Origin of the sequence: Flagellimonas alvinocaridis (genome assembly GCF_965248585.1) — a bacterium.
Taxonomy (GTDB): domain Bacteria; phylum Bacteroidota; class Bacteroidia; order Flavobacteriales; family Flavobacteriaceae; genus Flagellimonas; species Flagellimonas alvinocaridis.
In genome coordinates this window covers 1,933,170-1,990,840 of record NZ_OZ252111.1, presented here as the reverse complement: position 1 = coordinate 1,990,840, position 57,671 = coordinate 1,933,170, and the positions used below count along the sequence as shown (strand labels likewise).

Genomic DNA, 57,671 nt, shown 5'->3' with positions numbered 1-57,671 from the left:
TATGAGGGCAATAAAAAAATCAAGGCGTTGGTATATTCACCCATAAGTAATAGCATTTATATTGGGATTAAAAAGTCCAATAAGTTAACCATCCTTGATCCCAAAACTGGAGAAGACATTACACCGGGCAAACTAAAATTAAGAGGTTATATGATTGATCTTGTCAAGGATGACGATACGGACAATTTGATTTTAGTGGAGACTGAAGGGTTTAACATAATAGATCCCAACACCAATAATTTGCTTTGGAAGAAAAGCTTTAAAATGGACCCATTGACTGAGGTTATTCCTAATGGAAGCGATTTTATTGCCATAGGCAAAGGAGAGAAAGTGGGTCAAATGGCCAGAATAGATGCCAACGGGAAAAAAGTGTGGAACGTTAAAATAAATGGTTACGCCTATTTCAATAGCCTTACCGACAAGGGTGTAATGTACATCTCCACAGAACGTTCCAACATTATTGATTATGAATCAGGAAAGGATGTTTGGAAGAAAGACGTAAAATTTCGTTCCATACCGGCAGTTGCCTACGATGAACATGAAGACAAAGTTGTTATTTATGAGAACGGCAATGGATATAAGTTCAATTTGGAAAGTGGGGATATTGACCTCTTTGCGACAGATGTTGCGTTGGAAAAAGTGTCCAGGAAGACGCCATTACAAGCCGAATATGTGAACGGAAAAGGCTATTTTTTGTTCACTGACCAACATATATCCTTGTTGGCAAAAGATGGCAAACTAATCTACACAAACTATTACCAACCTCCCTCCTCTACAGATGCACTGATTGCATTGGGCGATTTTGCCGGGAGTGCATTTTTAGGTGTTGATTTGGACATTGCAGGTTCCATTGAGAATATTAATATGCTTGCCGATCTGTCCAATGGGGTATACCGAACTACGTTGGATCAGAATGGTGCAGGGCAACAAACATCTCTGCTGGCAGGACTTTATGTGGATAATGGTCATACAATGCAACCTGTGTTGGAAGTTACCAAAACACGCTATTTTAATTCAAAACAGACCCGTGACCATCATTTTTTAGTGACAAAGGTGAAAAGTGAAACGGCACCGACCAAGCACTCTATTTTTATGGTAAATAAAGCTACTGGGAAAATTGAAAAGGAAATAGATCTAATGGATAAAACCCCAAACTATCTTGTTGATATAGTTGACGATAGAGTGTTTGTCAACCAGAACAATGAATTGGTGACATCCTATCAATTTTAAGGTCAAAGCATTTTTTAATGAATAGTTATTCTCTTCATGGGAAAAACCCAAGAGGAGAATGCTATTTGTAAGAATTATTTCTTCCCAATCTTCATTTTTTTCCATGCCTTTTACTATTTCCAAAGAAAGTTGGCTCGCTCTGTATTTTTTCTTTTTTGTTGCTATTGTATCCGCACAAACCGTGGATTTGGAAACTCTGGGAAAAGGTAAGGCCTTTAAAGTTGGAGGAGGAATCTCGTCCAATGGTATTTTTTATCATTCCAACCAAGAATTGGGTAGGCAACCTTTTACTTATTTTCTTCAAGGAAACCTAACTATTGGGCTCTATCAATTTAGCATGCCCATCAGTTATAGTTACTCCAATCAAGGAGAGCAGTTGAATTATAACCTTCCTTTTAGCCTAAATAGATTAAGCCTTCATCCGAAATACAAATGGATTCAAGGACATATTGGTGATGTGTCCATGAGCTTTTCTCCATACACTTTAAATGGACATCAGTTTACGGGGGCAGGAATAGATTTAACCCCAAATGGACCGTGGAAAGTAAGTGTTATGTCCGGCCGTTTGTTAAAGGCAATCGAGTATGATGATGAACAATCCATACCAACTTTCCAAAGGATGGGGTATGGACTTAAAATAGGGCATGAGCAAGAATATTACAGTATAGGGGTAATTGCATTTTATGCCAAGGATAATATCTATTCTATAGCTATTCCCCCTGTTGAACAAGAAATCAGCCCAAAAGAAAATTTGGTTTTGAGCTTTGAAGGCTCCTACGGAATAAAGGAAAATTTGCAAGTGAATGCCACATATGCCACATCTGCCCTAACGCAGGATTTACGGGCAGAATCTCTATCCAATAATAAAGGAAGCTTAACTGGCCTTTTCTTAAATAAAAGAGCTTCCACACAATATTTTGATGCTTTACGAACTGGTTTGGACTATAGTTTTGACAAATCTACCTTGGGTCTTGCCTATGAGCGTATTGCACCAGGATACGAAACTCTTGGCGCTTATTTTTTTAACAATGATTTTGAAAACATCACTTTAAATTCCAGTACTGTTTTGTTCAATGATAAACTGAACCTTTCCTTTAGTATGGGGTATCAGCGAGACGATCTTAAAAATCAAAAAGAACGGGCAATGAATAGGGCAGTGGGATCCCTAAATGCAACGTTTAATGCTTCAGAGGTACTAACCCTATCTGGCTCGTACTCCAATTTTACCACTTTTACCAATTCCAAGGTAAATCAATTCGATGTAATCAACGATGATAACCTGTTGGATAATGATTTAGAACTATTGGATTATAGGCAACTGTCCCAAAATGCAAACTTCAACATCAACTATATTGTTTCAAAAAAGGAGCAATTTCAGCAAAACCTGAATGTGAATTATGCACTGGCAGATGTTTCCAATTCAGAGAATGGAGTAGTACGGTTGGGAAACGCCTCAACGTTCCACAATGGAAATGTCTCCTACACCTTGGGGATGCCTAAAAACAATATGAACATTACCACAGCTCTTAATGGAACTTTAAATACGATTGGTACTGAAAACGCCACTACTTGGGGACCCACGGCAAATCTGAACAACAGATTTTTAGAAAATACCTTGAACACAAACTTTGGCATTTCCTATAATACCAGTAAATCAAGTACGGTACAAAACCAAATTACCAACCTTAGGTTGAATTTAAACTATGTGCTAAATGAGAAACACAACTTCCATTTAAACTTAATCCAATTATTTAAAAAACTGTCGACTGGCAATTCCAATGAACTGACCATAACGTTTGGACACAACTATAGCTTTTGAAAAAAAAGCCCTTGTTTCCAAGAGCTTTTAATTTTCTAAACCGTTTTACGATTAATCGGCTGCTTTATCTACCACAAGTCTATCGGGACGATTGGCTATTTCCCATGCCGTGTGGAAAATAAGTCGGGAACGGTTTTCCAACAGATCATAGTTTATTTTATCGGGTGTGTCACCAGGTCGGTGATAGTCGGCATGCGTACCGTTAAAATAAAATATAATAGGAATGTTGTTCTTCGCAAAGTTGTAATGGTCACTTCTGTAGTAAAAACGATTGGGGTCGTTTTCATCATTATAAGTGTAATCAAACTCAATGTTGGTGTATTTCTTGTTTACCTCTTCTGATAAGTTGTGGAGTTCCGTACTCAATTTGTCTGAGCCGATGAGATACAGATAGTTTCTGTCTCCCACATATTTTGGGTCTATCCGCCCGATCATATCTATATTAAGGTTGGCCACGGTTTGTTCCAAAGGAAGTATGGGGTCCATATCCGTGTAATATCTTGAACCCAAAAGTCCTTTTTCCTCTCCGGTTACGTGCAGGAAAACAATGGAACGCTTAGGGCCTTGACCTGCATCTGCCGCAGTTTTGAAGGCTTCCGCGATTTCCAAAAGAGCTACGGTTCCAGAACCATCATCATCAGCGCCATTATTGATTTCCCCGTTGGCATTTACCCCAATATGATCTAAATGGGAAGAAATAACAATATATTCGTTAGGCTTTTCGGTTCCTCTTAAAAGGGCTGCCACATTTTCTGAATCTACTTTTTCATTCCCACTTTCCACATTCAATTCTAGGGATATGCCCAAATTTTCAGGTGTGGCATTGGCTTCGATATCTTTTTTTATAGTAGTGGCGGATTTCTCGTTGAGCATGATCAGGAAAACATCATCGGTGCCTCCAGCCAGTTCCATTTTTCCGCTATTGTTGGTCTTCATAAAGTCAAAATAACCCTTGTACCGTGGAAAGTTTTGTGCATCATAATACAAAATTCCCTTGGCACCTTTGTCCACGGCCAAACTGGATTTTTTTTCCATGGCCTCTGACATATTCCCCCAAACCGATTTTTCATCAGTGCCCGAAACAACATAAGTGCCATCTGCGTTCATGGGCTCACCAGCCTTGATCAGTACAATCTTCCCGTTCACGTCCAAACCGGTATAATCCGAGTAGGTAGCTTCTTCAACACCATAACCTACATAGACCACATCTTTGTAATTGCCTTGGGCCATAGTGAAGGTCAATACATCTTCCCCGATGGGGAAAGTAGTATTGTTGATGGTGATGGAACCTTCTGGAACACCTGCCACTTCAAGGGGCACTTTTTGAAAATAATCACCATCTGCCTTGGCAGCTGGAATGCCCATGCTTTCATATTGGGCCTTTAAATATGCAACAGCTTTCTTTTGACCGGGTTCTCCTGTTTCCCTTCCTTCATATTCATCAGAAGCGTAAATGTATAAGTGTTCTTTTAATTCATCTTGGGTGATGGTGTTGGCGTAAGTAATCGACACATCTGGTCCTTTTTGGGTTGGGGTGTTGTCCGACACCGTTTTTTGAGACGAGTTGCAGGCAAACATCAGGCCCAAAGCAAACAAGGAGATTTTTTTCATTATCAGGATAGTTTTCAAAATTTACCAAAAATAGTCAAAAGATTACTAAAGAATTGGGTGTGCGCAGATTAACTTTCTCGAGCCCTTTATGTATCTTGGCTCCCTCTTTTGAAGCGTCATCGCATAATATAAATTGGTGGGATATCCATAGTTGAAAAGGATTCAGATCATGGGCAAAAACAAAAGTATCATTGTGGTTGGAGGTGGCATTGTTGGCCTTTCAACTGCATATTTTTTACACAAGGAAGGACATGAGGTCACAGTTTTGGACAAGTCGGATATTACCTCTGGCGCTTCCTTTGTCAATGCAGGTTACTTGACCCCAAGCCATATTATTCCATTGGCATCTCCGGGAATGATTTCCAAGGGGATAAGATACATGTTCAACTCATCGAGTCCATTCTATATGAAACCACGATGGGATGTTGATTTCCTTAAATGGGCTTGGTATTTTAAAAAATCTTCTACGCAGGTCAAGGTTGATGATGCCATGCCTGTGATCAGGGACATTAACTTGATCAGTAGGGAATTGTATGAAGGTATGAAGGCTTCCGGTGATTTGGGAAATTTTCATTTGGAGGACAAAGGACTGTTGATGGTCTACCAGACGGAAAAAGCCCGTGACCATGAACTCGAAGTGATGGAGAAGGCTGTTACTTTGGGATTGGAGGGTAGGCATTTGGACAAAAATGAGCTACAAAAAATAGAGCCCAATGTGAAGCTAAATGCAGAGGGAGCCATCCTCTATGAATGTGATAGACACACCACGCCTCCACAGATCATGAAAAATATGCTCAAATATCTTGAAGCAAATGGAGTGGTCATAAAAAAAGGGGAGGAGGTACTAAATTTTATTGTTACAGAAGGGGTCATATCCCAAGTGGAGACCAATGCTGGAAACTACACTGCGGACGAGGTTGTCTTTGCCGCTGGCTCTTGGACCTCTGAACTTTCCAAAAAACTAAGACTACGATTGCCGTTGCAGGGCGGAAAAGGCTATAGAATCAATATGGAGTCCCATACAGGAATAACCATGCCAGCCATTTTAATGGAAGCAAAGATGGCGGTTACCCCAATGGAAGGCTTTACCCGCTTTGCGGGAACTATGGAGTTTTCAGGAATCAACAACACTATTCGTAAAGAAAGGGTGGATGCCATTGCACGAGGAGCAGAAAGGTATTATGAAGGGTTGAAAATTTCCGAAGAAGACAAGAGAAATGCACAATGTGGACTACGACCTGTAACCCCAGATGGACTACCTTATATTGGACGGCCCAAAGGGTATGGCAATCTTATAATAGCTACAGGTCATGCAATGATGGGGTGGAGCCTAGGCCCCGCAACCGGTAAATTTGTGACAGAACTTGTATCTGGAAAGAAGCCTTCCATGGATTTAGGTCCTTTTGATCCAGATAGAAAATTCTGAGATCATATTTTCTTTGGGTTAATTTAGGCATAGTATGTGCTATAAATTTTTTAGTTGCTCTTTTAAGAAGTAATTTTACCCTATGATAAAAAACTACGCTACATTTTCTTTTTTGCTTTTTTTCCTGAATCTTCATTTGTACCCGCAAGAGGTTCGCATATTTCGAGTAGGGGATTTTGATCTGAACGGAAATGTAAAGTCTTGTTTGGTCATTACAGACTATGGTAGGGAGTCTTTTGAATTTAATCCTGAAGGAATTTTAACAAAGACAGTGACGCAATACAATGATTCGGACCAAGACATTACGTATTATAAGTATGAAGGGGGTGAGTTGGTTGAAAAACGTATGGAAAGCTATAAGAACAGTACGTTGGATGCATCAACATCCATGGCTAATTTCTATTCCATAGACACGGTTCCCCAACGTAAGGTTTTGGAGAAAATCATTTCTTACGACAAACAGTTTTTGGAGCAACAAGTGTACGAGTATGATGAAGAAGGCAAACTGATAAAAATAATAACATCCAATGCGGAAGGAGTGGATGAAACCTCTTTTGGGTATTCCCCATATAAAAATGAACTTACCATAAGCACCTTCACCAATGGTATTCTGGAAAAATCGGTTCGCACATCGGAACGCAAAAACGCCAAAGGAACACAAAAGGTGATTCTTACCAAGGAATATATAGATGGCGAACCCAACAGGGCAACTGAAGAGGTTTTTAACGCCAATGAAAAACTGGTGACCAGCGAATACTTCCTTTATGACATCGGAGAGAAGGAGTTCGTTTCCCAGAAAAAGTTTTTTTATTATTACTCGGACGGGGTATTAAGCAAAGTGGTAACAAAGACCCTGACCACCGAAGCCGTGGAAGAGTACATTTTCCAATTTGATAATCATGAGCCGAAGAACTGGGTAAAACAGATTGTTACTCCAAACAACACCTACACCACTCGTGTGATAGCCTACTATCCCGAGAAGGAAGAAGTTAAAGAGGGAGAAAAACCAAAGAAATAAGGGCTAAACCAACCCTTGGATGATTTCGGGCTTTACTTCATGACCACCTTCAAACATGACTACTTCGGCTTTCCCCTGAAATAGCACATCCAGTTTTATTTTTTCTGATGTAAGGCGTTCTGCGGTCAGGTATTCATCCTTATCCCCATAAACAACTTTTATTTGGGTTTTTTCAAAGTCAAGGAAATAAAAATCTTCCTTTTTTAATTCATTGGGGATACCACCTGCATATAGGATCAAAAGTTTGCATTGGAGTTTTCTACGGGATAAAAATCTAGTGGCCACAGACACCCCTTGGGAAAAACCAAAGAGGACAAGGTTAGTATGGGAGGGGAGTTGTTCTGCTTCCAGGACGGCATCCATATACCGGAGTACATTTTCCATTTCCATGGCAGTATTCTCTTTGGTCAACCAACTGGCCCCTACGTATTTATATTCGTTTTTAAGGTAATATTTTGAAGGAGCTTGGGGAACTATGATATAATTCTCTTCTGGATCAAGTCCTGCAAAATACTTCGCAAAATATCTACTTAAATAGCCAATACCATGAAACACCAACCATACATTTTTGGTTTTTTCATTGAGGGAATTATGCGTGAGATAGGTGTTTTGGGTCGTATACTGTACGGATTTTTCGCTAGGGGACATAAAGTGGTTTTGCTTAATACTATTGACAAAGCTTTGTGTAATTTTACAAAAAATAGAAGGATGGAAGACCATAAAGATAAGATTCTGTCCGTTTGCAATTCAATTTGTAAAGGGACATTAATGGAAACTTTGGAAATAGAGTACGTTGATGTTGGTGAAAATTTTTTGTTGGCCCGTATGCCCGTTAACTCCAAAGTGCACCAACCAGACGGGGTGCTCCATGGTGGGGCAACCGTAGCGCTGGCCGAAAGTGTGGGCAGTGCCGCATCCTATGTTTTTTTAGATGGCAATAAGTTTTTTGTGAGAGGCATTGAGATTGCTGCCAACCACGTTAGATCCATCAAAGAAGGTTTCGTATTTGCTAGGGCCTCTATATTGCACAAAGGCCGAACTACCCAGCTTTGGGAAATTAAGGTCACCGATGAAGAAGGAAAACTAATTTCCAACTGTAAACTGACAACCATTGCCCTACCAAGAGAATAAAGATTTTGAAACTATTATTGGGAGAGTTGGCGATTGCCTTAAGGAGGGATTGCCTTTCTGTATTTATAGAAAGCCCAATCAGAGTCAAATAACAGCTATTTTTCAATTGGAGGATGTGCTACACTCCGTAGTGGATTTCAATGAAAAGGGCTTTGTTTTTGCCCCGTTCCAATTCGAAAGAGGCGTGGTACTTCTTAAACCAGATGAGATTTTTGTAACCCAATTGGAGCATTCCGAACATTCTCCATTTGGCGAAATTCAACTTTCGGAAATAGGTAGAAATGATCATTTGGAGTTGATTAAAAAAGGCATTGAGGAAATCAATACAGGCCGATTGTCCAAAGTGGTACTTTCAAGAAAACTGGAAGCGGAAACAAAACTTTCCCCGCCTGAAATTTTCACCCAACTTTTGCAGCATTACCCCAATGCATTCTGTTATCTTTTTCACCACCCTAAAATTGGCACTTGGTGCGGGGCTACCCCCGAGACTTTAATGACCATTCAAAACCGGGAAATAAAAACCATGTCCTTGGCAGCTACATTGCCTTTTGTGGAAGGTGAAGTACCCCAATGGAAAGAAAAGGAACTTGAGGAGCAGCAAATGGTTTCGGATTATATTCGTGAGCGTCTGACAGGACTGATGGAATCTTTGGATATAGAGGGAGCTAAATCGGTCAGGGCTGGAAACCTATGGCATTTAAAGTCAAAAATCAACGGAAAAATGTTGCCCAAAACTTCGGTGAACAAGATTGTTTCGTTGTTGCATCCAACCCCGGCTGTTTGTGGTATTCCAACCCAAAAAGCTAAGGAGTTTATCCTTAAACATGAGAATTATAGGCGAACTTATTATACTGGCTTTTTGGGAGAACTCAACCTGAATCAAGCAACCGAAACTTCCTTATATGTAAATTTAAGGTGTATGGAACTCAAGGGGCAGACAGCCTCGATTTATGTGGGAGGTGGTATTACAAAAGCATCTGACCCTGAGCGGGAATGGGTTGAAACCCAGAACAAAAGCAAGACCATACTCCACATCCTTTAATTTGACGCCTCTTTATTTAGGGGAATTTGGTTTTCAGATGTATTTTTGTGAGCCATGATGTACTCAGATATTCCCTCGGCCCAAATGTTGGTTTTATATTTTAAGTCCCGAGGTGTCAGAAATATTGTCATTTCTCCGGGGTCTAGAAACGCCCCATTGACTTTGGGATTTACCAAGAACCCATTTTTTAAGTGTTTCAGTGTTGTTGATGAGCGCTGTGCCGCCTTTTTTGCCTTGGGAATGGCCCAACAATTGCAAGAGCCCGTGGCAGCCATATGTTCGTCTGGCAGCGCATTGTTGAATTATTACCCCGCCGTTGCCGAAGCATTTTACAGCGACATTCCCTTGATTGTGGTTTCGGCAGATAGACCCAGCTACCGGATTGATATTGGGGATGGACAGACCATCCGTCAAGAAAATGTGTTGGCCAAACACATAGGCTACAGTGCCAATTTAAAACAGGACGTTTCCCATGCGCCTGCACTTGTGGCTAAATATGGCAAGAATCTTTTACAGGAATCCCAGGAGAGTATCCAAACTTACAACGAAACTGAAATTGGAAAGGCTCTGCAGGTCGCACTTCTGGAAAAATCCCCTGTGCACATCAACATTCCGTTTGAGGAGCCACTCTACGGAACGGTTGCTGAAACTTCTCTGGTTATTGAGGAAATTCATGAGGGGGTTGATAAGGCCCCAATATTGGATTTGAACGATTTCAAGAAAGTATGGGAAGCTAGTGGGAGAAAAATGGTTTTGGTAGGGGTTAATCAACCCAATGCCATAGAGAAAGAAGTGCTCGAAGTTTTAGCCAAGGATGGAAAAACCTTGGTATTTACGGAAACGACCTCGAATGTACATCACCAAGATTTTTTTCCGAGCATAGACAGTATTGTGGCTCCTATTGAAAAATCTGAAAATCGAGATGAGCTTTTTCAAGAATTACAACCCGATTTACTGGTTACTTTTGGTGGACTGATTGTTTCCAAAAAAATAAAGGCGTTTTTAAGAAAATACCAACCCAAGAATCACTGGCATGTAGATTCCAAAAAGGCATATGACACTTTCTATTGTCTATCACATCATATTAAGATGGAGCCCAATGCATTTTTAAAGCGTGTTTGTAACTTGGATATAGAACCGAGTTGTTACAAACTAAAATGGCTAGGGGTAAAAAACAACTATGAAGAAAAGCGGAACGACTATCTTGGGCAAATCCCGTTTTCGGATTTTGTGGTTTTCAATGAGATTCTTCATCAAATACCCAAAGGGTATCAGGTACATTTGGCCAACAGTTCTACAGTGCGGTATACGCAATTGTTTCCTATGCAGCCTACGTTGAAGGTGTTCTGTAATCGAGGTACAAGTGGTATCGATGGAAGTACCTCTACTGCCATCGGAGCCTCTATTTTTGCAGAAAATCCCACAGTTTTGATTACAGGCGACCTTAGCTTTTTCTACGATAGCAACGCTCTTTGGAACGCCAATATTCGCCCTGATTTTAGGATTGTTCTGATCAATAATTCCGGAGGCGGAATTTTCAGGATTTTGCCAGGGAATGAGGATACTGTGGAGTTTTCCACCTTTTTTGAGACCCATCATGTGCATACGGCCGAGCATTTGGCCAAGATGTACGGCTTCACATATGAAACTGCCCATAACGAGGAACAGTTGCATACATGTTTGAATGATTTTTATGATGAATCCACCAATCCCAAGATCCTTGAGATTCATACTCCCAGAAAGCTGAACGATAAAATTTTGCTTGGCTACTTCGATTTCATATCTTAGGGGGTGGTATAAATCATCAACATTAACCATTTTAAAATGAGCAAAAGAGACGAACTTATCCAAAAGTACGCAGAGGAAATCAAGACCAAATTTGGAGAGACCCCAAACATGGACCTTTTGACCAAGGTGACCATAGGACTTGGCCCCGCTGTTTACAATTTGGATGCTTCAAAGGTTTCTGGTTCCAATGAAAAGGAATTGGAAACGGTAAAAAACAACTTCTTGATCAAAAAATTGGGACTTTCTGACGGTCCGGCCCTTACTGACGCCATAAACAAGGTAATAGATGCCTATGGCAGGTCGGATAAGAACAAGTACCGTGCAGTAATTTATTATATGTTGGCCAAACATTTCAAGAAGGAATCTGTTTACAACTAAGGCAACGCAAAAAGGAATAGAGCTGCCCAACTGGCAGCTTTTTTTATACCCAGAATTTCAATATACCTTTACACCATGATACAATTGGGCGGCCATAACACATTAAAAGTTTTACGTAGCACCAGCATTGGTCTTTTCCTTGGAGATGATGAGGGGACGGAAGTACTTCTACCCAACAAATATGTTCCAGAGGATTTTAAGATAGACATGGACTTGGAGGTATTTTGCTATTTGGACAATAACGAGCGTCCCATAGCCACAACCCTTAAGCCAAAAATCACAAGGAATGGCTTTGCTTTTCTTGAGGTTGTTGAAGTAGGTGAATTTGGTGCCTTTTTGGACTGGGGCTTGGAAAAGCACCTGTTGGTTCCTTTCAAGGAACAGGCCCAGAGAATGGAGGAGGGCAAAAAGTATGTTGTGCATTGTTATATGGATGAAAAAACGTTCAGACTGACTGGGTCCAGTAGGGTTGACAAGTTTTTATCCAATGAGGATGTGGCCTATGAAGTGAATGATGAAGTAGACTTGTTGGTATATAGAAGAACGCCTTTGGGATGGGAGGTGGTTGTAGATGGAAAGTACAAAGGACTTATTTTTGAAAGTGATGTATTTAGGCCAATGACCAATGGTGATAGCCTAAAAGGCTATGTGAAAAATGTGAGGGCGGATAAGAAAATAGATTTGTCCCTCAAGCCCATTGGAGCCAAGATGCTGGAGCCCACTGCAAAAATAATCTACGATAAGCTTGTGCAAAACGATGGTTTTCTGCCTTTACATGACAAATCATCCCCTGAAGAAATACAGTTTACCCTCCACCTGAGCAAGAAAGCTTTTAAGAAAGGGGTCGGTATTCTGTATCGGCAAAGAAAGATAAACCTTCAGGATGACGGAATATATCTCTTGTGATTCTAGTTGGCACCTTCAAGAAACAACAGCTTGAATTAAAGGGATTTTGATACCGCTGGGTTTTTTCTTTCAACAAAAACTTTACATTTGTAAGTATGTAGATTAACTCATTGACAGTTATGTGCTTAGCACAAACTTAGAATCCGTAACTCCCTAGAAATATGCCTTTTATTGAAGAAAGCGATTTATTGGACCTTCACAAGGACATAGATAAGGCCCAGATTATTAATGAAAGACTTTTAGACCAGATAAAGTATAAGAACAAAGATTTGCGCAAAATTAGACTACAGCGCAACATACTTTTAGGGTTTGTAGGTCTTTTTGTAATAGGGACTTTGGCCATTACTTCGTTTACTGCGGGATTGAGTAGCAAACAATCGTACGAGAACCAAAACAATCTTTTGGTTTCCATAGATAGTCTGGATGCCATTAAAACAAGAATAGATAATCTCAAGAGTCAGAACGAGGAACTTAGCTTGGTAAAAGAGTTTTACTTGGCCAAGGAATTCCTGAACAAAGAAAAAATTTATTCCGTACAGGTCAAATCCTTTGTGGACAACAATGTAACCTTGGCATCTGAGGCGCTGACCAACACTCTTTTTGTTAAGACCAATCCGTTCTATGCCTATTCCCTTGGTAATTTTGAAACCTTGGATGAAGCACAGACTTTTAGAAAGCAATTGGTGCAGATGGGCTTTAAGGATGCCTTTGTAGCATCATACCAAGATGGAAAAAGAATAAAAATAGAAGACCCGTATTAATCTTGGGAAATATTAAGGCTTGGATACAGGCTGCCAGACTTCGCACACTTCCATTATCATTATCTGGAATTATTTTAGGAACCGCCTTGGCAACAAAACAGGGTTTTTTTGACTTGGGCATTTTTGTCTTGGCACTCATGACAACAGTTGGTTTTCAGGTGACCTCAAATTTTGCCAATGACTATGGCGATGGGATAAAAGGCACCGACAATGAAGACCGTATTGGACCCGCCAGGGCCCTTCAAAGTGGATGGCTTACGCGTTCAGCATTGAAAAAGGGAATCATTATTTCCATTGCCATCTCCCTGCTTTTGGCCATTGGGTTGGTTTATTTGGCATTTGGTTTGGACAATCTGCCTTACATACTACTTTTTTTAGTCCTTGGTTTTTTGAGCATCTGGGCGGCCATTAAATATACCATGGGCTCAAATCCATACGGCTATATGGGATTGGGAGATGTGTTTGTCTTTTTGTTTTTTGGACTCTTAGGTGTGTTGGGAAGTATGTTCCTGTATACAAAAACCATAGGTTTCACCTCTCTTTTATTAGCTATAGCAGTAGGACTGTTATGTGTTGGGGTTTTAAATTTGAACAATTTAAGGGATGTGGTTTCCGATAAAAAACATGGAAAAAATACCGTAGTGGTAAAAATGGGATTCCAGAACGGAAAGCGATATCATTTCCTGTTGTTGATGGCGGCCTTTATTTGCTGTACAGTATATATTTTGATGGAAGACTTAACGGTATTGCAATCTGTTTTCATGGTTGCTTTTGTGCCGATTTTTATTCATTTAAAAAAAGTTATGTCAACACAAGTGCCCGGAGCCTTGGATAGGGAACTTAAAAAGTTAGCCCTAAGCACTTTTTTATTGGCCATACTCTTCTATACATCAGTAAATTATTTTTTGTAATTTTGAGATATAACCAGATAAACTTTATGGAACGTGGAGCAACCGATTAAAATTTTGATTGTAGAGGACAATGTCATCATAGCAGATGATATGCAGTCCATGTTGGAAGAGATTGGTTATGAGATCGTGGACAACGTCATCGTGTATGAGCAGGCAGTAGAGGTGTTAAAGAACAACCATGTTGATTTGGTTCTTATCGATATTATTCTCGCTTCTGACAAAACTGGCATTGACTTAGGAAAGCATATCCGGGATGTTTACAATATTCCCTTCATTTTTGTCACATCCAACTCAGATAGGGCCACAGTGGAAAATGCAAAGACGGTAAAACCAGATGGCTATTTGGTAAAACCCTTTGAGCAACAGGATTTGTATACGTCCATTGAAATTGCGCTTTCCAATTTTAATTATTCAAAAAAGGATGACCCCAAAGCTATTGAAGGAGACGATGGAGATAGCTTTACCTCCAATTCAGTTCTAAAAGATTCCATTTTTGTAAAAAAGCAGCATCTATATTACAGAATTCAGTTTAGCGATATCCAATTTATCAAGGCAGACAATGTGTATTTGGAGGTGAATACAGTGGACAAGAAATTTTTGGTGCGTTCTCCGCTTAAGGATTATTTGGAGAAATTGCCCAAGAACAAATTTTATAGAGCCCATAAATCGTACATTGTTAATGTGGACCACATAGATGCCATTAACTCAAAGGACATTATGATCAATAACAACTTAATTCCTATTTCCAAGGATTTTAAAGAGTTCATATTGTCATCCATGAATAGCTAATAAGGACAAAGAAGTATAATATAGAAGAGTGCCCAACCGGGCACTTTTTTTATGCCAAAATCTTTTTTCTATGCAATGACAACAGCTTTTGTGGTGTTCACAACAATAATTACCCACCATAGAATGATCACTGTACTTTAGCAGTATAAATAATTAGAAAGTAATTTTTTCATTTTCATATAGTGTTCTCGTAAAAGGGTCTTGTCCAAAATGGCAAGGCCTTTTTTAGTTTACATAATCCCTGTCCTCCTGTAAAGCTCCATGAAATGCACAAAACATCGACAAATGGGAGTTTTGCATATACCTAAAGAGGTTTCACAACAGAAATGGACCGTTTCACAACAATAGTGAGCAACTCTATGGGTTTGGGTTTAATTTTGAAGCTAAACTAGCGTTCTTTATATACCCCATACTTTGATTACAAGCTATAATACTGGCAAATGGTACGGCTATTAATCATTTTGTTTGATGGGGGCACGGAAAAAGGGCACAAACAATAGTATGGACCTTGGCGATATACTCCCAGGGTCAATGTATTTAATAGATTAATGGGACGTTACGTAAGATTCTTATTTACTTTTATATACTTTGTTTTTCTTTTTGGTGGGGCTGCACAGTCCATCACTGGAGAGGAACAAAATTCCCTAAAGGAATTTCAGGATATCAACACACCATCGGGAAGGTTCAATATCTTTTTCAATTCAGTGGATAGGTATCACGAACATTCTGCCTACGACTGGCTCGATACCGTAAAAATTTACCTTTCCAACGCGCAAAAGACCAAAGACTCCACCGCCACAAGACTATACAAGGTAATGCAGGCACAGATTTACAATGATCTTGGTGAATATGATAAAAGTACCGCGCTAGCAAAAGAACTTTATGGAACCAAAGATTCTTTGGATTCTGAGTCGCAAAAAATAGTCCTTGAAGTACTGGATGACAATTATGCCAATCTACAGCTGTTTGACAAGCAGATTGAAATCCGTAAAGAGAAAAGGGAAATGGGCATCACAGAGAATGTGGCCTTCTACGATATATATAGCAATCTAGGACTTTACAGAAAGGCAAGAAACCAATACATAATGGAGGTAAAGCCTACCATTGCCGATAACGATTCTTACGGTTTGGCCAAGTACCACAGCAAAGTGGGCAACTATTTACGATTGGACAATTCTGCCCCAACAGCCTTAAGTGAGCTAAAAAAGGCCAAGGCATATTTGGATGTTTATCTTAACGACATTTCAGTACAAAAGAGCGAAGCCGAAATCTTTGAAAGCGATTTGCTCAAGGCAGAGATTGAAGGGAATATTGCCAAATGCCATGTTATGTTGGCAGAGTTTGAACAGGCTATACCCTTGCTCAAAAGCAGTATAGAGGTTCTGGAATCTTCGCCCAAAAATGGACATAGAAATGAAGTCATTGAGAACACACTATACCTTGCCGATGCAAATCTTCAATTGGAACGCTTTGTGGATGCCAAAAAAAGCCTTGATGTCGACTTTGAAAACATAGGAATCTTACAAAGTATAAAGCGCAATAGTTTACTGGCCTCATATTATGACAAGGTGGAAAACTACAAGAATGCTGCCATGTATTATAAGCGCAATGAACGTATAAAAGATTCCTTGGCGCAAAAACAATCATCCATCATTAAACAGCAATTGGTAACGATTGTGGCCAATGAGGACTTGGAAAATTCACAGCGCCTGATCGATGAGCAAAAGAGAATCAACGAGTTGGCCCGTAGTGAAATGAAGGCCAAGGATGAGCGCATCAATCTTGTTTTCATTTCATTGATATTCACCCTATTGGGCTTTGCAGGCTTGGTATATGCGTATTTAAAAAGTATAAAGAATCAACGTCTGATCGCAGAACAAAAGCATATCATTGAGAATGCCCTTATTGAAAAAGATTCCCTGTTGAAAGAAATTCACCACAGGGTAAAAAATAATTTGCAGATGGTTTCCAGTTTGCTGAGTTTGCAAACCAAGAACACCCGTAGCAAATCGGCCATTGAAGCACTGGAAGAAGGTAAGAGCAGGGTAAAAGCCATGGCGTTGATACACCAGAAACTGTATCAAAACGATGACCTCTCCGTTATTGAAATGCAAGGGTATATTGAAAGTCTCATCAACAGTGTGCAATCAGTATACAAAAAAGGCGGGCATAACATCAGCATTACCATAGATGCAGAAGGTACCGAGCTGGACATTGATCGCGCCATTCCCTTTGGGTTGATATTGAATGAATTGGTATCCAATTCGTTTAAATATGCTTTCCCAGAGAACGATGAGAATGGGAAAATCTACATCCATTTAAGAAAAAATGGCGACCAAGGCTATTTCGAATATACCGACAATGGTGTGGGACTTCCAGAAGATGCCGAGGAAAGGGCCCATTCTTCCATGGGTATCCGTTTGATGAACAGGTTGGTAAACCAACTTCAGTCCAAACTGAACATTGACAGAGATAGCGAAGGGGTGCGCTTTTGGTTCAACTTCAGCTAAACACTTTGCAGCATAGCTTCCCAAATATGGTTACATTTGAAACCATAGGATGAAGGCATATTATAAAAAGTACACGCTAAACTTTAAAAGGCCCAGTGGTACCTCACGTGGTGTACTCACGCAAAAAGAGACCTGGTTTTTGATACTTCGGGACGGAGAGCGTCAGGGTATTGGTGAATGTGGTATTTTAAGGCGGTTGAGCGTGGATGACGTTCCAGGCTATGAAGATAAGTTGCAATGGACCTGTGCCCATATTCATTTGAAAAAAGAGGAGCTTCTGCAAAATTTGAGGGAGTTTCCCTCGATTCAGTTTGGATTGGAACAAGCATTTTTGTCCCTAAAATCCAGTAATCCTTTTGAATTGTTTCCTTCTGAATTTACCCAAAATGAAGCACCTATACCCATAAATGGGCTAATCTGGATGGGAAATGAAGCTTTTATGCTTTCCCAACTGGAGCAAAAATTAAAAGAGGGTTTCCAATGCATCAAAATGAAAATTGGTGCCATTGATTTCAGCAAGGAACTTTCCATTCTTGCTTCAATCCGGGAACACTTCACTCCAGATGAAATTGAACTCCGTGTAGATGCCAACGGTGCCTTTGGACCCAAAGATGCTTTGGAAAAAATCAAACAACTGTCAGAATATCAGCTTCACTCCATAGAACAGCCCATCAAACAACAGCAACCAAAAGCCATGGCAGAACTCTGTAAAAACACACCGCTGCCCATTGCCTTGGATGAGGAACTAATCGGCGTTTTTGATACCTCGGAAAAGGAAAAATTGCTACAGACCATACGGCCACAATATATTATCTTGAAACCAAGTTTGGTGGGTGGATTTTCTGGAAGTCAAGAATGGATAACCCTCGCTGAGAAGCATGGAGTGGGTTGGTGGATTACCAGTGCTTTGGAAAGCAACATTGGTCTGAATGCCATTGCACAATGGACATACACTTTGGGAAACACCATGCCGCAGGGTTTGGGTACAGGAAGCCTGTATACCAACAATTTTGAAAGTCCTTTGGTGGTAGCTCTAGGGACATTGAGCTATAGGGCTCGGAAGAAATGGGAAAATAATCTAATCAAAAGTTTATGTATATAGAACAAGGCTATAGAGGGGAAATCGGATTATGGAAATTTTTTGTGATACCCTTGGCATTCATGGGTTTTATGGTATTTAACTATGTGATTACGGTAAATTCGCCCGTGAGTGTAGAGGATACCATGCAACAACTCATTGCACAAATGGGCTCAAATATTGTACTGATATTTCTGCTATTGCCTTTAGCCGCCGGATTGTTGGTGGTCTTGGGATGGACCTATCTTGTACATAGACAATCCATCACTTCGTTGACCACTTCCAGAAAGAAGGTGGACTGGAAACGGGTTTTTTTCTCTTTTGGATTATGGTCGGTTCTTACCCTCATCCTCACAGGAATCGATATTTATGCATCTCCAGATAAGTATGTGCTCAATTTTGATTTGGCAAAGTTTATTCCTTTGGCCATCATTGCCATTGTTCTTATTCCCATGCAGACCAGTTTTGAAGAATATTTGTTTAGAGGACATATGATGCAGGGAATAGGTATTTTGGCCAAGAACAGATGGGTGCCCTTGGTGGTTACGTCTACTTTATTCGGATTGATGCACATTGCCAATCCCGAAGTGGAAAAACTGGGTCATGGTGTTTTGGTCTACTATATTGGAACAGGTTTTTTTCTAGGCATATTGACTCTAATGGATGAAGGATTGGAGTTGGCATTGGGATTCCATGCGGCAAACAATTTAATCACAGCTTTGCTGGTCACAGCAGATTGGACTGCTTTTCAGACCAATTCTGTTTATAAGGATATTTCAGAACCAGCCTTGGGATGGGACGTGCTGATCCCCGTTTTTGTAATTTTCCCATTACTGTTATGGTTCTTCTCAAAAAAATATGGGTGGAAAAATTGGAAACAACGATTGTTCGGAAAAGTTATGACCAAGGAAGAATTCGCGACACTTACCCATGAAGAATCCAGTTTGGCATAAAATTCACTCAGATCTCAAGCTCAATGGGGTTTCCTATTCGCCTTTAGAGATTTCCAAACTGGGCAACACTCTGGTCAATGAGGGAAATTCTTTTGAAACGGCCATGGGGGAATTTTTATTGGACTGGTTTTCAGACAAACCTACTTTGACCGTTCTAACCTCTGGTTCAACCGGAACACCCAAGAGCATTAAGCTCAAGAAGGAGCACATGGTCAATTCTGCTTTGGCAACCGGTCAATATTTTAAGCTAAAGGAAGGAACAATAGCCTTACTTTGCCTTCCTTTTTCAGGGATTGCCGGTAAAATGATGCTAGTGCGTGCTATGGTCTTAGGCTGGCAGTTGGATTATGTGGAACCGTCTTCAACTCCCTTGTTGGATTCAGAAAAAAAGTATGATTTTGCTGCCATGGTCCCACTTCAAGTACAAAGTTCCTTGAAGCAATTGTATCGGGTGGACCTATTGATCATTGGTGGCGCTCCAGTGAATTCAACTCTTAAAAAGGATTTACAAACCCTTCACACCAACTGCTTTGAAACATACGGGATGACGGAGACCATAACCCATATTGCCGTAAAAGCCATCAATGGCCCCCAATGTTCCGATTTTTTTCAAACCCTTCCCGGGGTTCAAATTTCAACAGATAAAAGAGGGTGCCTAACTATTGAGGCTCCTGACATTTCTGATGAAAAGGTGGTAACCAACGATTTGGTGAACATGGTATCCAAAAACAAGTTTGAATGGTTGGGAAGATATGATTCCATAATAAATTCTGGAGGGATAAAATTGGTTCCCGAACAGATTGAAAGAAAACTGGCCCCGATTATACCATTTCGTTTCTTTGTTGCGGGTTTACCGGATAAAGTACTGGGTCATCGGTTGGTTTTAATCATAGAAGGAACCCAATTCGATAAAGAAAATCTGTTTGAAACGATAAGTAGCTTGAAAAGTTTGAATAAATACGAAGCCCCCAAGGAAGTCTTCTACATAAAATCCTTTGTTGAAACCAAAAGCAATAAGGTAGATCGTATCAAAACCTTAAAAAAAGTTTTTTCCTAAACTCATTCAAAGTACGGTTTTACGTTTCGTTTTTCCCCAAATACTAATTGGTGGTTTTGTATTGGCTTAATTGATTATAGGTTGGTAGTAAATCTAAAAACCATGTCAATTATGAAAAATCGAATATTCTTACTGATTTTATTTTTGGTTGGCTTCACTGTTTCTGCTCAAGGAACAATGATTAGTGGAGTGGTAACCGACAGTGAGGGACAAGCCCTGCCCGGTGTAAACATCATTGTAAAGGAAACCAAAAAGGGAACACAAACAGATTTTGATGGAAAGTATAGTATTTCTGCATACCAAGGCCAGACCTTGGTTTTCAATTATATCGGGTTTAAGTCCAAAACTGTAAAAATTGGTTTCAACAGTACCATTAACGTACAGCTTGAAGAGGATGTGCAAGCATTGGAAGAAGTGGTTATTATGGGCTATGGTGTGCAAAGAACAAGGAGCTTGACACATTCAGTTTCAAGCGTAAAATCCAAGGCGCAGTTGAAAAAGGAAAAGCAAAAAGCCTATCATAAGTCCATTACCCAAGCTCTTCAAGGGAGTACTTCTGGGGTCCAAATTGCAAATAACAATGAATCAGTCTCGGCCCCAGAAAAAGTGTTCAATGTGAATGCTATTCCAACTAATGAGGATGAAATGCCCCTTTATATTGTAGATGGGGTGCCCATTCAAAAAATGAATAATGGTGTCATTGAAAAATTGGAACCCGCAACTATTGATAAAATGAATGTCTATAAAGGTGCCAAAGCACGTAAGATGTTCGGTTCTTCGGCAAGTGGTGGGTGTATTGTTATTACGACCAAGCAAGGAAACTACCAAATTGAGAACGACGAGAATTATGCCAAGATAACGGAGAACAAGTTTCAGCAGGTTGCCTTAAGTCCATTATCTACGTTTTCCATTGATGTGGATAAAGCATCATATAGCAATATAAGGCGCATGATAAACAACGGACAGAAGATTCCAGTAGATGCTGTAAAGATTGAGGAAATGGTAAATTATTTCAGCTATGATTATCCTGAACCCACGGAACATCCCTTTTCAATCCATACCGAAGTGGTGCAAACGCCTTGGAATCCAGATACCAAATTGGTAAAGATAGGTCTCCAGGGTAAAACATATCGCAATGAACAATTACCGCCATCTAACCTCACATTTTTGATTGATGTTTCTGGATCCATGTCCTATGCAAATAAACTGCCATTGCTTAAATCCGCATTTAAACTATTGGTAAATCAATTACGTGAGAAAGACAAAGTAGGCATAGTAGTCTATGCAGGGGCCGCAGGAGAAGTGCTCAAACCCACACGGGGGAACAAAAAGGAAGAAATCATGAAAGCCATTGAGAATCTGGAAGCAGGTGGTTCAACCGCAGGTGGGGCAGGTATTGAATTGGCCTATAAACTTGCGGAGAAAAACTTCATTAAAAATGGAAACAACCGTGTAATCTTGGCTACGGATGGTGATTTCAATGTTGGTCCTTCAAGTGACGGTGACATGGTTAAGTTGATTGAAGAAAAACGCAAGTCAGGAGTTTTTCTTTCTGTTTTGGGTTTTGGAATGGGAAATTATAAAGACTCAAAAATGGAAAAGTTGGCCGACAAGGGAAACGGAAACCATGCCTATATTGACACCATGCAAGAAGCACAAAAGGTATTTGGTCAAGAGTTTGGGGGAACTTTGTATGCCATTGCCAAGGATGTGAAAATCCAAGTGGAGTTTAACCCAATTGCGGTAAAAGGCTATCGACTGATTGGTTATGAGAACAGAATGTTGGCCGATGAGGATTTCATAGATGATACCAAAGATGCTGGGGAATTGGGAAGCGGGCATACGGTAACTGCATTATATGAAGTAATCCCTGTGGGAAATGATAACCCGTACCTTAAACCCGTACATGATTTGAAATACACGCGAACCGAGTCCAATGGAGGTCAGAATGAATTGTTTACCGTTAAACTGCGCTATAAAAATCCAGATGGACATCAAAGTCAGGAAATAAGCCATGTGGTTGAAAACAAATTGACAGAAGCTTCCGCGGAGTTTAATTTTGTTGCATCAGTAGCACTGTTCGGGCTTCACTTGCGTAAATCACAGTTTACCAATAATAGTTCTCTGAATGATGTAGTTATTTTAGCTGAGAAGGGTATTTCGAATGACAAGGAAGGCTATAGGGCAGAATTTATACGACTTGTAAAATCCTATATGAACAGTATGTAGTAAAGCGCCTTCGGGCACTTTCCTATTTATAATTGGACCCAATCAAAAACATACTTGTTTGTTAATCACAGGAAAACAAACATTTTTCATATCTTCATAACTGATTTTTAATCAGTTATAACCGAAACCTCGGAAAAATGAAAAATATAGTATTGTTTTTGGTTTTGTGGGTTGTTTGGCCCCTTTACCCCCAAGCTACGGACAGGATGATCACCGGACGGGTTACCGATGTCTGGGAAACACCCATAGCAGACGTGAACATCGTAGTGAAGGGTACAGAGCGTGGAGTACAGACCAATGAAGAAGGAAAGTTCTCGGTGAATGCCGATACAGGGGAGGTTTTGGTGTTTTCTGCAGTAGGGTATGGCAATGTTGAAATTGAGATATTGAACATTGACGAAGTGTTTAAAATAATCCTTTCTCCAAAAACAACGAAGCTAAAAGAAGTGGTCGTTGAACAGAACAAGCGTAAAACCCAAAAGGATTTAATGGAAGAGTATCCCACCAACAAAAATTTGATAAAGACCAGCTTTGGAATGTTGGACAAGGAGCGTTCTTCTACGGCTTTGGAAATTATTGATGGTGATAATTTATTGGCTGCTGGTCCGGATTTCTTGACCTCTTTGAAGAATTATCATTTTAACATGAGAGTGGTAAGGCCTCCGTTTGCCGATGATGTGACAGTCTATTTGCGGGATTTCGCGTATGGTTCCATTGCACATGACTCTTTAGGATTTGGAAAGCCCAAGGCTATTTTTGATGTGGATGGTTTTGTACAGGAAACCGCGCCGACCTATTTGTCAGGTGCGGATATTGATCGCGTGGCCATTCTTGAGCGTAATGCTGCTGTAAATAGATATGGGCCAAGGGGTGTTGGCGGAGTCATAGTGATCAACACCAAGGGCAAAAACGAAATGGATGTACTGGGGTATGGCAAAAAGTATTCCAGCGCCGATGTTCGCAATAATATGAACAAACTGTTTGATGAGGCAAATTATGTTCCTGCGATCCCAGAGTATATGGAAGTATTTGGAGCAGTTTCCTCTGAAGAAAAAGCAGTGGAATTGTTCCAGAAAATCAAAGGAGATCATATGGGGGATTCCTATTTTTCAATGGATATGGCCTACTATTTTAGAGAGCGTTGGAAGGATGAAAAGGAGGCAAATACCATACTTAAGGAAGTACATGAAGGATTTTCCCAAAACATGCCAGCTTTAAGAGGCCTTGCATATAGGTATGCTATGTTGGGCAAGCATGATAAGGCTTTGGAGGTTTTCTTGGAAGTATTGGAGAAAGACCCATTGTCTGCACAATCCTATTGTGATGTGGCCAGAGCCTATGCCGAAAGGATGAATCCTAAAAAGACTACTAAAGTTTATGAAGATTATCAAGTTTTGAGAACCAAAGAAGGCATTCCTTTTGATGCTTACGGTACAGATCTGTTCATGACCACGGACTCTTATGGATATGTACCATCCAATAAAACCGGACCTAATTTGGAAAAAATAAACGAAGCCATGGGTGGGGAGACTTCAGCTACCCGAATCGCTTTGTCTTGGAACAATCCCGATGTTACGATAGGATTTCAGTTGGAATCCCCAGATTCATCTTTCAAAACATGGGAAGTAAAATCCCATAAAGACGAAATGGATAGAGGATATGCCAGCACCCAATTTTTTCTGAACGATGCCTTGGAAGGGGAGTGGTTGCTAAACTTGCTCTATTATGAGAGTGGAGATAAAGCTCCTACATATTTGCGGATAACCAGTTTTTTTGATTACGGCCTCCCAACGCAGCGAGAGGAAACACGGGTGCTAAAATTAACCCAAGAATATGATGGTAACGGTTTGGTGAAAATAAACACCTTTACAGGCGGACTAGGTAAATAAGGTTTTTTATTCGAAAGTAAGGGATAGAAGAAAATAGTGTAGAAGATTTATCGAAGGAGAGAAAAGTTATCAATATCCAATCTTGACTTTATTCTGCCATTCCATTTTGCCAAGGCTTCAAGGTTATCACCATAATCAGTTTCCTTGCTCATATTTTTGGCCTCTACATTGGCTCCTTCATAAACCTCGTCGTAAATGGATTTCATTTCAGTAAAGGTCATTCCATCCTTTATTCGGGAATTTGCCAACCGTCTGTAAATCTCATAGATATCAAAGAGCAAATTAATGTAAATAAGCTTGTTCTTTGTGTGCTCATGGGTAAACTCGGAAGAGCCGATATCCAATAAGGTCCTCCCTATAATTTTTCTGTTTCCTGCCAAGTCCCAATATAGATCCAGCATATAACCAATGTTGATTTGGTTTTTCCCTTTAGGTCCTGTGGTTTTTCTCAGAACATCAAAAGGAGAGTCATAGTTTTTTCCTGTTCTATATTGCTTATCGCCTTGTATCCCTTTGGGATCATTATCTGTGGCATCCCGCAAATGGTCCCAGGCAAAACGTTTGTCCTCATGCCATGAAAGAACCGATGGCCGTGCATAACTCAAATCATCAACGGGGATATAGCTGTCATAATTGATCAAGAACCCATTTTCTTTCATGTAGTCCAAAGATCTTTGTTCACTAAAACTTTTTGGGTATTGGTAATTGGTCTCCCAAAAATCATCGGATGCCTGCAGGGCAATTATTTTATCGTAATCATTGCTAAAGGAAATGTCTTTGGTGAAATACGGCTCCTCAAAAGATCTATTGTAATCATAGAAATAAATGAATGTTCGGGAATTGATTATTTCTGAAACATCTCCCGACTTATAATCCATCTGAAAAGAGAAATCCAAATACTGTATTTTTCCAAAATCCAAGGGATTAAAAACAATATTGAACTCAATTTCCATTGGGGTAAGGGAAACGGTTTCATTAATGGAGGTCAATGCGTTGGTTATGGGATCTTTGATGCCAAGCTCAATTTTTTTGACAATCAAATTTTCATAATCCACTATCATTTTCCCATAAAACAGCCTCCCATTTGGATTTTTTGGGGTAAACGATAGAGATGCTTCTTCTTGGGTACAGGAGCTACAGTCGTCAATTCTTACCGTATATTTTCTTTTAAGGGAGTTGTAGTTCAAATTACCAGGATGGTCAGGCAATATTTGGCCGGTCTCTTCAAAAAAAGTAAAATCACTTAAAATTTGGGTGTTGTCCAGACTATAGAATGCAAATGATTTGTTCAAACCAAATCGCCCACTTTTTATAGTAAGACCCATGATTCCGCCTGACAGACTTTGTTCACTATTGTAAAAGCCTTCTATCTGTTCCAAGGGAATTCCTCTTACGGAAGAAGTCAATGTTAAAAAAGCCTTGTTTGAGGTGGCTTCCTTTTGCTGTCGATATTTCTGCACAATTTTGTCCAATAAGATGTACGGGTATTCTTTATCTTCCCCAGCCGTGAGTACCACTTCGTCCAAATTGGAAAAATCGGGGTCTAGATAAAGGTTGGCCTCATTCTTAAAGTACACCAAGGCCACTTTCTTTGTTTTATAACCCAAATGTCTCACTTCCATGGAATCTTTTTGGATAAAACCCTCCACGGCAAACTTGCCATCTTCATTGGTGATGGTGTGATGGGTTTTCTCCCCAAAAATGGTGATGGTGGAATAGGGTAACGGTTGTTGGCTCGTTTTATCAAGGATGACTCCCTCGATTTTCGTTTGTGCCAAACTTGAGGTGCAAACAAAAAAAAGTAATAAGCCAATCTTTTTCATCCTTGTTCCATTAAGCGGTAGGGTTCTTTGACTTCTAAGGTAAGCATTTGATTTTTAGTCAGAAAGAAATATTCCAGTGGTTGAATCCCTTCAGAAATAGATTTGGAAAATTTATTTTGGGATTTTGTAACTTCAACCAAAATCAGCTCAATGAACAGACTACTTATTGCATTCGTTTTATTCCCACTTTGTTTACTGCATTCCCAACAAATTCTACCAGAGGTGGAACGGGCAAGGGTGGTGGACGAACTACTTGAAGACCGTTTTAACAATCTGCTTCCAAAACTTATGGATGACGTGGGTATGGATATGTGGATTGTGATTTCACGGGAATACAATGAAGACCCTGTGCTTCGCACCATGCTACCTGCTACATGGCTGAATGCCAGGCGGAGGACCATTTTGCTGTTTTATCGGAATAAGGAAAAGAACACAATTGATAAATTGGCCGTGGCACGATACAATGTGGGAAAAAGCATTGTTTCGGCATGGGATAAGGAAAAGGAACCTAACCAGTGGAAGCGATTGATGGAGTTGATTTCGGAACGAAACCCGAGTAAAATAGGGTTGAACTTTTCCAAAGACCACAATATTGCAGACGGTCTGGACAAAACAGATTATGATGAGTTCATGGCCCATCTTCCCAAAAAGTTCCATTCCCGTGTAAGCTCTGCGGAACAATTGGCAGTGCGGTGGATAGAAACACGAACCGAACGTGAAATGATCATTTATAACCAATTGGTAAGTATAACCCATGCCATTATTGCCGAGGCTTTTTCCGAAAAAGTGATTACTCCCGGAGTTACCACAACCACTGAAGTTGAGTGGTGGATGCGGCAAAAGGTGACAGATTTAGGGTTGGAGACTTGGTTTCATCCAACGGTGGATGTCCAACGAAGCAGTGAGGAATTGGTGGGGCATTTGTATTCTTTTTCTGGACGTCCAGACGATATGGTAATACTGCCCGGGGATTTGTTGCACTGTGATTTTGGGATTACTTATCTAAGATTGAATACGGATTGCCAGGAGTTGGCCTATGTATTGAAACCCGGTGAAAAAGAAGCCCCTTCCTATTTGGTGAATGCCCTTTATGATGGAAACCGCGTACAGGATTTTTTAACGAGCAACATGGTAAAAGGCAGGACCGGCAATCAAATACTGGCCAAAGCCTTGCAAGATGCCAAGGATGCAGGCCTACAACCTGCCATTTACACCCACCCATTGGGCACCTACGGTCACTCGGCAGGAACTACCATCGGTATGTGGGATGCCCAAGGAGGCGTCATGAAGGATGATGGCGAAAATTATCCCTTAAATCCAAATACAGTCTATGCGATAGAGCTCAATGCCACGGTAAACATCCCGGAATGGAAGCGGGATATTCGCATTATGCTGGAAGAAGCTGGTTTTTTTGGGGAAGAAGGATTTAGATATGTAAACGGTAGGCAGACCCAACTGTATGTAATACCTCGAATACAACCTAATACAGATTAGGCAATTACCATTCATAAGACAAAATAGGGCATCCATAAAGCCATACAGGCCATCTGTCAAATTAGACTACATTTTTTGATGTAAAAAACTACATTTATGGAGTAAAAAACAAAACATCAAGAAAATGAAAAAACTACTTCCTTATCTCGCCTTTTCATTGTTGCTGGTAGTGACATTCTTAAGCTGTGAAGAAGAACCCCATTTAGAGTTGGATTCTCCTGAAACAATCACAGAAGTGCCCCGTTCTAGCTTCAACAGCAGGTCGTATGTGAACATGGACGATATCCCAGAGGTCATTCAGTCTGGAGAAGCGTATGGGCAGCAAGGTATCCAAATCGGGTCTAGGTCTGGGTAATAAGATCAGCGCCAAGGATTACGAGGTATTTCTGGACAGCATTGCCCAAGTGGCGAATGAAGGCTCCAATACCAACTATACCTTTGCATTGGATGTAAAGGGCGCTGGGCCAAACGAGTTCTATAACCTTGTGGTGGGGAAGACGCCGGATGGCGAAATCAAAGATCCCATTGTGGTACGGTATGCCTTGGAGCAGGAAGATATGGACTATTTTTTGAACGGCGGCACCGACCTTAAAAGACTCAATGCCAAGTACAGCTACTACAATTTTGAACGGTTCTTTGATGAAAACCTCAAAATGACGGCCTCCGGTACAGGGGACTGCGGCAGTGGGTTTATTGGAGGGGGCAGCGGAGGAGGTCCCACCGTGCCACCAGGGGGATCTATACAAACCAGTGGCTTTGGGGTCTCGGTGACCACCAACTTCCAAACTGGGCATGTGACCACGGTACCCTATGACTTCAATATCTCGGTCACAGATGAAAACGGCAATACTGAAGTGAATAGTGGACAGGCCTACAGCCAAAATCTGGATGGTGTATTTGCGACAAATTATGGGCAGCAAGATATTGATCCAATAGTTTTACCCCCAGAAACGGCCACTTTTAACCAAGACAATAGGGCCACACAGGACCAGAACGGGACAATTAACTTAGGTTGCAGCGGATCTTCCTATTTGGACGGTGCTGGTTGGCACATTAATGGATGTGAGGAATCTGGCACTGGACAGCATAACAAAGGTAGTGTAACGGCAAAGGCGGGGGATTGCGAGATTCCCGAGGGTACCATGGCCACCTTGACCATGTTTACATTGATGATCTTGAACAATGTAAGTGATCATCTGGATCTAAACTTGGCTGTTCCGCTTGATTGGTCCAGATATTTATGGATGTCCCATCACATTGCCCCTGAAACGGCTTCCATAAACCAGTTTATAAATGAAAATGGACAAAGTGAAGAGGCAAAACAGTTGGCAGATCGTATCCAATTGGCCATGATGGACAATCTGGAGGTCATTAATTTTTCTCCTTTGATCAAATATCCCGAGAATAACAATTATGAGAGCCAATACCCGAAATTAACAGAATATTTAAAGAACCAACTGCCCACTGTGGCCAACATTTCCAAGATAACGAATGCCATACACGAGTTCACACAGTTACCCCTAAGTCAAATACAACATGATCTGCAGTGGGGGGAAGGGCCAGAGGTTCATATTGTACAGCTAGACAATTTTTGCCCAACATGTTCTGATGATACTGCCGGACATTATGATGATGAAAATCCTGAGAATGCAAATAAAATCTATCTGGATATAGATATCATAAATGATTTGGAAAGTGGACAGATTTCCGAAACAGATGCGGATGCATTCCTATTCTTTATTGGTACAACAGTATTACATGAATTTGTACATTGGGGAGAAAACAATAACCCAGATTTTTTCTATTTAGGTGAGGAAGGAGTACAATTTGAAATAAGAGCATATGGGTATGATGTTAATCCAGATACTGCTAACCTGGCATTAGACAGACTTAACAATTAATATAATATTATGAAGTTTCTACTCTTGTTGAACATTTGTGGGCTATTTGTACTAATGAGTTGTAAACAAAATGCACATAAACCCAAAAGTATTAAGGATGTCAGTATAATTTGTTTTGGCATCCAAGAAAAACAAGGAATGGTTAATAGTATTTTTAACAATAACTATATCTTAAATCATATGGATCCAAGAGTATCGGATTCTACCTTGCCTCTTAAAATTTTGACAAACAACATCTTTAGAAAATCGGATTCAATTCAATTTAGGAAAAACAAAATTGCAGTTTTGGATTCATCTGATTTAACCGATGATACTTATCGAATAAGAATCGATAGCCTTGATTGCACAGATAAAAAATTTGATTTCATAATCCTTTATCCTATAGAAGGGAAGTGGTATGCAAAGGGTAAGGTTTATTATAGTAAAGACAAGTGGGTTACAGAAATTGTATCTGGTGGGATAGCCGATTGAAGGCATATACTTTTGGTTGCTAGAACAATTCTTTGACCAGCGGCTATATTGGCCTTAACCTGGCGGTACCTGTAGACTGGTCACGGTACCTTTGGCTATCACACCGGGTGATTCCGGTCTGTATCCCCATCAACCAGTTTGTGGAGGGGGAAGGACAGAGTAATGAGGCGAAGAAGTTTGCCAATGAGGCTCAAATGGCATTAATGGCAGGTGGTGAAGTGGATTGGGAAAACCAATTGGTTTATAATCCACTTGTGGCCCAAGATATCAAATCTAGAATGTCTGATGCTGAAATAGCTATTTTCGATACTTTGGATAACACTAGACAATTCTTGTATCTAAAGGCTGCAACACAGGCTTATATTTATGCTGAAACACATTTCCCGAGACCTGTGCGCAATACAAAGGGAGATGCCTTTAAACATGCATTTTGGAATGCCCTTAGCACGGTATATCTAGGGGAAACTTTAACTGAACAGCTCACATCGGCGCATGAAGATATTGAATACAACCCAGATTATCCAAATCATTTTAAAGAAACCCAAATGGATTTGCATAACAATTCCCAAGGAAGGCAAATTGCTTATGGTGCGGGGAGATTATATGAATTGGTTCACCAAGCTTTAGATAGCGGCCAGTTACGATATTTGAATAATTTGGTTTTTCAGAATGGCTTCTGGAATGCTTCTAACGCTTCTGTATTAACACCAACTAATCAATAAGTTATATGAATGCTAGAGTATTATCAATAGTCATTACTCTTTATTTGGTGTCTTGTAATAGGGATAATAAGGTTTTAAAAATCAACGACTTTTCAGAGTCTAAAACAATACACTTGAAACCGTATCAGAACTATCCATATTCAATGATGAATGTTTGGGTAAAAGGATATACAAATGATACCATTTTGATAAAACTTAATTCTAAAAGCAACCAGCCGATTTTAAAACTTTCAGGCCAAATAAATGAACGGTGGTATACTGATTATTATGGAGAAGGTGAAAAAAACATAATTTTTGAACCATACAAGGCCACAGAAGGAAGTATAGAAATAGAAGCAAAGCTATAAGAACGATGTCGAAGGGATTGGTAGTCAACAAAGACATATTAAATTTCTAACACTATGACGACAGATGAACTATTTGATTCTACCAACATTGAGATCTTCATGCCCGAGGGAGTGGAATTTATTTCTAGCATTTTGTCCGGGTTAGGTTATAATTATTTAGATGAATCTACGGAATCGGCAAGGCAACACGGTCTGGAAACTATAGAGAAGCTATTGGATTTGGATTTAATAGAAGTTTATCATTGGGGAGAATATGATAAAAGTTTAAGGGGAAAGGTTATTCCCAAATTCAAAACAATGAAATATATAGCTGAACTGTGGCATAATGGTGCCAAAATGCCTGATTTTTATGGTATGCCCATGTTTAAATTTAAGGATTGGTATATTGAAGCTTTGAAAAATAAAGGGTTTACTTCTAGCACCAATTGGAGAACATTTGTAAGGGAAAGGATTGGGAATTTAGAAACATGGATTGAAGAAAACAGGCCAAAGAGCTAAATAGAAGTAAATTCTTTTGAAAGAGAGAATAACTAAACTATGGGGATAGATTAGTAATGATAAAGAGTAAAACACTTTTTTGTTTTGGCAAACGCCAACCTTATCCAGGATCTTGATACTTTTAACCTTATCTTGATGACTCCGGACAATGATTTGCATGCTATAATGATTGCGGATCAGAGTATATTCGCATCCCATTTAGCCACCATGCAGCAGGACAACTTTCAAGACAATCTGGAAGTTTTTGAATTGTTGTTGAATTTTGAATATAATAATGTAGAAAACCCAATCAACTCTAATATCAGTAGTAATCTGGCGGCAGAGAACCTGCATACGATCTTAAAGGATTACGGGATGGTTGTGTATGAATTTGATGAATCAAAAAACAAATGGGTTAGACCATAGAAATTAGATGCGAAATGAAACGTTTTTTTATATTGGGTACAATTGTACTTTTTTTGGGGTGTAATTCCAACTTAAAACTATATGATCAACATGCTTTACTCAAACCTATTAAAAGAGTAAAAGATGATTTCTATATTAAGGATTTTAGTAACAGTTATAAAAGACTTGAAGGTAATTGGGTTTGGGGAAGTGGGAAGGATACACTTGTGTTGAAATTCACACCAATTTTTAAAAAAAAATATGAAGAGAATATTTTCGGTTACAAAAATGCTTATTATGATACCTGTTTAATTACCTTAAAATATCTTAGTAATGGGACGGAGATATTAAATACCCTTGATAAAATACGCACAGAAAATTGTCTTTATGCAGGTCATTTAGAGATTATTACCACTATGTTTTATGTGTATAACAAGTGCCGTATAGGAGTCTTTGACCAACCCGTATTGATGTTTGCAGGCAATGATTTAGTCTTGGTCAACAAGTGGAACGAGGAAGAAGGCGTTTTCTTTGAAAAGGATGGGGAATATAAAATTGTCATTCCTCGGACAATTACCTTAAAACGATTGGAATAATAGATAGATTGGTTACGGAACCTTTGGCTATTGCAGCGAGTGATTCCCATATGTGTAGGGATAGTTTCCCAAGGTCAACATCAGCAAAATGAAAAAGGTATTAATAAGTTTTGTTTTATCCATCTTATTCTTGTCCTGTGATTGTAAAAATTGAGGAGATCACAGGGAGTTTGTTATTACAGATTTCTCTAAAAAAAGAGTAGATACCCTTATCCCGTATGAAAACAAAAGCTATGTTGCTTACTTTATAAAAGTTAAAGGCAATGTCAACGATACTATCAAAATCCAAAGAGAAGGGTATTATGACATGAATCTATATGGAACAATAGATACGTTAATAAATGGGGATTATTACGGGACTGAAAATGTTATTTGGACTTTTGATCCCTATAGGGCAACCAAAGGAAAACTGGAAATTGAATATGGTCTTTAATCTTTTTGAACAGGATCGTATGGATATCGTGTAAAATCCTCACTAAAGGATAGGTTGGTTATGTCTTTATCGTACTTAATGCGGAATTTGTTGGAACGCTGAAGAACGTATTGAAATAATGGTTAAATTATAGGCGTATGCCCACAAAAAAATGCAATATGGATTTAGCCCGGATCATCTTAAAAATGATGCTTGTGCTGGCCTGTTTTCAAGTAACGGCGCAAGAGTCTTCAATTACCATTTCGGGGAGAGTAACCGATGGGGACAGACCTCTACCCAATGTAAACATTACGGTGGAAAACAGCTCCGTTAAAACAGTTTCAGATAGGGAAGGAAAATATAAGATAGTGACCAAACCCTACCAAACCCTGCTTTTTACAAGAATGGGATTAAAAACCGTTAGATTGATCTTGGAAGATGTTTCCTCCATAATGAACATCGAAATGTATCCCCAAATTCAGGAATTGGATGAGGTGATTGTGGAAAAAACAAAGATCAAAAGAGAAGCAGAACTTCAGAAAGAATACCAGAACAATAAAAACCTGATCCGAACGGCCTTCGGGATTATGGACAAAGACAAGATTGGTTATTCCATGCGGGTCATTGATGGCAACAGTTTGGCAGCCATAGGAATAGACTTCTTAACGGCCCTACAAGCAAGGGTGCCCGGAATGCGCGTGGTGCGCTCCCCGAACGACCCCACCAATCCGCAGGTCTACCTTAGGGGAGGTAGGGGCATTTCTACTTCGCCCCCCGCTGCTTTTGAAGTGGATGGAACAATTTTTCAAGGTGTGCCCACCTTCATTCCTGTACAGAACATTGATCGTATTGCTGTGATCCCTTCCGTAGGTGCTGGGGCAAGGTATGGTAGACAGGCCAGCGGTGGGCTTATCATAATCAACACAAAATCTGGAAATGCGCTTTATGAAACAGGAACAAGCAATCCGTTCGATTTTGCAAAAGTAAGAAACAATATTTTTGAACCATCCAATGTCCACGGATTTGAAAATACCACCAAACCCCAATACTTGTTGGATTTTCAAAATTCAAGTTCCGTTAAAGAAGCTTATGCAATTTTTGAAAAAGAACGGTTGATCAGGGGAGACCGGTTTGATTTTTTCTTGGATGCCGCTGATTTTTTCATGTCGCGAGGAGCAGTGTCTAAATCGGAGGAAATAATTTCCATGGCCAAAGAAAAATTTTCAAGCAACCCGAATACCTTAAAGGCCATTGCCTATTGGTATGAGAAAAATAACGATTATGGGAGCGCCATTGACATCTATGAAGAGGTGCTCAAAAAAAGACCACGACATGGGCAATCGTTTCGGGATTTGGCCAATGCCCACTATACTAATGGCGATTTCAAGAAAAGTTTGGAAATCTATTCCAGATATATTGTATCCAGAAACCTGGACACTTCGGTAAAAGAAGAGGAAGGCATAGATGCCATCATAAAAACAGAGTTTCAGAATGTATTGAAATCGAATTCAGCGGAAATGTCCAATACAACCATACAAACTGGCATGTATGATAATTTTTTGGGGTCAAGGGTGCTTTTGGAGTGGAATAATGGTGAAGCTGAATTTGACCTACAGTTTGTTAATCCTGACAACAGGTTCTATACATGGAGTCATACGTATGAAAAAAATAGTGAGCAAATCAATCTGGAAAAAATCAAGGGGTTTTCATCCAAGCAATTTATGATAGACGAAATGTTCAGAGGGGTTTGGCAGGTAAATTTGAATTACTTTGGAAACAAGTCATATATACCAACGTACATAAAGGCCACGGTTTTTCACAACTTTGGTCAGGAAAATGAAACACAAAAATCCTATTACTTTAAATTGGTGGATAAAGAGGTAAACCAAAAACTGTTTTCAATTGTCAACAATCCCGAAAAAGAGGCTAAATAAGTCATCAAGTGGAGAACAACAGTCAATAAAATGATACCCTACAAATAACTTCTCAAAGTTTTCCGGGATTATTCGCTTTGCCCGCCAAGAACCTCAAGTCTTTTTTCTATTTGTTCCCGCTTTTCTTTTTCCCCCATCTGTTTATATATCATCAATAGGGTTTCCAAAAGCTGTGTATCATCGGGATTAAGCTCCAAACCCTCGGTCAGTACTTGCTCCGCTTTGGCCAAAAGATCATTAACCGTTGTCTTGGCTTTATTAAATTTTCTTTTTCCCATCCCCCAAAAATACTCCCTTGAATGCAACAAAGGAATTAATCTATCGGCCTCTTCGGAATAAATGACTGCGAGGGCTACCCGAGATCTTGTATGCGCAGGAGCAATATAAAATGCACGTTTAAAAAGGGAAATGGCTTTTTGGGTCGCACCTTGCTTAACATACATTACGCCAAGATTATATGGATGATCAGGATTCTTGGTATCTAGTTTGATCATCTTTTTAACATAGGAGCCACACATTTCCCAGTCTCGTTTTTTTTCATACGTTGCAGCCAAATAATTTAAAGTTTGCAAATCTCTGGGCGACATAAAATGTGCTATGCTTAAATATTGAATGACCTCATCCCATTCTTCCAAAAAATAATAGTTTATGCCAATGATTTTGAAAACACCTGATTTCCCATCTCGGGCCAAAAAGCCAATGCCCCGATCTAGTAGGGTCAGATAACATTTTAAGGACAGCGAAAATTGTCCGTTTTGGTGAAAATGGTAGGCAGCTTCTGCCAGCATCTTCCTATTTTTACCTCCACTGTATTGAAATGCTTTTAAGGCATGCCATGCAGCCAATTCATACTTTCCTTCTTTGTGGGCCGTATTGTGCTGCTGCATATAATCCAGCTCTTGGGTCTCGGAAACCGGTAAAAGTTCAACATAATCTTTCTTGGGCAACGTAGAGGTTCCGTCCTGACCCCAGTTCCACCCCCTAATCACGGCATTTTTACGTTTTATGGTAGGGGCATGGGTCTCATTTACCGTTGAATCAGGGACAAAATCAATGGTCTTTAAGCTGTTCTCCTTTGAAACTCCCATTTTTGATAACATAAAACCCACTGCTTCATCGGCCTCTACCTCTTCTTCAAAAAAATCAATGGAATCAATCAGCAAGTGTTGCCGCATATGATGGCCCATTGCATGTAAAAACCGACCCAAGATGTTCCAATCATGGTTTGCGATCAGAGAATCTAAGTCCAATGTATTTTCTTGGATAACAACAAAACGTTCCAAAGAGCTGTGGAAAGAATCAAAGTTCATGGCTGAGATACCTCCGATTTGAGCACATGATTTAATTTGAAAGTTTCTTTGTTCTCCAATTAAATTAAAAAGGGAGTCAACTTTTTTCTCTAGTCCAAGAAGTCTTTGTGGTTTTTGGAAACCACATTGGTCAATATATTCTGATACTGGTAAATACGATTCGTAGGTGCACATTTTTCGAATCTGCGCATTGCTTGAAAAAAAGACCAATACGAAGAAAAAAAAGAATCGAGCAGCGTATTGCATTGGATATTGCAATTATGGTTATTGACTAGTACAGCGGCTATACCTGTAGAACTCCCATATTGAATGATTTCTCTATTGGGGCATGGTTTGCGGCCTCAATGCCCATAGATATCCATTTTCTAGTATCCAAGGGATCTATAATGGCGTCCGTCCATAACCGAGCCGCAGCATAATAGGGCGATATTTGGTTGTCATATCGCTGTTTGATTTTATCAAACAATTCTTTTTCCTTTTCAGCATCCAAAGGTTGTCCACTTTTTTCAAGGGAGGCTTTTTCAATCTGTAATAGCACTTTTGCCGCTGAGTTTCCACTCATCACGGCGAGTTCGGCACTGGGCCAGGCCACAATCAACCTAGGGTCATAGGCCTTGCCACACATGGCGTAGTTTCCTGCCCCGTAGCTGTTTCCTATGATTATGGTGAATTTGGGTACCACGGAATTGCTCACGGCATTTACCATTTTGGCACCATCCTTAATGATGCCTCCATGCTCGCTCTTGCTGCCTACCATGAAACCGGTTACATCCTGCAGGAACACCAAGGGAATCTTCTTTTGGTTGCAGTTGGCAATAAAACGGGTGGCCTTATCGGCTGAATCGGAATAAATGACCCCACCAAATCGCATTTCGCCTTTTTTGGTCTTGACCACTTTCCGTTGGTTGGCCACAATCCCCACGGCCCAACCATCAATTCGGGCATAGCCGGTCAAAATAGTTTTACCATAACCCTCTTTGTACTGTTCAAACTCAGAGTTGTCCACCAATCGCTTTATGATTTCAAGCATGTCGTATTGATCACTCCGCGAACTTGGAAGAATACCGTAAATATCTTCTTGGTTTTCCGTTGGGTCTTTTGCTTCAACCCGATTAAAACCAGCTTTTTCAAAATCGCCGATTTTGCCTACGATACTTTTGATTTTATCAAGCGCATCCTTATCATCCTTGGCCTTGTAGTCAGTAACTCCGCTGATTTCCGAGTGTGTGGTGGCTCCGCCTAGGGTTTCGTTATCAATGCTTTCACCTATGGCCGCTTTCACCAAATAACTGCCTGCTAAGAAAATACTTCCCGTTTTATCAACAATAAGGGCTTCATCGCTCATAATGGGTAAATAGGCCCCACCGGCCACGCAACTACCCATAACCGCAGAAATCTGGGTAATGCCCATACTGCTCATAATGGCATTGTTCCTGAAAATTCGGCCAAAATGTTCCTTGTCCGGGAAAATCTCATCCTGCATAGGGAGGTATACCCCAGCACTGTCCACTAAATAGATGATGGGCAATTTATTTTCTATGGAAATTTCTTGGGCCCTGAGGTTCTTCTTTCCTGTAATGGGGAACCAAGCTCCTGCCTTTACAGTAGCGTCATTGGCCACTACCACACATTGCTTTCCTTGGATATATCCTATTTTCACCACCACCCCGGCAGACGGACATCCGCCATGTTCCCCATACATGCCATCTCCTGCAAACGCACCAATTTCAACAGCATTGGAATTTGGGTCCAACAAATAATCAATACGCTCACGGGCGGTCATTTTACCTTTTTCGTGATGTTTCTCAATGCGTTTTTTCCCTCCGCCCAGTTTAACCTCGGCTAGTCGTTTCCTTAGTTGGGAAAGCATCAATTTATTATGGTCTTCGTTCTTATTGAAGTTGATATCCATGTACTGTCAATTTCTTCTTATTGGCTAAAGATAAGGAGTTATAATCATTACTTTTGATCCCATATGGAAACTAAAATACGATGGGGCATCGTGGGCCCGGGAAAAATTGCACGGAAGTTTATTTCGGATTTACAATTGGTGGAAGATGCCAAGATTTCGGCAGTAGCTTCCCGTTCATTGAAAAAGGCACAGGATTTTGCCGATGAATACGCCATTGAAAATGTGTTTGGAAGTTATGAAGAGATGTTTGCCTCGGACACTGTGGATGTGGTTTATATCGCCACCCCTCATCGGTTCCACAAAACATTGACCTTGCAGGCCCTGGACTCTGGAAAGCATGTACTTTGCGAAAAGCCTTTGGGGGTCAGCAAATCTGAAGTACAGGAAATGGTGGATACGGCCAAACAGAACAAGGTTTTTCTTATGGAAGCACTTTGGTCCCGTTTTAATCCGGCCATTCAAAAAGTAAAGCAGTTAGTAGATGATGGGGAGATAGGGGATTTGACCCATATCAACGCAGATTTTGGATTTTATGCCTTGGACAGGGATGAGGAGTCCCGGGTGCTTAACCTTGATTTGGCTTCCGGTTCATTATTGGATATTGGTATTTATCCCATTTTTTTGGCCTACCTATTTTTGGGCAAGCCCAAGGAAATATATGCGGCATCAAATTTTCACCCTAATGGAACGGAATTACAGACCTCAATGATTTTCCAATATCCCAAAGCTCAAGCCGTGCTTTACAGCGGATTTACCAGCAGAACCCGAACTGAAGCGGAACTATCAGGAAGCCAAGGTGAAATTTTCCTTCCTTCCCGATGGCATGAGGCAGACGGGTATACCTTACTGAAAAATGGTGTTTCTGAAACTTTTGAACATCCATTAAAAGGAATAGGATTTTACTACGAGATTTTGGAGGTTCATCAATGCTTGAGGGCTAATAAAATGGAAAGTGACCTTTGGTCGCATCAAAATAGTTTGGATGTGGCTGAATTACTGGACACTGTGCGTGAAAAATGCGGGATTCGGTTCCCTTTTGAGGGATAATCGACAAATAACCATTTTGGAATAGTCCATTTTTTACGATATTTGACCTTCTACTGAACGATACATATGGGAATGAACAAAAATACTGTGCTCGCTTGGGCCACTTGGATTATGATTTTTGTGGGAATCGGAATGATAGCGCTTGGCGCTTTCAAGTACGATGAAGTGGCCGGATACGGTTTTGGAGCAGTGGGCATTGGCTTTTTTGCCGTAGCTTGGGTTTTCAATGCACTCAAGGGACGGGTATAAAGTTCTCTTTTCTTAATTTTTAAACGCAACCAAATGTCAGACGATAAAAAGGTCATTTTTTCAATGTCCGGGGTTACCAAGACCTTTAAAACGGCCAACACCCCTGTACTCAAAAATATTTATCTCAGTTTCTTCTATGGGGCCAAGATTGGAATTCTGGGTCTCAATGGTTCCGGGAAATCAACCTTGCTCAAGATTATTGCCGGAGTGGATAAGAACTATCAGGGTGATGTGGTATTTTCTCCGGGATATACAGTGGGATATCTGGAACAGGAGCCCCAATTGGATGAAGAAAAGACCGTATTTGAAATCGTCAAGGAAGGTGCTGCCGAGACCGTTGCTATTTTGGATGAATACAATAAGATCAACGATATGTTCGGTCTTCCCGAAGTATATGAAGATGCCGATAAGATGCAAAAGTTGATGGATCGTCAAGCAGTGCTTCAAGACCAGATTGATGCATCCAATGCATGGGAATTGGATACCAAATTGGAAATTGCCATGGATGCGCTACGTACGCCTGAATCAGACAAGAAGATTGGGGTGCTTTCCGGCGGGGAACGAAGACGTGTGGCCCTATGCAGGTTATTGCTACAAGAACCCGATGTACTTTTGTTGGATGAACCTACCAACCACTTGGATGCGGAGTCCGTACACTGGTTGGAACACCATTTGGCACAATATAAAGGAACGGTGATTGCAGTAACACACGACCGTTATTTCCTGGACAATGTAGCAGGTTGGATTTTGGAACTGGATAGGGGAGAAGGTATTCCTTGGAAAGGGAACTATTCCGGATGGTTGGACCAAAAGGCCAAGCGTTTGGCCCAAGAAAGCAAGCAGGCTTCCAAAAGACAAAAGACCTTGGAACGGGAGTTGGATTGGGTTCGTCAAGGAGCCAAAGGAAGACAGACCAAGCAAAAGGCCCGTCTTAAAAATTATGACAAACTCCTTAGTCAGGACCAAAAACAGTTGGAAGAAAAACTGGAAATCTACATCCCCAATGGACCGCGATTGGGTACCAACGTTATTGAATCCAAAGGGGTGAGCAAAGCTTATGGGGATAAATTGTTGTATGAAGACCTAAACTTCAATCTGCCCCAAGCAGGAATTGTGGGGATCATTGGTCCCAACGGTGCGGGTAAGACCACCATCTTTAGAATGATTATGGGGGAGGAAACCCCGGATAAAGGAGAGTTTATTGTTGGGGATACCGCCAAACTGGCCTATGTGGACCAAAGCCATTCCAATGTCGACCCAGAAAAAAGCATTTGGGAAAATTTCAGTGATGGACAAGAGTTGATCATGATGGGAGGGAAGCAAGTGAATTCCCGAGCCTATTTAAGCCGATTTAACTTCTCTGGTAGTGAGCAGAACAAAAAGGTAAACATGCTTTCCGGTGGAGAGCGTAACCGACTTCACTTGGCCATGACCTTAAAAGAGGAGGGCAACGTTTTACTTTTGGATGAGCCTACCAACGATTTGGATGTGAATACCTTGAGGGCTTTGGAAGAAGGTCTTGAAAATTTTGCAGGTTGTGCCGTGATCATTTCCCACGACAGATGGTTCTTGGATAGAATCTGTACCCACATTTTGGCTTTTGAAGGAGATTCACAGGTGTATTTCTTTGAAGGATCTTTCTCAGATTATGAGGAGAACAAAAAGAAACGCTTAGGAACGGATATCATGCCCAAGCGTATCAAATACAAGAAACTTATTAGGTAGACGGGAATTTTACTCTTCTCCGCCGATATTTTTCAATCCTTCCTCAAGAAGTTTTCTGGCATTTTCCAGATAGGCTTTTTGGTGATACTCCAAACTATTGGAGTCAATGCTGTTGCCATTTAGGGTTCCAATGGTTTTTGAAAGTTCCACGAGCTGGTCGATGGCCTGTTTGGCCGTATTAAGTTTTTCGCGGGAGTGTTTCTCAAATACCTTAATCATTTCCAGTTCCATAGCATTTTCGGGGGCTTCATCATCGGCATGCGCCTGATGCTCCATGGTGGTCGTGGCATTATCGGCAACAGTTATTGGGGCAGAAACACCCAAAGTACATTCATCCAAGATGGTAATCAGTTCGTTGATTTGCCCAAGGGCTTTTTTGGTAAAGTACCTGCCAGCTTCCCAATCAACGGGTTCAATGGCTTTGTCCAAGGTCTCCAAGGCGTCCAAAGTCTTGTTCTCTGCCTTGGCACAATCACAATCGTCCCTAAAGGCTTTGGATTTTTCAAGAGCCGTTAATGCTCTTTCAGCATAGTACATTTGGTGTTCAAAGTTAGTAGCGGTCATTCCTTTTTTGCAATGATTGAGCGCGTAAGTAACTTTGGAATAAAAATTGTCACATTGGGAGAAAGCAGCTTGAAGTGCACAGAAAAATGCAATCGCTACTAAAACATGGGATTTGGGAGCCATGGTCAAGTATTTTTTGATTTGGTTAAGTCTGTTATCTTAACGACAATGTAGGGGAAATATTTTATTCCATCAAAAATCGTCATTCGGATACCAATCCAGTTGTACCACTTTTATCTCGGAGTTTACTTCGTTAACGAGTTTTTTGAACTTTTCAACATCGCTTACATCAGGGCGACCTCTAAAGTGGTATGGGTAGACTTCTTTAGGCTGAAATTCCAAAACAGCATCTGCAGCACTTTCCACAGTCATGGTGTAGGGGAGGTTCATGCATACAAAGGCCTTGTCAATATTTTTTAGTGCCCTCATTTCAGGAATGTCCTCGGTGTCCCCAGAAAAATAGAGACGCTGCCCACCTATGGTCAAGACATACCCATTTCCACGTCCTTTGGTATGAAAATCCAACGCTTCTTCCCGTAAATTATACATGGGAATGGCTTCAATCGCTATTCCGGAATAGGTTTTAGTATCCCCATTGTTCAGAACATCCACAGCTAAGGTAGATTCATCGGGAATTTCATCAGCAACAGCTTGGGGAAGAATAATTGTAGTGTTCTCTGTTGAAACTTCTTGGAGGGTTTCCAAATTAAAATGATCACCATGTATATCCGTCACCAAAATAATATCTGGGCCATTTTGCCCTTCAAAAGCTGACTTTCCTCCCACGGGGTCTATATATAAGGTAACATCATTCCATTCCAAAACGGCAGTGGCATGTTCAATAGGTATAATGGAAACTTCCGTAAGGCTATCATTCTTAGCTTTAACAATCGCTTCAGGGGTTTCTTCCGATGACTTATTTTTTGATTTACAACTGGCAATCAAAACGATGCCGAGTACTAATGGAATTATTTTTTTCATCATGGCTACTTTTTTGAAGTTCCTTTAAAATTAAGGTATCTAGACTTTTATGGCGATTTTTTTAAGATTATTTTATTGCAAATGATCCAAACAATGATCTAAAGCGTATATAAACCAAACACGATTGATTAAAAACCTTAAACGAGAATCAATTAACACAAAAAGTTATGACAGAAGCAAAAAATAACAACGGATTGAAGGTAATCGCAGGTTTGTTGGGTGTAGTTCTTTTGGGAACCATTATCTACACCGTAAGCCTTTACCAAGATAAAAAGAAAACCACTCAAGCCCTTACACAAGAAAAAGAGTTGGTTGTTGAAGATTTGAACAACTTGAAATCTGAGTATGACAAAGCTATCCTTGAAAGCAATGCTACAAACGAAGAGTTGGTTGCCGCTAGGGACAATATTGCAAAATACATCGATTCAGTACAGGGTATGAAAGCCGATATCGCTTCTCTTTCTAGATACAGAAGACAAGTAAGTGTACTTAAAGCAGAAAGAGAAAAACTATTGAAACAAGTAGATTCCTTGACACAATCCAACAGCTTGTTGGCCATGCAACGTGACAGCACATTTACTGAATTGGAAAAACAGACAGTTTTCAACGATTCATTGATCGTTCAGAACACCCAATTGGCTGATGCTGTAGAAAGAGGTTCTGCCCTTAGCCTTTCTAAATTCTCTGTGGATGCTGTTAAGGAAAGAAGCAGCGGTAAATTGGTGTCTACTTCCAGGGCTAAAGCTACTGATAAATTCAAGGTTTGTTTTACAGTTGCCGATAACGTAATCGCCGAAGCTGGTGATAGAGAGTTCTTCATTGAAGTTCTTGATCCACAAGGAAATGTTTTGGGTGACAGTTTCTCTAAATCCAACGAAGAAGGTGCTTCCATCTCTTACAGTAAAGGAACCAACTTCTATTATGAGAACAGCTCTTTGGATGTTTGTGACTATATAAACAAGCCTGCCAGTGATTTCCAAAAAGGAAACTACATGGTAAATGTTTACGACAGCAATTTGAAACTGTTGGGAACTTCCAAGTTTGAGTTGAAATAATACACACACTATCCATAAACCAAAAAGCCTGCTCATGATGAGCAGGCTTTTTTATTTTATACTTTATGGCCTAGATAGTTACTTTAAACTGCCTACCATATCTTCGGGTCGTACCCAAGCATCGTATTCTTCAGGGGTTACATAGCCAAGATTTATAGCCTCTTCTTTTAAGGTAGTTCCATTTTTATGGGCTGTATTGGCAATTTCGGCAGCCTTATAATACCCGATTTTAGTATTTAGTGCCGTAACCAACATTAATGAATTGTTCAAGAGTGTCTTGATTACTTCATGGTTAGGTTCTATGCCTACCGCACAGTTTTCGTCAAAGCTTACACAAGCATCACCCAATAATTGGGCAGATTGTAGAATATTTGCGGCCATCATGGGTTTAAACACGTTAAGTTCATAGTGCCCTTGGGTGCCACCAACACTTATGGCCACATCGTTACCCAATACTTGGGCACAGACCATGGTCAAAGCTTCACATTGGGTTGGGTTTACCTTACCGGGCATAATGGAGCTGCCTGGCTCATTGGCAGGGATAATAATCTCGCCAATACCAGAACGGGGTCCAGAAGCCATCATCCTGATATCATTGGCAATTTTGTTCAATGACACCGCCAATTGTTTAAGTGCTCCATGACTTTCTACAATGGCATCGTGCGAAGCCAACGCTTCAAACTTATTTTCGGCCGTTATAAAGGGAAGTCCTGTAAAGTCGGCAATATACTTTGCCACAAGAACATCGTACCCTTTTGGTGTGTTAAGACCCGTACCCACGGCTGTCCCACCCAATGCCAATTCGCTCAAGTGGGGCAATGTATTTTTTAATGCCTTTAGTCCATGTTCAAGTTGAGAGACATATCCAGAAAATTCCTGTCCAAGGGTTAGGGGAGTGGCATCCATTAAATGGGTACGTCCAATTTTCACGACTTCTTTGAACTCTTTGGATTTCTTCTCCAGTGTGTTTTTAAGTTGCTCAACACCAGGAATGGTTACTTCAACTATCTTTTTATAAGCCGCAATGTGCATTCCTGTGGGAAAAGTATCATTGGAAGACTGGCTTTTGTTCACATCGTCATTGGGTTGTATGGTTTTTTCACCTTCCCCAATTTTTTTGCCCGCAATTTCATGGGCCCTGTTGGCCACCACTTCATTTACGTTCATATTACTCTGGGTTCCGGAGCCCGTTTGCCAAATTACCAATGGAAATTGGTCATCATGCTTTCCGGCCAGAATTTCATCACACACCTGCGCAATTAAATCCCTTTTTTCCACAGAAAGAACACCAAGCTCATGGTTGGCATATGCCGCCGCTTTTTTAAGATAGGCAAAACCATACACCACATCCAAAGGCATGGAAGCTGAAGGACCAATTTTAAAATTGTTTCGGGAGCGCTCAGTTTGTGCACCCCAATATTTATCAGAAGGTACTTTTACCTCCCCCATGGTATCTTTTTCGACTCTAAAACTCATTTTACAAAATTTTGATGCACAAAGGTAATTGTTAGCAGAATTATATGGTAGTACTAAGGGTTATATATACTTTTTTTGAAGGGAGATTTGTTTTTTATGAAAAGAACAAACTATCTTTGTTGAACAAAAGGAAAGAATAATGTTCGAATTTGACCAATATTTAGGTTTTTTAGCTTTTTTGACAATTTTGACCATCGGTTTTTGGTTGATGATTTTCTTGTTGACCTTTGTGGTTCCTTACTGGTTGATTGGTAACCTTAGGGAAATGATGAAAGAAAAACGCGAGGCCAAACGTGCCCAGCTCGAAGAATAAAAAAAGACGATTAAAAAAAAGAAGCCAAATTGGCTTCTTTTTTTTGTCCCAGCTTAGGAATTTCCTCCCGCTTTAAACTCTCCTTCCTCTTCACCACCGCCATCACCATTGGGCCGGTTGCCCTGTCTTTTCTCCTTGGGCTGGTTAAATCTGTATATAAATGATAGGTTTACCTGTCTTTTTCTCCATTGAAACTCGCTATCCGAAGTAAAGAATGCCGTTTCTGTGAAGGACTGTCGCTTTCTGGAATTGAACACATCGCTTACGTTCAAAGATATTGTGGCGTTTTCCTTAAAAAGGTCCTTGCTCATGGCCAAGTTCATGGAGAACATACCCTTGGTTTCTGTTTGGGCATTTTGTCGTGGTCCCATATAGAAGGAATTGGCCTGTAGGTCTATTTTGGCGGGTAGAGTGAATTTAGAACTGAAACGGGCAAACCAACTGGTGTTTTCGGCACCATAGTCCACACTGTTGAACGTTCCTTCGGAGCTGAACCTAAAAAAGTTCAAACTGCTATTCAGTCGCACCCATTTTGCTGGATTATATATCATCCCAGCCTCGGCACCAACACGCTCATTGGTGGAAAGGTTGATCGGGATGGAACGGATAATCCGAATACCATCCGAGGTCACTTCACCAGTTTCTTCCCTTACCCACTCAAAAGAATCGGTTTCCCTTTGATAATAAATCGAGGAAGTAAATGTGAGTTTCCCCCATCTCTTTAAATAGCCCAAATCAAAAGCATTGGCAAAAGCAGGGTTTAAATCTGGATTTCCTTGAAAAACATTGGTTCTACTGGAACGTGAGGGAAATGGATTGATGAACCAACCCCTAGGCCTATTGATCCTACGGTTATACCCCAAGGAAATGTTCTCTGTTTCCGAAAGTTCATAAATCAGGTTTACGGTGGGGAACAATCCGAGATAGTTTTTATCAAAATTAAGATCAACATCTGCACCAACAATTTCTTCCAGAGCCTGACTGTCTATTTCAGAATCTACACTGCCCTTCATCTGTGTATTCTCCAATCGAAGCCCCATCAAGAAAGAGAACTTACCAAATTTGTTTCCGTATTGGGTATATAGTGCATTTACGTTTTCATGATAAGTAAATGTGTTGGTCAAATCCCGGTTGGTTTCAAATTCTCCAGTACCTTGGTTCAGGGTATCCAATTGGTAATCATTGACCTCTTTTTCAAAATTTCCACGATAACCAGCTTCAAACTGTGCATCACCAATCGGAAGCACATAATCTATTTGTGCCAAGATATCGTCTTGGGTCTCTGCTTCAAAGATATTTTCCAAGGCCAGCAAGTCGGTGTTTGGGATTACATTGTTTTCTTGGATTTCCGTAAATATGGATTCGTCATCATATGAATATTGGAAATCTGCAGTCAACTTATGCCCATCATCATTAATGTTGTTGGTATAATTTAGAGCTACTTGATAGCTGCTGTCATCTTCTGCTTGATCCTCACTCCGATAGGTGCTACTGGCCAAATCCTCACCTATAAAACGTTGGTTGTCGTTTTCGGTAAGATCGTTTTCATCGGCAATGCGATAGAAAAAACTACCGGTAACAGAAGATTTGTCGGTAAGGAAGTACTCCATACCTATATTCATGTTGAAACCGTCATCATTTCTGCTTATATCACGATCCTCGATGATTCGGTCAAACTCACCCTCAGAATAGGTATTGTCAAACAAACCTCCTCCGGGCGATTCCCGATGAAAATACCCCAAGGTGTTGAATATGTTGAACTTTTCGGTACGCAAATTGAAATTGGTGGTGACCTGTGCATTGAAAGGTATCCCTATTGAGGTATTGATCGAACCGTTGATACCCAAGGTCTTTTCCTTTTTGAGAACAATATTCAGGATACCAGCTGTACCTTCGGCATCATATCGGGCGGAAGGACTGGTAATGACCTCTACTTTTTCAATGGCATCTGCGGGTAATTGGCGGAGAGCATCGGTAGAACCAAATCCTGCCAATGCGGAGGGTTTTCCGTTGATCAATATCCGTACGTTTTCATTACCACGCAAGCTTATTGCCCCTTCTACATCCACAGAAACGGAGGGGATATTGTTGAGGGCATCACTCACGTTTCCACCACTGGTCGTGATATCTTTACCAATATTGTAAACTTTTTTGTCCAACCGGATTTCAACAGTAGTTTTTTCACCCACTACTTCAACTTCTTGGAGTTGTGCAACATCGGGTGCCAATACAATGGCCCCCAAATTAGTGGAACTGTTGTAGCTTTGGTTGGTGCGCGAAAAAGTTTTATAGGAGATATATTCCACCCGAATATTATATTGCCCTGGTGAGGTCTGTACCTCAAATTTTCCATCCAAATCGGTGATTCCTCCAGTTACCTTATCTGGACTGTTCGCATCTTGCAATACAAAAGTTGCGTACTCCAAAGGTTGGCCTGAGTCTTGATCAACTACTTTCCCAGAAATGGTAATGGAATTTTGGTTTGGCCTTGTTTGGGCACTAGTGGTAAAAATGGTCAATAATAACAACGGGACAATGATCCTGTGCATAGCTTGGTTTTAGATCATCAAATTTGGCAGGAAATTCAGAAGAACTAAAATTAATATCTGCCAACAGCAGAAATGGGCCCGTCAATGACCTTAAGGTTTTGTTAATCTTTTTTCTTTTTCTTCTTCTTTTTCTTTTTGGACTTGAAGCTGTTTTCCTGTAGTTCCATAAAAGCGTTGTACTTGTCTTCTGGAAGGCCGGACTTTAGTTCCTCGTTCTGTCTTTTTTCGATCTTCTCGTATTCTTCTTTGGCTTTTAGCGGCTCCAATCCCAAGATTTGTAGCTCAATCCTTTGCTGAACAGATTGCAGCAAAGTGGTTCTTACAACGGCTTCTTCAAAAGGGTTGAGACCTAAAGCTTCAGTAATGGAAGGCATTTGTCCGTCTACGATTTCCTCAGCGGTTGGAGGATCCTCCTTTTTTGGGGTATCATGTACTTGGGGAAGTGTACTTTGCCTTCTACCATATCGGTTTCCATAGGGCGACCCATATCCATATTGGGCAAAAGTCTCACTTGTAAAAAGTAATCCTATCAATAGGGTGAGAATACTTAGAGTATGCACTTTTTTCATGACAGTCGATTCAATTTTCAAAAATAGCAAATGTTATGCCTTTTCTATGCTAATGTTGATATAAATACCTCTGAGCATCAATTCTATAGCAAGGTATTGATTTTTTCAGCTGGTCTACCAACAACGGCTTTCTTTCCATTGATTATAATAGGTCGCTCAATAAGCTTTGGATGCTCCACCATGGCAGCAATGATTTCATCATCGGAAAGTTCTTTCCCTTTATAATTTTCCTTCCAAATGGCTTCACTTTTACGGACAAGCTCCAATGGGGACATCCCAAGAAATCCTAAAATTTCCCTTAGCTCATCTTCGGAAGGGATGTCTTCCAAATACTTTACTATTTCAAATTCTTTTCCTGTGTTCTCCAAAAGTTCCAATCCTTCTCTGGATTTTCTACATCTTGGATTGTGATATATTTTGATCATCTTTTTATTGGTTCTCGGTTCTTGGTTCTCGGATTTCTGATGTCTGATAATTATATAATGTATTTTAAAAACAGCTTCAAAAACTATTCCTCTTTTTGCCCCATCATCATCAGATAGGCTTTCAAGAAAGCACTAATGTCCCCATCCATAACGGCATCCACGTTTCCGGTTTCTTCCCCGGTGCGCACATCTTTGACCAATTTATAGGGATGCATCACATAATTACGGATTTGCGACCCCCATTCAATTTTCATTTTGGAGGATTCTATCTCGGCCCGGGCCTCTTGTTTCTTCCGAAGCTCTATTTCATACAACTGCGATTTCAACATTTTTAATGCCGTGGCCCTGTTATCGTGTTGCGAGCGTGAATCGGAACAGGAAATCTGTATCCCCGTGGGTTTGTGTACCAATTGGACCTTGGTCTCTACCTTGTTTACATTCTGTCCACCTGCGCCGCTTGAACGAGCGGTTGTGATTTCAATATCCGAAGGGTTGATCTCAATTTCAATGGTATCATCCACCAAAGGGTACACATAGACCGAAGCAAATGAGGTGTGGCGTTTGGCATTACTGTCAAAAGGGGAGATGCGCACCAAACGATGCACCCCATTTTCACCTTTGAGCCAACCAAAGGCATATTCGCCATCAATCTCCAAAGTCACGGTCTTTATCCCGGCAACATCACCCTCTTGGTAGTTGAGTTCCTTGACTTTGTAGCCGTTCTTTTCGGCCCACATGAGATACATCCGCATAAGCATGGAGGCCCAGTCACAACTCTCTGTACCACCCGCTCCTGCGGTTATCTGGAGCACAGCAGTAAGCTCATCGCCTTCATCGGAAAGCATGTTCTTGAACTCTAAATTTTCGATGGCCAATACTGCTTTACTGTATTGTTGCGCCACTTCATCCTCGGAAACCTCACCAGCTTGTTGAAACTCCATCAAAACCTCCAAATCACCAATCAAAGTCTTGGCAGAATCAAAATCTTCTACCCATTTCTTTTTGGATTTTAGGACTTGCATTTGTTTTTGGGCTTCTTGTGGATTGTCCCAAAAACTAGGAGCCAAGGTTTTTTCTTCCTCGTTCTCTATTTCTATAAGTTTGGCATCAATGTCAAAGATACCTCCTTAACGCACCAAGGCGCTCAATAAGATCTTTTTGCTGATCTGTAGTGGTCATATACTTAACTTTCGCACAAAAATAAACTTCTTTTGGAATATAATTGAATCAAACTTGATTGGTAAGCCGGCACCCATTTTTCAACCAACGAACCCATCTCACATCCAATATTTTAAAAAGACTTTTCATATGTTTTTTAAAAATGAAATACATACTTTTAGGTCCAATTCCATGCCATTATGAAGAAAAGCATTACCCTATTCGCAATATTGTACGCTTTCTGTGCAATGTTAAACGCGCAAACATTTGATAAGACAAAGGACTTTCAAAAATTCAATGGATACTTCAACTTCTATTATGACGATAAATCGGATAAAATATATTTGGAAGTCAATGATTTGGATAAGGAATTCCTTTATGTGTATGCCCTGAGCAGTGGAATAGGAAGCAACGATATTGGTCTGGATCGCGGACAACTCGGGAACGAACAGGTGGTCTTTTTTAAAAAAGCAGGTAATAAACTGTTATTGGTACAGCCCAATTTGGAATACAGGGCCATTACGCAAAACAATCTGGAACGGAAATCTGTGGAGCAGGCTTTTGCCAAATCCGTATTGCATGGATTTAAGATTGAAGAAGAGTCCAAAGGAAGCTATTTAATAGATTTCACTGAATTTTTGATGCGAGATGCCCATGGTGTAGCCAACAGGCTTAAGAATACAAAGCAGGGTTCCTATGGCTTGGACAAATCCAAAAGCGCATTGGATTTTGAACGCACCAAGGCTTTTCCAAAAAATGTGGAGTTTGATGCCATTCTCACCTTTGAAGGAACCCCTTCGGGGAGCTGGATTCAATCCGTGACCCCCAACCCAAGTTTGGTCACTGTAGCACAACACCACTCACTGATTGAATTGCCAGATGATAAGTATCAAAAGAGAGAGTTCGACCCACGTAGTGGTTCATACCCCTTTTCATATTATGATTATGCCACTCCGGTCCAAGAGTCCATTTTAAAACGATTTGTGACCCGCCACCGATTGGAAAAGAAAAACCCAAGTGCTCCGGTCAGTGAAGCTGTGGAACCTATCATATACTATCTGGACAATGGGACCCCAGAACCCGTTCGTTCTGCTCTTTTGGAAGGTGGAAGGTGGTGGAACCAAGCCTTTGAAGCCATTGGTTACAAAGACGCGTTTCAGTTAAAAGTATTGCCAGATGATGCTGATCCTTTGGATGTCCGCTATAATGTGATCCAATGGGTACACCGTTCAACAAGGGGTTGGAGCTATGGCAGCAGTGTCACTGACCCACGTACAGGAGAGATTATAAAGGGACATGTGAGCTTGGGAAGTCTGCGCATCCGTCAGGACTTTTTAATTGCGCAAGCCTTGATGAATCAACCGTTTGCAGAGCGGGACGACAATTACCAGCCCATGCTGAACATGGCTTTGGCCCGAATCCGACAGCTTTCTGCCCATGAAATAGGCCATACCCTTGGCTTTGCCCATAATTTTGCGGCAAGTACCAATGACAGGGCTTCGGTGATGGACTATCCCCATCCCCAGTTTGAACTGAAAGGAAGCACCATAGATTTCTCCAACGCCTATGACACGGGCATAGGGGAGTGGGACAAAGTGACCGTGGCCTATTCCTACTCCGATTTCCCAAAGGGCACTGATGAAAAAGCAGCCTTGAATGCCATCTTAAAAAAGGCCCAAGATGATGGTTTGCGCTATATATCCGATCAAGATGCAAGACCAACCGGAGGTGCCCATGCCTTGGCCCACTTGTGGGACAACGGTAAGAGTGCCAGCCAAGAATTGGAAAACGTATTGCAGATCAGAAAAACGGCCATCAACAATTTTTCCATGGATAACATCCGTTCTGGCGAGCCTAATTCAGTTTTGGAAGATGTGTTTGCCCCCTTGTATTTCTTCCACCGTTATCAAACGGAAGCAGTTTCCAAGCTTGTAGGTGGACTGGATTACAATTACGCCACCAAGGGTGACGGACAGCGGACAGTCCATATGGTGAACGAAGCGGTACAGGAGCAAGCATTGGAATCCATATTGGAAACCTTGGATGCCAAAGTAATTGCCATTCCACAGGATAAATTAGATCTCTTTCCGCCCAGAGCTATTGGATATTCGAGAACCCGGGAATCGTTCAATGGTAGAACAGGGGTGAGCTTTGATGCCCTTTCCGCTGCCGAAACTGCTGCTGACATGACCTTGGGACTTTTATTGCACCCGGAACGTGCCTCTAGATTGATTCAGCAAAAGAGTTTGGACAAAAACCAATTGGGACTTTCAGAAGTTTTGGAGGAAACGATAAAGAATACCATCGGAGCCTCTAACCGCGACACTTATTTGGATGAAGTACAGCAGACCATTAATTTTCGGGTGTTGTACCATATCATGAATTTGGCCGCCCATGATGCGGTGCATCCTCAGGTAAATGCCATTGCCCATGAATCCCTTAAAAATCTCAAGGCTTCCTTGCTCGGAGGTGAAAAAACAGCCATTGCTATAGAAATGGTTCGACGAATTGATGCCTTTTTGGACAAGCCCGAAAATTTTAAATTGATACCTACTCCGAAAATTCCAGATGGATCTCCCATTGGAATGGATTGTATGAACTAGACCTCGATTTTAATGGAAATCAATCTGATCAGTGATACGGTTACCCGGCCTACAGCGGGAATGTTGGCAACCATGTTGGCTGCCAAAGTAGGGGATGATGTTTTTAAAAACGACCCCACGGTAAATGCGTTGGAAGAAAAAGTGGCCAACTATTTTGGCAAAGAAGCTGCTTTATTCTTTCCCAGTGGCACCATGGCTAACCAAACGGCCATAAAACTCCATACCCAACCCGGTGAGCAATTGATCAGTGATAAATATGCCCATGTCTTTAATTATGAAGGAGGTGGAGTAAGCTTTAATAGTGGGGTAAGTTGTAGATTGGTGGATGGGCATCGAGGGATGATGACGGCCGAACAGGTGGAAGCCTCCATAAATCCTCCAGATTTCTACCACAGTCCCTTGACCTCTTTGGTTTGTATCGAGAATACCACCAACAAGGGTGGGGGAGCCTGTTGGGATTTTACCGAACTTCAAAAAATCAGAAAGGTTTGTGACGAACACCATCTCAAATACCATTTGGATGGTGCCCGATTGTGGAATGCCTTGGTGGCCAAGAAAGAGGACCCAAAAAGCTACGGAGCCCTTTTTGATACCATTAGCGTGTGCTTGAGCAAGGGAATGGGCTGTCCTGTAGGTTCTGTATTGGTAGGCGATTCCGAAACCATTGCAAAGGCGCTTCGCGTTCGTAAAGTTCTGGGTGGGGGAATGCGTCAAGCCGGTTTTCTGGCCGCAGCAGGAATCTATGCCATGGACCACCATATTGACCGATTGGCGGACGACCACAAAAAAGCAGCCGAAATCGGAAAAGTTCTCTCTAAGCTGGACTTTATCAAAAAAGTGGAGCCCATAGAGACCAACATCATCATCTTTGAGTTGGATGAATCCCAAATGTCATCCCCGGATTTCTTGAAAAAGCTGGAAGAAAACCAGATATCCATCATTGGAATGGGGCAGGGAAAGCTGCGTATTGTCACCCATTTGGACTATACGGATGCCATGCACGACCACTTCCTTACTATTTTGAAAAAAATAGGATAGCTTATTTCATAAAAGAATCCATTCCTGGGATGTTGGGCATGCCTTCTTTGGCCACGGCAGCCAATTCGGTTTCATTGATCTGGGTAGCTTTGGCAATAGCCTTATTTAGGGTGAACACCAAATAATCTTTCAGTTGCTCCTTGTCTTCCAACAAAGAATCGTCCACACTAATGGATTTTATTTCCCTATTTGCGGTAAGGGTTACTTTTAAAAGGCCATCGGCGGATGCTTCATCAATCAATACGGTGTTCAAACGCTCTTTGGTGGCTTCAACCTTTTTCTGGGTCTCCTTCAATTTTCCCATCATACCCATTAAATCTCCAAACATAGTCGCAATTTTTTAGTTGTAAATGACTTCAAAAGTAATACATTGTAGGAAATCAAAACTTATGGCACCCATCAAAACACACGTTATTATTCTGATTTTATGCCTTATTTTTGCAGGCTCTTGCCAAAATAACAAACAAGAATCCATGAGTATACAACCCCCGGTGGCCCAAAAGAAACCGACAAAACTGGAGAAACACGGTGATGTGCGGACCGATGATTATTACTGGATGAACAATAGGGAAGATCAGGACGTGATCGATTACCTGAATGCCGAAAATGAGTATTACCAACAGATGACGGCCCATACGAAGGAGTTCCAAGAGACGCTGTTTCAGGAAATCAAATCCCGAATCAAGGAAGACGACTCCTCTGTACCCTACAAGTTGAATGGCTACTGGTACATTACCCGTTACGAGGAAGGAAAGGAATACCCCATTTTCTCGCGTAAAAAAGAAAGTTTGGAGGCCGAGGAGGAACTCATGTTCGACGGTAACCAGATGGCCGAAGGCCACGAGTACTTTAACCTAAAAGGCGTTACCATAAGCCCCGACAATACCTTGGCTGCTTTTGCCACGGATACGGTTTCGAGAAGACAGTACAACATTCAGATAAAGAACCTCCAAACCGGTGAAATCTTTCCGGATATTATAGAGAATACCACAGGGAGCTCAGTTTGGGCCAATGATGGCAAAACCTTGTTTTATACCAAAAAGGACCCTGTAACATTGCGTTCGGACAAAATTTTCAAGCATGTATTGGGGACTTCCTCAGCAGAAGATGTTTTGGTGTTCCATGAAGAGGATGATACCTACAATACCTTTGTTTATAAGACCAAGTCCCGAAAATTTATTGTGATCGGTTCGGTGAGCACGCTTACCTCGGAATACCAAATTTTGAATGCCGATGACCCCAATGGGGATTTCAAGATATTTTCGCCCCGTAATTTGGGTGTGGAGTATTCCATTTCGCACTACGAAGGCAATTTTTATGTCCTTACCAATAAGGACAATGCCACCAATTTTAAACTGATGAAAGTCAGTGAAGGCCAGACTTCATCGGAACATTGGGAAGAGTTTATCCCACATCGTGAGGATGTATTGTTGGAAGATGCCGAAATTTTTAGGGATTATTATGTGCTTTCCGAGCGGGAGAATGGACTCAACCAGCTCAAAATCTCCCGTTGGGACGGTACGGACAGCTATTATTTGCCTTTTGACAGCGAAACCTATGTAGCTGGACCTTCGGTAAACTTGGATTTTGATACCAACGAACTCCGATATTACTACAATGAGATGGGGGCACCCTATGCTGTCATCGATTTCAACATGCAGACCAGGACCAAAAAGGTTTTGAAAGAACAAGAAGTCCTTGGCGGTAAGTTTGATAAGGCCAATTACACCACAGAACGCTTATGGGCTACAGCATCGGATGGAAAAAAAGTACCCATTTCCTTGGTGTATAGAAAAGATACTCCCCTGGATGGCACCAGTCCGTTGTTGCAATACGCTTACGGTTCTTATGGGAGTACCATTGACCCTTATTTTTCATCCGTACGGTTGAGTTTGTTGGATAGGGGTTTCATTTTTGCCATTGCCCATGTAAGGGGAGGGGAGTATTTGGGAAGACCTTGGTACGATGATGGTAAAATGCTTCACAAAAAGAACACTTTCACCGATTTTATAGCCTGTTCCCAATTTCTGATTGAGAAAAAATATACCAGTCCAGAACATTTGTATGCCAGTGGTGGCTCCGCAGGAGGTTTGTTGATGGGCGCTATCGTAAATATGGCCCCGGAACTTTACAACGGAGTCATTGCCTCAGTGCCTTTTGTGGATGTGGTCACTACCATGTTGGACGATACCATTCCTTTGACCACAGGAGAATATGACGAATGGGGAAATCCAAATGACAAAGAATACTACGATTACATAAAATCCTATTCACCTTACGACAATGTGGAGGCCAAAGATTATCCCAATCTTTATGTTACCACAGGACTGCACGACTCACAAGTACAGTATTGGGAACCAGCTAAATGGGTGGCCAAGCTAAGAGACTATAAAACAGATGATAACCTATTGTTTTTGGATACCAACATGGATGCCGGGCACGGTGGGGCATCCGGTAGGTTCGAGGCTTTACGTGAGACGGTGAAGGATTATGTGTTTATTTTAGATCTTGAAGGAAAAGCCTTTTAAAAATAAAAATGTTACTTTTGTGCCGGACTTTTGGTGAAATATCGCTAATTTGTCCCTTACCTAATACCAGTTATGAAGAAACAGATAAATGCGCACAGCAGTATCCTTGACCTAATTGGAAATACCCCCTTAGTTAAGCTTAACACCATTGCAGCTCCCCTAACCGGAAACTTTTATGCCAAGTTGGAGTCCTTTAATCCAGGACATTCCTCCAAGGACCGTATAGCCGTCCATATCATTGAGGAGGCTGAACGCAAGGGAATCCTTAAGCCAGGAAGTACTATTATTGAAACCACATCGGGCAACACAGGCTTTAGCTTGGCCATGGTCAGTATAGTAAAAGGGTATGATTGTATTTTGGCCGTGAGTTCAAAATCATCGCCCGATAAGATAGATATGTTGCGTTCCATGGGTGCCAAGGTATATGTATGCCCTGCCCACGTTAGCGCAGACGATCCACGTTCATATTACGAAGTGGCCAAACGTCTTCACCAAGAAACCGAGAACTCCATTTATATCAACCAGTATTTCAACGAACTCAATATCGAGGCCCATTATCAGACCACTGGGCCGGAGATTTGGGAGCAGACCAACGGGAACATCACCCATTTGGTGGCTTGTAGCGGTACAGGGGGAACCATTTCCGGGATTGCACGGTATTTGAAGGAACAGAACCCCAATGTGAGGATTTTGGGTGTGGATGCCTATGGTTCCGTACTTAAAAAATACCACGAAACCGGAGAGTTCGATCATAATGAGGTATATCCCTATCGTATTGAAGGTTTGGGAAAAAACCTTATTCCTACAGCCACGGATTTTAACAGTATAGACCGTTATGTAAAGGTTACCGATGGTGAAAGTGCCCATATGGCCCGAAAAATAGCCCATACCGAAGGGATGTTCGTAGGCTATACCAGTGGGGCCGCCATGCAGGCACTGTTCCAGTTGAACACCGAAGGTGAATTTACCGAGGACAGCAATGTGGTGGTTATCTTCCCAGACCACGGCTCACGTTATATGAGCAAGGTTTACAGTAATGAATGGATGGAAAACCAAGGCTT

General features: G+C 40.9%; 50 protein-coding genes (2 of these 50 cut by a window edge). 37 read left to right on the top strand and 13 right to left on the bottom strand.

Translation table 11 applies throughout. The features are described from left to right. Both ACP14V_RS09150 and ACP14V_RS09145 read left to right on the top strand, forming a co-directional pair. On the top strand, positions 1-1,230 hold the 3' portion of the coding sequence (locus ACP14V_RS09150; protein ID WP_272610277.1) for a PQQ-binding-like beta-propeller repeat protein. It extends 642 nt beyond the left edge of the window; 1,230 of the gene's 1,872 nt are visible here — the last part of the coding sequence; its start codon lies off the left edge, out of view; the stop codon is at positions 1,228-1,230. Positions 1,231-1,288: 58 nt separating this feature from the next. Next, positions 1,289-3,049, top strand: coding sequence for a hypothetical protein (locus tag ACP14V_RS09145; protein ID WP_272610276.1), 1,761 nt, complete (start codon positions 1,289-1,291; stop codon positions 3,047-3,049). 51 nt (positions 3,050-3,100) lie between these two features. Here the strand turns inward: ACP14V_RS09145 and ACP14V_RS09140 are convergent, their stop codons facing one another. Then, positions 3,101-4,660 (bottom strand): M28 family peptidase, encoded by a 1,560-nt coding sequence (locus tag ACP14V_RS09140; RefSeq protein WP_272610275.1) that lies wholly within the window; start codon positions 4,658-4,660, stop codon positions 3,101-3,103. 169 nt (positions 4,661-4,829) lie between these two features. On the opposite strand from ACP14V_RS09140, the gene ACP14V_RS09135 reads away from it, so the two are divergent. Together ACP14V_RS09135 and ACP14V_RS09130 are read left to right on the top strand one after the other, a co-directional pair. Further along, positions 4,830-6,086 (top strand): NAD(P)/FAD-dependent oxidoreductase, encoded by a 1,257-nt coding sequence (locus ACP14V_RS09135; protein WP_272610274.1) that lies wholly within the window; start codon positions 4,830-4,832, stop codon positions 6,084-6,086. An 82-nt stretch (positions 6,087-6,168) separates the two neighbouring features. Then, the gene (locus ACP14V_RS09130) at positions 6,169-7,104 is read left to right on the top strand and encodes a hypothetical protein (RefSeq protein WP_272610273.1); all 936 of its coding nucleotides are present in this window, start codon (positions 6,169-6,171) and stop codon (positions 7,102-7,104) included. 3 nt (positions 7,105-7,107) lie between these two features. Here ACP14V_RS09130 and ACP14V_RS09125 read toward each other — a convergent pair whose 3' ends face one another. Next, a complete protein-coding gene (locus ACP14V_RS09125; RefSeq protein WP_272610272.1) occupies positions 7,108-7,752 on the bottom strand; it encodes an alpha/beta hydrolase in 645 nt (214 codons plus the stop codon). A gap of 60 nt (positions 7,753-7,812) precedes the next feature. On the opposite strand from ACP14V_RS09125, the gene ACP14V_RS09120 reads away from it, so the two are divergent. From ACP14V_RS09120 to ACP14V_RS09055, 14 genes are all read left to right on the top strand, one after another. Further along, positions 7,813-8,235, top strand: a complete 423-nt coding sequence (locus tag ACP14V_RS09120) for a PaaI family thioesterase (RefSeq protein WP_272610271.1) — start codon at positions 7,813-7,815, stop codon at positions 8,233-8,235. After that, positions 8,216-9,277 carry a chorismate-binding protein gene (locus ACP14V_RS09115; protein ID WP_272610270.1) on the top strand — a complete coding sequence of 354 codons (1,062 nt, stop codon included), beginning with the start codon at positions 8,216-8,218 and terminating at the stop codon, positions 9,275-9,277. The genes ACP14V_RS09120 and ACP14V_RS09115 overlap by 20 nt, the downstream gene beginning before the upstream one ends. A 54-nt stretch (positions 9,278-9,331) precedes the next feature. Next, complete coding sequence (gene menD, locus ACP14V_RS09110) at positions 9,332-11,065, top strand: 2-succinyl-5-enolpyruvyl-6-hydroxy-3-cyclohexene-1-carboxylic-acid synthase (RefSeq protein ID WP_272610268.1); 1,734 nt, start codon at positions 9,332-9,334, stop codon at positions 11,063-11,065. A gap of 36 nt (positions 11,066-11,101) precedes the next feature. Continuing rightward, a complete protein-coding gene (locus tag ACP14V_RS09105; protein ID WP_272610267.1) occupies positions 11,102-11,443 on the top strand; it encodes a DUF2853 family protein in 342 nt (113 codons plus the stop codon). Positions 11,444-11,518: 75 nt separating this feature from the next. Beyond that, entirely contained in the window at positions 11,519-12,349 is an 831-nt protein-coding gene (locus tag ACP14V_RS09100) for a CvfB family protein (protein ID WP_272610266.1), read from the top strand. 161 nt (positions 12,350-12,510) lie between these two features. Then, positions 12,511-13,110, top strand: a complete 600-nt coding sequence (locus tag ACP14V_RS09095; protein ID WP_136567315.1) for an SPOR domain-containing protein — start codon at positions 12,511-12,513, stop codon at positions 13,108-13,110. Between the two features lie 2 nt (positions 13,111-13,112). Next, on the top strand, positions 13,113-14,021 hold the full coding sequence (gene menA / locus ACP14V_RS09090) for a 1,4-dihydroxy-2-naphthoate octaprenyltransferase (RefSeq protein ID WP_272610265.1): 909 nt from the start codon (positions 13,113-13,115) through the stop codon (positions 14,019-14,021). Between the two features lie 33 nt (positions 14,022-14,054). Continuing rightward, positions 14,055-14,810: a LytR/AlgR family response regulator transcription factor gene (locus ACP14V_RS09085; RefSeq protein ID WP_136567317.1), complete on the top strand. Its 756-nt coding sequence runs from the start codon at positions 14,055-14,057 to the stop codon at positions 14,808-14,810. Between the two features lie 548 nt (positions 14,811-15,358). Next, positions 15,359-17,320, top strand: a complete 1,962-nt coding sequence (locus ACP14V_RS09080) for a sensor histidine kinase (RefSeq protein WP_136567318.1) — start codon at positions 15,359-15,361, stop codon at positions 17,318-17,320. Between the two features lie 49 nt (positions 17,321-17,369). Continuing rightward, positions 17,370-18,422 carry an o-succinylbenzoate synthase gene (locus ACP14V_RS09075; protein ID WP_272610263.1) on the top strand — a complete coding sequence of 351 codons (1,053 nt, stop codon included), beginning with the start codon at positions 17,370-17,372 and terminating at the stop codon, positions 18,420-18,422. Then, positions 18,413-19,351 carry a CPBP family intramembrane glutamic endopeptidase gene (locus tag ACP14V_RS09070; protein ID WP_136567320.1) on the top strand — a complete coding sequence of 313 codons (939 nt, stop codon included), beginning with the start codon at positions 18,413-18,415 and terminating at the stop codon, positions 19,349-19,351. Before ACP14V_RS09075 ends, ACP14V_RS09070 begins: the two co-directional genes overlap by 10 nt. Beyond that, on the top strand, positions 19,329-20,408 hold the full coding sequence (locus ACP14V_RS09065; protein WP_272610262.1) for an AMP-binding protein: 1,080 nt from the start codon (positions 19,329-19,331) through the stop codon (positions 20,406-20,408). Before ACP14V_RS09070 ends, ACP14V_RS09065 begins: the two co-directional genes overlap by 23 nt. A 111-nt stretch (positions 20,409-20,519) precedes the next feature. Then, complete coding sequence (locus ACP14V_RS09060; RefSeq protein ID WP_272610261.1) at positions 20,520-22,637, top strand: YfbK domain-containing protein; 2,118 nt, start codon at positions 20,520-20,522, stop codon at positions 22,635-22,637. A gap of 137 nt (positions 22,638-22,774) precedes the next feature. Continuing rightward, positions 22,775-24,526 (top strand): tetratricopeptide repeat protein, encoded by a 1,752-nt coding sequence (locus ACP14V_RS09055; RefSeq protein ID WP_272610260.1) that lies wholly within the window; start codon positions 22,775-22,777, stop codon positions 24,524-24,526. A gap of 47 nt (positions 24,527-24,573) precedes the next feature. Here the strand turns inward: ACP14V_RS09055 and ACP14V_RS09050 are convergent, their stop codons facing one another. Then, on the bottom strand, positions 24,574-26,304 hold the full coding sequence (locus ACP14V_RS09050; RefSeq protein ID WP_272610259.1) for a carboxypeptidase-like regulatory domain-containing protein: 1,731 nt from the start codon (positions 26,302-26,304) through the stop codon (positions 24,574-24,576). Between the two features lie 195 nt (positions 26,305-26,499). Between ACP14V_RS09050 and ACP14V_RS09045 the strand changes: the two genes are divergently transcribed. From ACP14V_RS09045 to ACP14V_RS09000, 10 genes are all read left to right on the top strand, one after another. Continuing rightward, positions 26,500-27,843, top strand: a complete 1,344-nt coding sequence (locus ACP14V_RS09045; RefSeq protein WP_272610258.1) for a M24 family metallopeptidase — start codon at positions 26,500-26,502, stop codon at positions 27,841-27,843. A gap of 124 nt (positions 27,844-27,967) precedes the next feature. Next, positions 27,968-28,198 carry a hypothetical protein gene (locus ACP14V_RS09040; RefSeq protein ID WP_272610257.1) on the top strand — a complete coding sequence of 77 codons (231 nt, stop codon included), beginning with the start codon at positions 27,968-27,970 and terminating at the stop codon, positions 28,196-28,198. Beyond that, positions 28,158-29,744 carry a hypothetical protein gene (locus ACP14V_RS09035; protein WP_272610256.1) on the top strand — a complete coding sequence of 529 codons (1,587 nt, stop codon included), beginning with the start codon at positions 28,158-28,160 and terminating at the stop codon, positions 29,742-29,744. Before ACP14V_RS09040 ends, ACP14V_RS09035 begins: the two co-directional genes overlap by 41 nt. A 9-nt stretch (positions 29,745-29,753) precedes the next feature. Next, on the top strand, positions 29,754-30,215 hold the full coding sequence (locus ACP14V_RS09030; RefSeq protein WP_272610255.1) for a hypothetical protein: 462 nt from the start codon (positions 29,754-29,756) through the stop codon (positions 30,213-30,215). A 32-nt stretch (positions 30,216-30,247) separates the two neighbouring features. Further along, positions 30,248-30,937 carry a DUF6973 domain-containing protein gene (locus ACP14V_RS09025; RefSeq protein ID WP_272610254.1) on the top strand — a complete coding sequence of 230 codons (690 nt, stop codon included), beginning with the start codon at positions 30,248-30,250 and terminating at the stop codon, positions 30,935-30,937. Positions 30,938-30,942: 5 nt separating this feature from the next. Continuing rightward, positions 30,943-31,284 (top strand): hypothetical protein, encoded by a 342-nt coding sequence (locus tag ACP14V_RS09020; RefSeq protein WP_272610253.1) that lies wholly within the window; start codon positions 30,943-30,945, stop codon positions 31,282-31,284. Positions 31,285-31,338: 54 nt separating this feature from the next. Then, the gene (locus ACP14V_RS09015) at positions 31,339-31,782 is read left to right on the top strand and encodes a hypothetical protein (RefSeq protein WP_272610252.1); all 444 of its coding nucleotides are present in this window, start codon (positions 31,339-31,341) and stop codon (positions 31,780-31,782) included. Positions 31,783-31,866: 84 nt separating this feature from the next. Further along, positions 31,867-32,187 carry a hypothetical protein gene (locus ACP14V_RS09010; protein ID WP_272610251.1) on the top strand — a complete coding sequence of 107 codons (321 nt, stop codon included), beginning with the start codon at positions 31,867-31,869 and terminating at the stop codon, positions 32,185-32,187. Positions 32,188-32,201: 14 nt separating this feature from the next. Continuing rightward, entirely contained in the window at positions 32,202-32,762 is a 561-nt protein-coding gene (locus ACP14V_RS09005; protein ID WP_272610250.1) for a DUF6705 family protein, read from the top strand. 591 nt (positions 32,763-33,353) lie between these two features. Beyond that, on the top strand, positions 33,354-35,108 hold the full coding sequence (locus ACP14V_RS09000; RefSeq protein ID WP_272610249.1) for a carboxypeptidase-like regulatory domain-containing protein: 1,755 nt from the start codon (positions 33,354-33,356) through the stop codon (positions 35,106-35,108). Positions 35,109-35,176: 68 nt separating this feature from the next. On the opposite strand, the gene ACP14V_RS08995 is transcribed toward ACP14V_RS09000, so the two are convergent. Next, a complete protein-coding gene (locus ACP14V_RS08995) occupies positions 35,177-36,418 on the bottom strand; it encodes a tetratricopeptide repeat protein (RefSeq protein ID WP_272610248.1) in 1,242 nt (413 codons plus the stop codon). Between the two features lie 283 nt (positions 36,419-36,701). After that, complete coding sequence (locus ACP14V_RS08990; protein ID WP_272610247.1) at positions 36,702-38,330, bottom strand: acyl-CoA carboxylase subunit beta; 1,629 nt, start codon at positions 38,328-38,330, stop codon at positions 36,702-36,704. A gap of 63 nt (positions 38,331-38,393) precedes the next feature. On the opposite strand from ACP14V_RS08990, the gene ACP14V_RS08985 reads away from it, so the two are divergent. From ACP14V_RS08985 to ettA, 3 genes are all read left to right on the top strand, one after another. Then, positions 38,394-39,377: a Gfo/Idh/MocA family protein gene (locus ACP14V_RS08985; RefSeq protein WP_272610246.1), complete on the top strand. Its 984-nt coding sequence runs from the start codon at positions 38,394-38,396 to the stop codon at positions 39,375-39,377. Between the two features lie 72 nt (positions 39,378-39,449). Next, positions 39,450-39,626, top strand: a complete 177-nt coding sequence (locus ACP14V_RS08980; protein WP_231562643.1) for a CAL67264 family membrane protein — start codon at positions 39,450-39,452, stop codon at positions 39,624-39,626. A gap of 33 nt (positions 39,627-39,659) precedes the next feature. After that, complete coding sequence (gene ettA, locus ACP14V_RS08975) at positions 39,660-41,351, top strand: energy-dependent translational throttle protein EttA (RefSeq protein ID WP_272610245.1); 1,692 nt, start codon at positions 39,660-39,662, stop codon at positions 41,349-41,351. Between the two features lie 9 nt (positions 41,352-41,360). Here ettA and ACP14V_RS08970 read toward each other — a convergent pair whose 3' ends face one another. Then, the gene (locus ACP14V_RS08970) at positions 41,361-42,038 is read right to left on the bottom strand and encodes a hypothetical protein (RefSeq protein ID WP_272610244.1); all 678 of its coding nucleotides are present in this window, start codon (positions 42,036-42,038) and stop codon (positions 41,361-41,363) included. A gap of 69 nt (positions 42,039-42,107) precedes the next feature. After that, positions 42,108-42,896 (bottom strand): MBL fold metallo-hydrolase, encoded by a 789-nt coding sequence (locus ACP14V_RS08965; protein ID WP_272610303.1) that lies wholly within the window; start codon positions 42,894-42,896, stop codon positions 42,108-42,110. Positions 42,897-43,063: 167 nt separating this feature from the next. Here ACP14V_RS08965 and ACP14V_RS08960 point away from each other — a divergent pair, with 167 nt between their 5' ends. After that, positions 43,064-43,951 carry a hypothetical protein gene (locus tag ACP14V_RS08960; RefSeq protein WP_136567337.1) on the top strand — a complete coding sequence of 296 codons (888 nt, stop codon included), beginning with the start codon at positions 43,064-43,066 and terminating at the stop codon, positions 43,949-43,951. 78 nt (positions 43,952-44,029) lie between these two features. On the opposite strand, the gene fumC is transcribed toward ACP14V_RS08960, so the two are convergent. After that, positions 44,030-45,427, bottom strand: coding sequence for a class II fumarate hydratase (gene fumC, locus ACP14V_RS08955; protein ID WP_272610243.1), 1,398 nt, complete (start codon positions 45,425-45,427; stop codon positions 44,030-44,032). Positions 45,428-45,566: 139 nt separating this feature from the next. Between fumC and ACP14V_RS08950 the strand changes: the two genes are divergently transcribed. Continuing rightward, complete coding sequence (locus tag ACP14V_RS08950) at positions 45,567-45,740, top strand: hypothetical protein (RefSeq protein ID WP_201741874.1); 174 nt, start codon at positions 45,567-45,569, stop codon at positions 45,738-45,740. A 53-nt stretch (positions 45,741-45,793) separates the two neighbouring features. Here ACP14V_RS08950 and ACP14V_RS08945 read toward each other — a convergent pair whose 3' ends face one another. The 4 genes from ACP14V_RS08945 to prfB form a co-directional block, all read right to left on the bottom strand. Then, a complete protein-coding gene (locus ACP14V_RS08945) occupies positions 45,794-48,289 on the bottom strand; it encodes a TonB-dependent receptor domain-containing protein (RefSeq protein ID WP_272610242.1) in 2,496 nt (831 codons plus the stop codon). 101 nt (positions 48,290-48,390) lie between these two features. Then, positions 48,391-48,858: a hypothetical protein gene (locus ACP14V_RS08940; RefSeq protein ID WP_272610241.1), complete on the bottom strand. Its 468-nt coding sequence runs from the start codon at positions 48,856-48,858 to the stop codon at positions 48,391-48,393. Between the two features lie 83 nt (positions 48,859-48,941). Next, positions 48,942-49,283 carry an arsenate reductase (glutaredoxin) gene (arsC, locus tag ACP14V_RS08935; RefSeq protein WP_272610240.1) on the bottom strand — a complete coding sequence of 114 codons (342 nt, stop codon included), beginning with the start codon at positions 49,281-49,283 and terminating at the stop codon, positions 48,942-48,944. Positions 49,284-49,366: 83 nt separating this feature from the next. Then, positions 49,367-50,462 (bottom strand): peptide chain release factor 2 gene (gene prfB / locus ACP14V_RS08930; protein ID WP_136567342.1). Its coding sequence is split into 2 segments (ribosomal slippage): positions 49,367-50,398 and positions 50,400-50,462, totalling 1,095 coding nucleotides; the frame shifts between segments, so codons are not numbered across the junction. Between the two features lie 179 nt (positions 50,463-50,641). On the opposite strand from prfB, the gene ACP14V_RS08925 reads away from it, so the two are divergent. Both ACP14V_RS08925 and ACP14V_RS08920 read left to right on the top strand, forming a co-directional pair. Next, positions 50,642-53,044 carry a zinc-dependent metalloprotease gene (locus ACP14V_RS08925; RefSeq protein ID WP_272610239.1) on the top strand — a complete coding sequence of 801 codons (2,403 nt, stop codon included), beginning with the start codon at positions 50,642-50,644 and terminating at the stop codon, positions 53,042-53,044. Positions 53,045-53,056: 12 nt separating this feature from the next. Further along, positions 53,057-54,082: a threonine aldolase family protein gene (locus ACP14V_RS08920; protein ID WP_272610238.1), complete on the top strand. Its 1,026-nt coding sequence runs from the start codon at positions 53,057-53,059 to the stop codon at positions 54,080-54,082. A 1-nt stretch (position 54,083) separates the two neighbouring features. Here the strand turns inward: ACP14V_RS08920 and ACP14V_RS08915 are convergent, their stop codons facing one another. Next, positions 54,084-54,410: a YbaB/EbfC family nucleoid-associated protein gene (locus tag ACP14V_RS08915; protein ID WP_272610237.1), complete on the bottom strand. Its 327-nt coding sequence runs from the start codon at positions 54,408-54,410 to the stop codon at positions 54,084-54,086. A 61-nt stretch (positions 54,411-54,471) separates the two neighbouring features. On the opposite strand from ACP14V_RS08915, the gene ACP14V_RS08910 reads away from it, so the two are divergent. Together ACP14V_RS08910 and ACP14V_RS08905 are read left to right on the top strand one after the other, a co-directional pair. Then, positions 54,472-56,610 carry a S9 family peptidase gene (locus ACP14V_RS08910; protein ID WP_272610236.1) on the top strand — a complete coding sequence of 713 codons (2,139 nt, stop codon included), beginning with the start codon at positions 54,472-54,474 and terminating at the stop codon, positions 56,608-56,610. A 72-nt stretch (positions 56,611-56,682) separates the two neighbouring features. Then, positions 56,683-57,671, top strand: partial view of a PLP-dependent cysteine synthase family protein gene (locus ACP14V_RS08905; protein WP_136567347.1) — the 5' portion only. The gene runs 52 nt beyond the window's last position; 989 of the gene's 1,041 nt are visible here — the first part of the coding sequence; the start codon lies at positions 56,683-56,685; its stop codon lies off the right edge, out of view.

Excerpts from the sequence above, each read along its gene's own strand:
- ACP14V_RS08995 (WP_272610248.1), bottom strand. The coding sequence starts at position 36,418 with ATGAACTTTGATTCTTTCCACAGCTCTTTGGAACGTTTTGTTGTTATC.
- ACP14V_RS09045 (WP_272610258.1), top strand. The coding sequence starts at position 26,500 with ATGAACAGACTACTTATTGCATTCGTTTTATTCCCACTTTGTTTACTG.
- ACP14V_RS09060 (WP_272610261.1), top strand. The coding sequence starts at position 20,520 with ATGAAAAATCGAATATTCTTACTGATTTTATTTTTGGTTGGCTTCACT.
- ACP14V_RS09040 (WP_272610257.1), top strand. The coding sequence starts at position 27,968 with ATGAAAAAACTACTTCCTTATCTCGCCTTTTCATTGTTGCTGGTAGTG.
- menD (WP_272610268.1), top strand. The coding sequence starts at position 9,332 with ATGATGTACTCAGATATTCCCTCGGCCCAAATGTTGGTTTTATATTTT.
- ACP14V_RS08945 (WP_272610242.1), bottom strand. The coding sequence starts at position 48,289 with ATGCACAGGATCATTGTCCCGTTGTTATTATTGACCATTTTTACCACT.
- ACP14V_RS09140 (WP_272610275.1), bottom strand. The coding sequence starts at position 4,660 with ATGAAAAAAATCTCCTTGTTTGCTTTGGGCCTGATGTTTGCCTGCAAC.
- ACP14V_RS09080 (WP_136567318.1), top strand. The coding sequence starts at position 15,359 with ATGGGACGTTACGTAAGATTCTTATTTACTTTTATATACTTTGTTTTT.
- ACP14V_RS09145 (WP_272610276.1), top strand. The coding sequence starts at position 1,289 with ATGCTATTTGTAAGAATTATTTCTTCCCAATCTTCATTTTTTTCCATG.
- ACP14V_RS09130 (WP_272610273.1), top strand. The coding sequence starts at position 6,169 with ATGATAAAAAACTACGCTACATTTTCTTTTTTGCTTTTTTTCCTGAAT.
- ACP14V_RS08910 (WP_272610236.1), top strand. The coding sequence starts at position 54,472 with ATGGCACCCATCAAAACACACGTTATTATTCTGATTTTATGCCTTATT.
- ACP14V_RS08980 (WP_231562643.1), top strand. The coding sequence starts at position 39,450 with ATGAACAAAAATACTGTGCTCGCTTGGGCCACTTGGATTATGATTTTT.
- ACP14V_RS08965 (WP_272610303.1), bottom strand. The coding sequence starts at position 42,896 with ATGAAAAAAATAATTCCATTAGTACTCGGCATCGTTTTGATTGCCAGT.
- ACP14V_RS09120 (WP_272610271.1), top strand. The coding sequence starts at position 7,813 with ATGGAAGACCATAAAGATAAGATTCTGTCCGTTTGCAATTCAATTTGT.
- ACP14V_RS09005 (WP_272610250.1), top strand. The coding sequence starts at position 32,202 with ATGAAACGTTTTTTTATATTGGGTACAATTGTACTTTTTTTGGGGTGT.
- ACP14V_RS09055 (WP_272610260.1), top strand. The coding sequence starts at position 22,775 with ATGAAAAATATAGTATTGTTTTTGGTTTTGTGGGTTGTTTGGCCCCTT.
- ACP14V_RS09125 (WP_272610272.1), bottom strand. The coding sequence starts at position 7,752 with ATGTCCCCTAGCGAAAAATCCGTACAGTATACGACCCAAAACACCTAT.
- ACP14V_RS09000 (WP_272610249.1), top strand. The coding sequence starts at position 33,354 with ATGGATTTAGCCCGGATCATCTTAAAAATGATGCTTGTGCTGGCCTGT.
- ACP14V_RS08925 (WP_272610239.1), top strand. The coding sequence starts at position 50,642 with ATGAAGAAAAGCATTACCCTATTCGCAATATTGTACGCTTTCTGTGCA.
- ACP14V_RS08990 (WP_272610247.1), bottom strand. The coding sequence starts at position 38,330 with ATGGATATCAACTTCAATAAGAACGAAGACCATAATAAATTGATGCTT.
- ettA (WP_272610245.1), top strand. The coding sequence starts at position 39,660 with ATGTCAGACGATAAAAAGGTCATTTTTTCAATGTCCGGGGTTACCAAG.
- ACP14V_RS09020 (WP_272610253.1), top strand. The coding sequence starts at position 30,943 with ATGAATGCTAGAGTATTATCAATAGTCATTACTCTTTATTTGGTGTCT.
- ACP14V_RS08985 (WP_272610246.1), top strand. The coding sequence starts at position 38,394 with ATGGAAACTAAAATACGATGGGGCATCGTGGGCCCGGGAAAAATTGCA.
- ACP14V_RS09105 (WP_272610267.1), top strand. The coding sequence starts at position 11,102 with ATGAGCAAAAGAGACGAACTTATCCAAAAGTACGCAGAGGAAATCAAG.
- ACP14V_RS08950 (WP_201741874.1), top strand. The coding sequence starts at position 45,567 with ATGTTCGAATTTGACCAATATTTAGGTTTTTTAGCTTTTTTGACAATT.
- ACP14V_RS09135 (WP_272610274.1), top strand. The coding sequence starts at position 4,830 with ATGGGCAAAAACAAAAGTATCATTGTGGTTGGAGGTGGCATTGTTGGC.
- ACP14V_RS08970 (WP_272610244.1), bottom strand. The coding sequence starts at position 42,038 with ATGGCTCCCAAATCCCATGTTTTAGTAGCGATTGCATTTTTCTGTGCA.
- arsC (WP_272610240.1), bottom strand. The coding sequence starts at position 49,283 with ATGATCAAAATATATCACAATCCAAGATGTAGAAAATCCAGAGAAGGA.
- ACP14V_RS09015 (WP_272610252.1), top strand. The coding sequence starts at position 31,339 with ATGACGACAGATGAACTATTTGATTCTACCAACATTGAGATCTTCATG.
- ACP14V_RS09035 (WP_272610256.1), top strand. The coding sequence starts at position 28,158 with ATGGGCAGCAAGGTATCCAAATCGGGTCTAGGTCTGGGTAATAAGATC.
- ACP14V_RS09100 (WP_272610266.1), top strand. The coding sequence starts at position 11,519 with ATGATACAATTGGGCGGCCATAACACATTAAAAGTTTTACGTAGCACC.
- ACP14V_RS09030 (WP_272610255.1), top strand. The coding sequence starts at position 29,754 with ATGAAGTTTCTACTCTTGTTGAACATTTGTGGGCTATTTGTACTAATG.
- ACP14V_RS09070 (WP_136567320.1), top strand. The coding sequence starts at position 18,413 with ATGTATATAGAACAAGGCTATAGAGGGGAAATCGGATTATGGAAATTT.
- fumC (WP_272610243.1), bottom strand. The coding sequence starts at position 45,427 with ATGAGTTTTAGAGTCGAAAAAGATACCATGGGGGAGGTAAAAGTACCT.
- ACP14V_RS09095 (WP_136567315.1), top strand. The coding sequence starts at position 12,511 with ATGCCTTTTATTGAAGAAAGCGATTTATTGGACCTTCACAAGGACATA.
- ACP14V_RS08940 (WP_272610241.1), bottom strand. The coding sequence starts at position 48,858 with ATGAAAAAAGTGCATACTCTAAGTATTCTCACCCTATTGATAGGATTA.
- ACP14V_RS09065 (WP_272610262.1), top strand. The coding sequence starts at position 19,329 with ATGAAGAATCCAGTTTGGCATAAAATTCACTCAGATCTCAAGCTCAAT.
- ACP14V_RS09075 (WP_272610263.1), top strand. The coding sequence starts at position 17,370 with ATGAAGGCATATTATAAAAAGTACACGCTAAACTTTAAAAGGCCCAGT.
- ACP14V_RS08915 (WP_272610237.1), bottom strand. The coding sequence starts at position 54,410 with ATGTTTGGAGATTTAATGGGTATGATGGGAAAATTGAAGGAGACCCAG.
- ACP14V_RS08960 (WP_136567337.1), top strand. The coding sequence starts at position 43,064 with ATGACAGAAGCAAAAAATAACAACGGATTGAAGGTAATCGCAGGTTTG.
- ACP14V_RS08920 (WP_272610238.1), top strand. The coding sequence starts at position 53,057 with ATGGAAATCAATCTGATCAGTGATACGGTTACCCGGCCTACAGCGGGA.